The sequence below is a fragment of the Leptothoe sp. LEGE 181152 genome (genome assembly GCF_032906605.1).
Lineage (GTDB): Bacteria > Cyanobacteriota > Cyanobacteriia > Phormidesmidales > Phormidesmidaceae > Leptothoe > Leptothoe turfae.
In genome coordinates, this window is record NZ_JASATU010000010.1 from 115,343 (window position 1) to 173,013 (window position 57,671).

30 protein-coding genes (2 of these 30 running past the window's edge) are annotated in these 57,671 nt (G+C 47.8%); 22 read left to right on the plus strand and 8 right to left on the minus strand.

What is annotated here, in order from left to right:
• The 3 genes from psbU to QGP82_RS06320 form a co-directional block, all read left to right on the plus strand.
• Positions 1–121, plus strand: partial view of a photosystem II complex extrinsic protein PsbU gene (gene psbU / locus QGP82_RS06310; protein ID WP_499057894.1) — the 3' portion only. It extends 74 nt beyond the left edge of the window; the window shows 121 of its 195 coding nt (coding positions 75–195); the start codon falls outside the window, past its left edge; its stop codon occupies positions 119–121.
• Between the two features lie 152 nt (positions 122–273).
• On the plus strand, positions 274–894 hold the full coding sequence (locus QGP82_RS06315; protein ID WP_499057804.1) for a hypothetical protein: 621 nt from the start codon (positions 274–276) through the stop codon (positions 892–894).
• A 67-nt stretch (positions 895–961) separates the two neighbouring features.
• A complete protein-coding gene (locus tag QGP82_RS06320) occupies positions 962–1,174 on the plus strand; it encodes a hypothetical protein (protein ID WP_499057807.1) in 213 nt (70 codons plus the stop codon).
• A 163-nt stretch (positions 1,175–1,337) separates the two neighbouring features.
• On the opposite strand, the gene QGP82_RS06325 is transcribed toward QGP82_RS06320, so the two are convergent.
• The gene (locus QGP82_RS06325; protein ID WP_163697027.1) at positions 1,338–2,741 is read right to left on the minus strand and encodes a helix-turn-helix domain-containing protein; all 1,404 of its coding nucleotides are present in this window, start codon (positions 2,739–2,741) and stop codon (positions 1,338–1,340) included.
• A gap of 1,737 nt (positions 2,742–4,478) precedes the next feature.
• Here QGP82_RS06325 and QGP82_RS06330 point away from each other — a divergent pair.
• From QGP82_RS06330 to QGP82_RS06370, 9 genes are all read left to right on the plus strand, one after another.
• Positions 4,479–6,455 (plus strand): hypothetical protein, encoded by a 1,977-nt coding sequence (locus tag QGP82_RS06330; RefSeq protein ID WP_499057811.1) that lies wholly within the window; start codon positions 4,479–4,481, stop codon positions 6,453–6,455.
• Positions 6,456–7,527: 1,072 nt separating this feature from the next.
• On the plus strand, positions 7,528–7,875 hold the full coding sequence (locus tag QGP82_RS06335; RefSeq protein WP_499057814.1) for a hypothetical protein: 348 nt from the start codon (positions 7,528–7,530) through the stop codon (positions 7,873–7,875).
• An 11-nt stretch (positions 7,876–7,886) separates the two neighbouring features.
• Positions 7,887–8,027, plus strand: a complete 141-nt coding sequence (locus QGP82_RS06340; protein WP_163697026.1) for a CHAT domain-containing protein — start codon at positions 7,887–7,889, stop codon at positions 8,025–8,027.
• Positions 8,028–8,504: 477 nt separating this feature from the next.
• Positions 8,505–8,942: a hypothetical protein gene (locus QGP82_RS06345; RefSeq protein ID WP_499057816.1), complete on the plus strand. Its 438-nt coding sequence runs from the start codon at positions 8,505–8,507 to the stop codon at positions 8,940–8,942.
• A 114-nt stretch (positions 8,943–9,056) separates the two neighbouring features.
• Complete coding sequence (locus QGP82_RS06350) at positions 9,057–24,092, plus strand: Tc toxin subunit A-related protein (RefSeq protein ID WP_499057818.1); 15,036 nt, start codon at positions 9,057–9,059, stop codon at positions 24,090–24,092.
• A gap of 405 nt (positions 24,093–24,497) precedes the next feature.
• Positions 24,498–26,786 carry a hypothetical protein gene (locus tag QGP82_RS06355; protein WP_499057821.1) on the plus strand — a complete coding sequence of 763 codons (2,289 nt, stop codon included), beginning with the start codon at positions 24,498–24,500 and terminating at the stop codon, positions 26,784–26,786.
• A gap of 45 nt (positions 26,787–26,831) precedes the next feature.
• Positions 26,832–27,209 carry a hypothetical protein gene (locus QGP82_RS06360; protein ID WP_499057824.1) on the plus strand — a complete coding sequence of 126 codons (378 nt, stop codon included), beginning with the start codon at positions 26,832–26,834 and terminating at the stop codon, positions 27,207–27,209.
• A 91-nt stretch (positions 27,210–27,300) separates the two neighbouring features.
• Positions 27,301–27,786 carry a hypothetical protein gene (locus tag QGP82_RS06365; RefSeq protein ID WP_499057827.1) on the plus strand — a complete coding sequence of 162 codons (486 nt, stop codon included), beginning with the start codon at positions 27,301–27,303 and terminating at the stop codon, positions 27,784–27,786.
• A gap of 397 nt (positions 27,787–28,183) precedes the next feature.
• Positions 28,184–29,008 carry a hypothetical protein gene (locus QGP82_RS06370; protein ID WP_499057830.1) on the plus strand — a complete coding sequence of 275 codons (825 nt, stop codon included), beginning with the start codon at positions 28,184–28,186 and terminating at the stop codon, positions 29,006–29,008.
• A gap of 409 nt (positions 29,009–29,417) precedes the next feature.
• On the opposite strand, the gene QGP82_RS06375 is transcribed toward QGP82_RS06370, so the two are convergent.
• Entirely contained in the window at positions 29,418–30,044 is a 627-nt protein-coding gene (locus tag QGP82_RS06375; RefSeq protein WP_499057833.1) for a Uma2 family endonuclease, read from the minus strand.
• A gap of 256 nt (positions 30,045–30,300) precedes the next feature.
• Positions 30,301–30,672 (minus strand): four helix bundle protein, encoded by a 372-nt coding sequence (locus QGP82_RS06380; protein WP_499057835.1) that lies wholly within the window; start codon positions 30,670–30,672, stop codon positions 30,301–30,303.
• A gap of 108 nt (positions 30,673–30,780) precedes the next feature.
• Here QGP82_RS06380 and QGP82_RS06385 point away from each other — a divergent pair, with 108 nt between their 5' ends.
• From QGP82_RS06385 to QGP82_RS06400, 4 genes are all read left to right on the plus strand, one after another.
• Entirely contained in the window at positions 30,781–31,821 is a 1,041-nt protein-coding gene (locus QGP82_RS06385) for a GNAT family N-acetyltransferase (RefSeq protein ID WP_499057838.1), read from the plus strand.
• Between the two features lie 213 nt (positions 31,822–32,034).
• On the plus strand, positions 32,035–33,666 hold the full coding sequence (locus QGP82_RS06390) for a tetratricopeptide repeat protein (protein ID WP_499057840.1): 1,632 nt from the start codon (positions 32,035–32,037) through the stop codon (positions 33,664–33,666).
• Between the two features lie 124 nt (positions 33,667–33,790).
• Positions 33,791–35,488 (plus strand): hypothetical protein, encoded by a 1,698-nt coding sequence (locus QGP82_RS06395; protein ID WP_499057844.1) that lies wholly within the window; start codon positions 33,791–33,793, stop codon positions 35,486–35,488.
• Between the two features lie 231 nt (positions 35,489–35,719).
• Positions 35,720–36,307 (plus strand): alpha-ketoglutarate-dependent dioxygenase AlkB, encoded by a 588-nt coding sequence (locus QGP82_RS06400; RefSeq protein ID WP_499057846.1) that lies wholly within the window; start codon positions 35,720–35,722, stop codon positions 36,305–36,307.
• 4 nt (positions 36,308–36,311) lie between these two features.
• On the opposite strand, the gene QGP82_RS06405 is transcribed toward QGP82_RS06400, so the two are convergent.
• On the minus strand, positions 36,312–36,491 hold the full coding sequence (locus QGP82_RS06405) for a hypothetical protein (protein ID WP_163661781.1): 180 nt from the start codon (positions 36,489–36,491) through the stop codon (positions 36,312–36,314).
• Between the two features lie 518 nt (positions 36,492–37,009).
• Between QGP82_RS06405 and QGP82_RS06410 the strand changes: the two genes are divergently transcribed.
• The 5 genes from QGP82_RS06410 to QGP82_RS06430 all read left to right on the plus strand — a co-directional run bounded on the left by QGP82_RS06410 (position 37,010) and on the right by QGP82_RS06430 (position 39,575).
• Complete coding sequence (locus QGP82_RS06410; RefSeq protein WP_163666437.1) at positions 37,010–37,303, plus strand: DUF6916 family protein; 294 nt, start codon at positions 37,010–37,012, stop codon at positions 37,301–37,303.
• A 90-nt stretch (positions 37,304–37,393) separates the two neighbouring features.
• Positions 37,394–37,909, plus strand: a complete 516-nt coding sequence (locus QGP82_RS06415) for a GNAT family N-acetyltransferase (RefSeq protein WP_499057849.1) — start codon at positions 37,394–37,396, stop codon at positions 37,907–37,909.
• Positions 37,910–37,983: 74 nt separating this feature from the next.
• Positions 37,984–38,487, plus strand: a complete 504-nt coding sequence (locus QGP82_RS06420; protein ID WP_499057852.1) for a phage tail protein — start codon at positions 37,984–37,986, stop codon at positions 38,485–38,487.
• A 12-nt stretch (positions 38,488–38,499) separates the two neighbouring features.
• Positions 38,500–39,027: a phage tail protein gene (locus tag QGP82_RS06425; protein ID WP_163666443.1), complete on the plus strand. Its 528-nt coding sequence runs from the start codon at positions 38,500–38,502 to the stop codon at positions 39,025–39,027.
• 17 nt (positions 39,028–39,044) lie between these two features.
• A complete protein-coding gene (locus QGP82_RS06430) occupies positions 39,045–39,575 on the plus strand; it encodes a phage tail protein (RefSeq protein ID WP_499057855.1) in 531 nt (176 codons plus the stop codon).
• Positions 39,576–39,846: 271 nt separating this feature from the next.
• Here the strand turns inward: QGP82_RS06430 and QGP82_RS06435 are convergent, their stop codons facing one another.
• Together QGP82_RS06435 and QGP82_RS06440 are read right to left on the minus strand one after the other, a co-directional pair.
• Positions 39,847–42,885, minus strand: coding sequence for a cadherin-like domain-containing protein (locus QGP82_RS06435; protein WP_499057857.1), 3,039 nt, complete (start codon positions 42,883–42,885; stop codon positions 39,847–39,849).
• 693 nt (positions 42,886–43,578) lie between these two features.
• Positions 43,579–44,592, minus strand: coding sequence for a ParB/RepB/Spo0J family partition protein (locus QGP82_RS06440; RefSeq protein ID WP_499057859.1), 1,014 nt, complete (start codon positions 44,590–44,592; stop codon positions 43,579–43,581).
• A 713-nt stretch (positions 44,593–45,305) separates the two neighbouring features.
• Between QGP82_RS06440 and QGP82_RS06445 the strand changes: the two genes are divergently transcribed.
• The gene (locus tag QGP82_RS06445; RefSeq protein ID WP_499057861.1) at positions 45,306–54,149 is read left to right on the plus strand and encodes a CHAT domain-containing protein; all 8,844 of its coding nucleotides are present in this window, start codon (positions 45,306–45,308) and stop codon (positions 54,147–54,149) included.
• A 10-nt stretch (positions 54,150–54,159) separates the two neighbouring features.
• On the opposite strand, the gene QGP82_RS06450 is transcribed toward QGP82_RS06445, so the two are convergent.
• Both QGP82_RS06450 and QGP82_RS06455 read right to left on the minus strand, forming a co-directional pair.
• A complete protein-coding gene (locus QGP82_RS06450; RefSeq protein ID WP_163698968.1) occupies positions 54,160–54,939 on the minus strand; it encodes a DUF4114 domain-containing protein in 780 nt (259 codons plus the stop codon).
• Positions 54,940–55,281: 342 nt separating this feature from the next.
• Positions 55,282–57,671: the 3' portion of a cadherin-like domain-containing protein gene (locus QGP82_RS06455; protein WP_499057864.1), read on the minus strand. 55 nt of this gene lie beyond the right edge of the window; the window shows 2,390 of its 2,445 coding nt (coding positions 56–2,445); its start codon lies beyond the right edge, outside the window — the gene reads right to left on this strand; the stop codon is at positions 55,282–55,284.

Consider the following 57,671-nt stretch of genomic DNA (forward strand, 5'->3'; position numbering starts at 1 on the left):
AGGACTCAGCGAGCGAGAAATCGATATTCTGAAAGACAATCTAGAGAATTTTGTAGTGACTCTGTCTGAACCGGCACTAATCGAAGGTGGGGATCGAATTAATCCTGGTATTTATAAGTGAACCATCAACAGCAGCAATCTTTTTTATAACCAGAAGAGTAATGTAACCAACAATATCGGTAACGATTCATTGCTTGAAGCGCTCACCATGGGCACCTATATTTCAAACTTAGTTCTAGCTAAATAGTTTTATTAGACAGCTAGAATATACTAATGAGTCGAAAGTATTGTCCGTTTAGTTTTTCCTGTGAAGCAATTACTCAAACACCGGGGCTATTGGCGGCTCAGTGTCCTAATTTAGTGGCTTGTTCAGAACTGGCTAAAGCTGACGAAAACGTTGGAACAGTTAATCTTCAAGTGGGTGATGAAGCACAGGCACAGCATTCTGTAACGATGTCGGCTAACTCGGCGGCCACACTAATGTTACGACAGCGGGGCAACCCTCAAGACCTGGATTCGCTGGGGATTGTGTCACTGATGGAGACACTCCAAGAAGCCATGGCTGAGTTGGAAACCCAATTCGCTCAGTTAGAACCGGACAGCAAACAGTATATTGCTCCTGAGGGAACGGAAGTGCATGCCTATGCGGTTAAGCGGCCTTACGGTACCTATTGGTACAACAAACTGGCGGCCCATAGGGAAATGTTTCATCCCCAGGCACAGCAGCGATTGGTGCGGCACATTCATTTGGGTAAAACGGGCGAGCCACGCCATCGGGAAGCACAGGCGGGAATTGAGCGACGCAATCAGTTGGTCAAAACTCGGACACAGCTGATGCAGGCGGCCAAGGCATTGGAAGAAGCGCTCTCGATCCTACAAAATCCACGTTCCTAAAACTCTGTTCAGCCGCAGGATTACTAGGAAAATCTTTGATACTTTTGTACCAGTATGAGAGTTACCCATGGCTAAATCCGATCCACAACCCACATTTATTGAGTTCCAAGATGACAGGCTCCAAAAGCCTGTAGTGCCCCAGGCAACTCGTGAGCCTGATTGGGTAGATCGGTTTCTTGAGAATCGGGAGGTAAGACCCAGTACAAAGAAAACCTACACTCGTCAGCTGCGGCAATTTCAGCGGTGGTTAGCTGGAAAGGGATGGCCAGATGTCACCTAGCAGGAGTTAACTCGCTATAAGACTCATCTAAAAACGACACCTAAGGCCAATTCATTCAGCCTAATATTCCCCCCATCACCAGAGTTTCTCTGCCAATAGCAGAAACTCCTTAAGCTAATGGTGATTGAAACGGTAAGACATAGATAGCTCTCACAGCCAAGCACTAAAAATAATCAAACGTACGACGCAAGATAAGTTCATTATCTGCTGTAATCGTTCGAGTACCATTCTCCATCATTGAGATCAACCCCTGACTAATTCCAGTTAGCATCGCCAACTTACGCTGACTCCATCCCTTTTCCACCCTAAGACTCTTAACCTCCTCCGGAGTCAACTTCGGTACCGCAGGTTCTATCTCAACAGGTTCTTCTGCCGCCTCCCCAGATGGAAGATTTGCCGTATCCCAACTCTCAGGAGGAGCAATCAACAACTGAGCCTTCAACAACTGATCAAAAAATCCCCTAGGCCGACGAGACGTATCCCGCCCAAACCCCGACGGTTGAATCTCAACCGGATACGTCTCAGCATCAAACGTAATCTGCCAACCCCGATCATGTAACGCCAGCAAATCCTCATCCCACGTATTCGTCAGCTTCTTCCGCAGCTGATTATCCGACTGCGCATTGTGCACCCGTTCCACACCATAGGCCACCTCTAACAAAGTCCGCACTGGCAACGGATGCTGTGGACTAAACTGCGCCTTAAACAACAGCCATACCATCAATCGAGCCGCCCCCGCCCGGTGCTGCCAAATGCTCATCACACTTTCCAACAGTGATTTCGGTAACACACCTGGGTTAACCGGCAGCTCCTGTTCCTGAGCTGTCTCCTCATTCAAAAAGTACTTAGCCCACAGCCCCGCCTTCACCACAAAGGACATCCCAGTCAGCTCTTTATTACCAAAATTATCCTGCTGATAATGATGGCGAGTACCCAGGAGGTGCCACAGGCGGCCTTCCTCAACTGTAAACCCCTTTCGCTTGCCGTAGCGCGGCCAGGAAATAAGCGTCGTAATCTTACAAGGCTGTTTAACAATCTCCTCAATCAGCGCTAGCTTCTCACGACGATTCTTATCGGTACGTCGCTGCAAACCAAGATAAGCCTCAATTTGGCGATCATCAATCACCAACTCCTCTTCCCAGGGCCGCTCCATCTGAGACGCATGGGCCGCCAGGATCAGGTGTATACACGCCGCCCGAATATCAAACGTATCAATAACCGCCAGAGCAGCTGCCCCCGCTAGCGCAGCAGGGTGTTCTTCCTCTGTATTGTCCGCAATCCAGAAACAAATTGCCCCCTTGCCATCATTAACCTCACGGCTATAAATCAGCTTGCCATCGGGATCAGTTGTCCAAGGCAACTGCTGACGCTGGGTGAGAATATTGCTCGCTTCCCAGATTGGCAATGAGGACGTTACTTTAGTCAGCGATCCCTGATCAAACAGATCTGGATTTGTTTTAGGACGCTCACCTGGGGCCACTTTGGTAGTAGGCCGTTTCTGCTGCGTCGCGACAGAACGACTTGCCCGCGTCTCAGCATCTAGTTTTTTGTTAGATTTTGAGGCCATTAGATTCCCTGACTTCAACATTGTCCACGTCCAGTACGGTCATGTTGACCTAGAAGCACCTGCAGACTTGGACGTGGTTTAGAGAGCACTGGACAGGCAAGAAGAAAACATGCCAAGCTTCACACCACGCGGTGAATTATAGCGCCATATTCACACATATGAGGACAACTTACAGAAAGCGTGAATATTCTCATAGTCGTGATTACATTTGGCCTCAAAACTTCCATTTGATTACAAAAGTCTCTAGACCCTGTCACCTAAATTGAGACAACAATAGTCAACACACCATATGGCAACAGCTTTAGGTGATTACAAATATTTCTAGAACCCAAGCTCGATTACAAGTAAATCTAGAACCTAGCCCCGAAACACAGATCACACAAACCCTTGAAGTGATTACATTTAGAGCTGATAATGGCTGTGATTACAGGTTTTCTCTAGAGCCTGAGCCCAAAGTTGATTACAACAAAGCCTAGAGCCTAGACCTGATTACAAAAACCTCTAGAACTTGGGCCTGATTACAGGATTACTCTAGAGCCCAACCCTAGAAAATCGGTTAGAAGCCTCATTGAAGTGATTACATTTAGAGCTGATAATGGCTGTGATTACAGGTTTTCTCTAGAGCCTGAGCCCAAAGTTGATTACAACAAAGCCTAGAGCCTAGACCTGATTACAAAAACCTCTAGAACTTGGGCCTGATTACAGGATTACTCTAGAGCCCAGTACCTAAAGTACGGTGTTGATGGGGAGTTTAAAGGTGTTGCTTGGGGTCCCTCCAAGTTCCCTTTCCGGAAGTAATCAAGCTATCTCAATAGGCATACTGGGGTTTCCCCATGGCAGGGTCGGAACAAGGTTTACGGGTCCTAGGTTCGATCATTACTATGATTACACATCTCCTCTAAAGCCCGAGCCCAAAACTGATTACATCTGAGTCTAGGGCTTTAACCCAATTACAACAATCTCTAGAACCTGGTACCTGTAATCACGCTAGAACATTCCAAGAAGGTGGCATCTAGAAGCAAAACCCTAATCTTGATTACATTCTTATTCTAGAGCCCAATCCCAAAGTGATTACAAAATTACAAACATAGGGTTCTGATTACATCAATACTCTAGAGCCCGGCCCCTACAGTGATTACATCCATGGTGTCCAAAGGGATTGATTACACGATTTATCTAGGGCCTGGTACCCATAATGATTACAAATTAGTTCTAGAACATAGACCGGAAAATTCTAGGTCCCTTACCCCAAACTATCTAGACCCCATACCCAAAATTTTGATTATTGTTATGTGATATTTCCCAACAACAAAAGAGTTTGATGTTTTTGGCCCTCTCAGAAGCCAAGCCATGATTACAAATTTTCTGTTATCAGAACAATCCAGGCAAGATTTTGTAATCAGACAGTCTGCTATAAGCATTGAAGTCAACATGAGTAGTTCATTTGTATAAGGCACACAATTAAAATTCAGCACTTTCTAGTGCTTTAGACCACTGTGAAACAGAATATTGCTATTGCTGATTTAGAGTATGAAACGATCTGTCAGACATGCTATCAACCAGCATCTTTCAGATGAAATCATACCGAGGATCAGCAATGCCAGGATTATCCAGTTCTGTTCTTTTGGATTCCTACCCTTAGCCTCTAAATAAAGCAGGATTCCTGCTTACAGCTAGGGTTGTTTTGTGTTGCCGAAATACAGGTCTACTCGTAGACAGCGGGAATCACTCGTCTGAGTGCAGCAACATCCCGATGCTGTTAACGGAACTGTGGACCTAAGCGTGACATTGGCTCTGCCAAATCCATTTGAATACGTGCAAGAACGAAACAATCGATTTCTTGCACTATTTTCCCATCGTCACGATTACATCTACGCGAACCATCCATCCCCAGGCAAACGCCCCCAATGGCAAACGGAAAGTCGGCATCCATTATCAGACCGACTGATTGAACAGGGTACTTATTTATATGGTGTGCGATTTGGGAAAGAAACCCAGTACGCCATGGTCGATATTGATATCGGTAGCGCGTACCACCCCAGGCGAGATCCCATTGCCTTTCAAAAACTGACTGAAGCACTGGAACCCTTAGGTCTTGTGTCAGCCATCACCTGCACCTCATCCGATAGTCAGGGTCTGCACCTATATTTTCCATTTTCAGAATCACTGACAGCTTGGGAAGTGGGCAGTGGCATCACATTGCTTCTGGAAAGTCAGGGCTTTAAGGTCACCCCCGGTCAGCTTGAAGTCTTTCCCAATGCTCGGTTATACACCATCGAAAGTACTCCGAACTTATTTAACGCCCACCGGCTACCGCTACAGCGTGGGTCGTATTTACTCAATGATGATCTAGACCCGATCTGGACCGACCAGACTACCTTTGTCGAACAGTGGAAACAATGCCAGGGACGCAACAATCTAAATAATGCGATACTACAGCGGATCATTCGACAGAAGAAACGGCGCAGTTATCGTCTCTCGAATAAGGCTGATAAGTTTCTAAACGACCTCAATGCTGAAATCGAGCAAGGTTGGACCGACCATGGCCAAACAAATCGATTACTGGGTCGAATCACCATGCGCACCTATGTATTTCACCATGTGATGTACGGTGGTGAACCGCTAATCGGTGACAGTCTAATCAAAGAAGTTCTAACTATAGCCAAAGCATTGCCGGGCTATGAGTTGTGGTGTCGTCATCAGCATGAAATCGAAGACCGCGTTTCAGAATGGGTCAGCTGCATCGAGAAAAGTCACTACTTCCACTATGGAGAACAGTTTGGAAAATATAAATCTAAAAAGGAAAAGAAGGAAAAGTCTGAATCTGAAAATACTGAACCCAGTTGGAATAAACAGCAGAGTCAAAAAACCAAGGACAAGATTCAAGCAGCACTCAAAGAACTCTCAGACAAAAACGAACTTCCAGAACAGGCCACTGCTAGATTCAATGCCCTTAGAAAATTTGGCATCGGAGGTGGGTCTCTATATCGCTACAAAGAACTGTGGCATCCACTCTGGAAAACACAGGAGAACTGCCCAAACACACCCCAAATTAACAATGAATCTGGACAGTTTGGCCAAGCTAACGCACCAAACTGTCACAGCTCCACAAGCTTATTACAAGGGATAGATGGTAATGATAATGAAACCAATGGTTCTAGCGATCTGAAATCTGTTGCATCTCAGCCAGAGGGTGGTAATCCCCATCAAGAAGAGATTCAGCGTATCCGGGAAATCTTGTCGAAGGCTCAGGTCGCTGTCGATTTACAGGCAGCTCAGGAGGTTGTAGAGGCTGAAGAAGTAATGGCTCAGGAGTCTAGGGCAGCTCACCTGCAGCAGATGGCTTACTGGCTAACGTTGGATGACCCGATTTTGATGGCGGAGGCGTTGGCATGGTTACGGCAACAGCCGCCTGAGCTATGTGCTGAGCTGGTGGATATGGAGCTGTCAGAGGCGAAGCAGCAGTCATTAGAAACGATTGTGGAGATAGTGGAGCAGCTGCAGAAGTTGGATTGGGGACCGGGAAGGATTCAGGAGGAGTTGCGAAGCTTCTTCGAAGCGGCTATAGCCCCATCAGGCATGGCTTCGCTAGCGCCAACGCAATTCACCACATCCTCGCTGGCCCATCTCACGGCTGAACAAAGACAACAGTGGTTATCTTATTTGCGAGCCTTCTCTGGAGAGACCTCGTCGACGCATCCTGACACAGGATAACTCTCTAGCCACCCTTGGCCCTATGGGCTGAGTTAACGGAAGCAGTGAAAAGTAGCCCAACTGATGTGAGGGTGCGATCGCAAATGTAGTGCCCCCCAAGACCATAGCCGATTAGAAATAGGCTGATGGCAAGCCCAAGATGCCAAAAGAGGTAGCTCTTTTCAAGAGATTTATAGAAAGGGTTTTGAAGCATATCTTTCGCATATTTGAAATAGAGTACCCCTATTTGTTTGCGATCCTTTTTAGGGAAAATCCACAACCAATGAGACCACCAAAACCCTGCATATGGTACAGAGTCCGTCTGTGGATGGATACAGTGCTACCAGTGGAATCGCACCTAAATGGGCTATGACAAAAAAAGAAACAACAGGCCAATCAAGTTGGGCTTTTTGCACAGTGAGCCATCTAAGGCCATTGGACATTTGCATAGTAGCCTTCGTAGGTAACGTCTTTAATCTGTTGTTCAATATGGTTGATTTACTGACTGGCTATATTTGGTCTTCTGTTGACTTCAGGAGAGACATCATAGTGAAAGCTTGGACTTGACTCATCAAACCTATTAGACAAGATATAAAGTCTGATAAGTCATATCTCCAATATTTCGAATCTTGAAAGAAATTTGATGCCTTTTGAGTCGTCTAATATGGCGAGCTAATTCATAGCGATTCAAAATATCAATGGGTAAATGATTGGTCCCTTGAATGGTCTCTAGACACTGATCACTTCAACAGAAGCAGGGAAAAGTATTGAATAAATCCCATTCTGTTGAAGGATAAAAGCGGGTAATAGGTTCACCAACTTGCATAAGTTTTATACAAATAACGTCGCCTGATGAGTTCCGCTGGACTCATAATGCTTCTGCCTCATTTAACCTTATTAGGTGTACTGCAATAACTAATCCCAGAGCTAGACAACAATATTTAATATAACGATGATCCCTGGCAGAAAAAATCCCGAAAAGTTCAGGTTGATTCAGGTAAAAGTTCAGGTTTACCCAGGTATTGAAGTAATAGAGCCGTCGCAAAATAAACGATGTGTGCCATAGCTAGATGTCGACAGTAAAATGCTAGCTATGGCATATATTCTCTCGGCTACGGGTATGTGCGAGATCCATCGTAGACGGTTGACCAGTTGGGCAAAGCGTGGGGCATCGCAGCAAGAATTGCAGCTAGTTCTGAACTGGTTACTTGTGGAAAGTGGACTATCCCCCCGGGGAACAGCGAATTTTCTGGATGAGGAATTGAGGATTGGGCGACAACACAATAACAAAGACTCTTATGGTGATAAGGCATATATTTTACATCGTTTTCATAGCAATCCTATCGTTGTCATGCAAAAGGCTTTGGCCATCAATCCGGTGCAGCGCAACACCGAGACCATCGACACCGATTTATTCCCAAACTGTGCACCATTCTCGTAACGCTTCTTTATATGACTGAGTTTTACACGGCATTAGCACAGCCAGATATCACCAAAGCTGAAGCTTTTCGTCAGGCACAGCTAGACCTGATGCAAGACCCACAGCTAGCCTCCTCTCACTTCTGGACTCTCTTTGTTCTGGCGGGTAACTGATTATAAATCTGATAAATTCAGTTGGTGATTTTGCTGAAATTTGTCTCGTGCCCCTGAACTGAATAGCATGAGTCTATTTGCTAACTGCATTCTTTGAAAAGTTGTTGCTATACACCCAAAAAGCGCTTGACAACTTTTATCGAAGTGTAGTATCATCACATATATCTCTTGAGATTTTGAAATAGCGTTATTACTTCAGAAGCCTAAGGAAGTTGTTGAAACGACTGTAGAAAATTCTTGCAATGCTTTCTGGGCCGTGGTTTTTCTTTTGAGGTTTATTTGATGTAAGACTGCTTGAATGCCTTTAAACAGTCTTATGTGAGAGAAAAGAAAACCTCAACAATCTGATTCTCTCTCAGTTTTCTTTTGAATCCACTGGATAAAGAGCCAGGCTGGCTTTACCTCCATGATCTAGGCTTCACCTTGAAAGTGGTGTCTTCAAGTATGTTTCATTAATGCAAAAAGTAGGGTGTAACAATGAGTAGTACAGAAACAATTAACATCAAAAACCTGAAGGCCTTTCTAAGAAAAAATAAGAAAATTGATTTTCGAACCGCCGATTTACTCCACGCTTCGACTCTCGATACCTATAAGTGGACTGGTTTAGAGGACAATAAGGAAGGTCTAATCACGCAGCTTAAGGCCTATCAGCGTTTATTAAGAGTTGTTCCCAATGGTCAAGAAGACCTCGCTATAAAGTTGCTACAAAGCGGATTTCAATCTGCTTTGCAAATTGCCAATACGCCCAGAAAAATGTTCATACAAGATAATCTTAAAACCTTTGGTAATGACAGAGCCCTGGCCCAAAGTGTGTATAAGCGTGCGGTGGCGGTGCGTAAAGTTGTTGCATTGCAATATACGGACCGTGCCCAACAGACAGGGGCCCACAGCCGTGTAGCTGGTCTTGCTCGCTAAGTCTAATCTTGCTCGCTAAACAAAGCTATCCCTGAAGGCTGGCCAATCATCGACCAGTCTCCGTTTTGATCTTAAGAATATTCCCCCCACATTCATTTCTGGAACAGAATTCCTATGAGTATGATCTCCAACATTCCTAACTACGCAGATCTCTTTGGTAACATCGACTTTAAGGCAGGTGACGAGTCTCGTTCTGTTTATTCTCCTGCAGCCTATTTGGTCGACCTGCTACAAATGCTGGACGATGAGTTTGTGACCGACGAAGCTGATGAGGATGCCGTCGATTTTCACTCACGCCGGAGTGATATCCAAGGAATTGATCTGGATGCCGAAAACACTACAACGCTGATTCCCTATCTGGATATTGTCAACGAAGTGCTAGAGGGTCGGGTTGACAGTACCGACTACGAAACACGAGAAGCCTTAGAAGCAGCAGTCTTCGGTGTCTTGGAGGGGGCAAGCTATCCTTTCAACATGCCGTTTTCCCTAAATAGTGAAAAGGTCAAGAACCATCTAAATCACCTAGGCATCACGGCCCATGAGTTGCGTCGTCTCTTTGCGACTACAGCAGACTACACCACCGTGGCGCGGGAATACCTGGGGCTGTCTACAGCAGAGTGGACGGCTCTGTTAGAACCTGATGAGGTAGCTGCCTCATCTGTCATGGCCTATGGTTATATAGCGAACTATGACATCGAACTATATGATTCCCTGGCGGATGTTGACGCTCTGCCGGAGGGTGGGACAAGCCTGGTAATTGCGGCAAAAATTGGTGCTTTATACTACATTCGTATCTTTGACAGTACTGGAAGCATTATCTTTGATCAAAGTAGTGATGACTTTTCAGACTCAACTGAACTGCTGTCTCTATTAGCGGAGATATTCGAGGATATCTCATCAATTGATGCCGATAAAACGGCTGAATTGCTAAGCGAAATTAGATCCAGTCAAGCAAGCGTTCTCAGCAACCATTTAATCAGTCTGCTATCCACCGTCACCAGCTTTATGGAGACAACGGATCTAGAATCCCAGGAGATGTTGGAACTGCTGTACCAAAATCTTTATGTTGACCCGTCCGATCATTCCGCTGTTGAAGCTGGTCGTGGGAGTTTTTATATTAATACCGGTACCAGCAATGGCACAGGCTATGTCACTTTGAGCGATGACGAGACTACTCTGGAGTGGTCCGATGGCGGTGCTGTACCGATTGAGTGGTTTGACCGCACCAGTCGTTTTGTGCGGCTAGCGCAGAAAACAGGTCTGAGCTTTACCGACTTAGACCATATTTTGCGCCACTGTTGTCAGGTTGACAGTGTACCTACGCTAAGTGCCGATACTCTAGTATATATCGCCCAGGTGGTCTATATTCACAAGACTTTGGAGCAGCCTCTTGATACAGTTGTTGCCATTCTAAGTGAGATCTCATATGTGGGTAGAACCAATGAGGATCTGCCTCAAGACCAGTTCAACCGGATTTTTAACTTGCCCTGTGTGTCTATCGATGAAAAATATTTTTATATTACGGATCAGACTGGGGAGCTTCCGGCTCAGTATAACGACACTACTTACCATACCTATACTCAAATCGACTATGCAGAAGATTTATTTAGCGATGACAATGATACCTATCGTCAGCGTCTGCGCCATGCTTTAGGGTTTACTGAAACCGATCTGATCAATATTACTGAACGTCTGGAGTTTGAAGAGGTCGCTGACAGCAGCCTTTGGGAGAACACTGGCGATGCATACCAGTGGAATTTGTTAAATGTGCTTTACCGTATTTCGGCCTTATCCAATGCGCTGGATGTACATTTCCTGGAGTTGTTTATTCTCTTTGACCTGCTGGAGCAAGATCCCTTTATCGGTCGACTAGATTCCCAAACTCACTTTGTCTATCAGGTGCCCAGTACTCAAAAGTGTTTTGAAATCTTGATGGCCCCTGTCAACAGCGATACCCACAGCATCAGCGATCAGCTGTGGCTGTTTGAGTCTCTGATGGCCTTGACCAAATGGATGAAGGAGTTTGGCTACTCACCAGAAATGCTGTGGGCAATTGTCAACGGTGCCCCCATGACCGACCAGGCAGAAGAGACTCAGAATGCCCAGGATCTTGCCCTTTACAATACGCTTTTACAAAGCTTTCAAGCCAAAGAAATGCAGCCGGATACCCTGGCAGATGCGCTAGGCGATCAGCGGGCTTCTCACTTTGCCTTTAATTTGATGCAGCAGCGCCAGGAGGGGATGAGTGGGGATATGCCGGGCGATATGGAGAAGTCTTCCTATCGCTGTAAGTCAGGTGCCCATAAGAAGCGGAACAGATATAAAAACCATAGCAAGAAGCTGGGGATGCACCATATGCCGAGCATGGCTCACGGCACGCTCTCTATGCTGTCTGCCTATCCAGAGTCGGGGATGCATCCTAAGGCTGCCAAGGGCTATCATCGGCATCTGCTAATGGCCTATGAGCCCCGCAAGATCCAGGCATTGACTGAAGAGTTTATTCAGCAGCTGGCGGTCATTCACGACTATGAATTTGTGGACTTACAGTTTGGGGGCAAGCTTCACGAGAAAATTGTTAAGAACCTGATTAACCATCAGGTGATTGATGGCAGTGGCAAACTCTTGACCCAAGATTGGATCGATGGTCAGCTGCCCGCTGTGGAAAACTTTCAGCTAGAGTTCGATTTTAGTGAAATTCGTCAGGATGTCTTTGAGATTATCCACGGAGTGTACCAGGAGGAAATGGCGGGCCAACTGGACGAGAATGACGAGATTCAAGTGCAGGTGTTTAAGTCAGACTTTGAGGGCTTGGGTCTTTCTGTCGCTGAGACACGGGAACTGTACGACAATCTGATTTATAACGACTACATAGATGAGCAGGGCTTTGTCACAGATGTGGCGATGTTTAGTCATGCTGACGGCGTTGATGAGTTGTTTCTCGATGCAGATTTGGCAGAATTGACCGATCAGGTGCATCATCTGCTCCAGCAGCAGCTAGATAAATTTGCAGCCAGTAAGATCCAAATTAATGCTCAGATGTTTGCTGAGCTGGATCTAGATCCAAACGCCCTTAAGGATTTAATCCGCAACCTGCAGATGAATCGCTACATTGACAAGCACATGTTTGTTGTCGACAAGATGCGCATTGTTGATGAAGGACCGAGGATGACGGGGCTGGCGCTACAGTTTTATCCCCATCGCGAGGCCATTTCTAAGGTATTGCATAATGCCATTGTTGCTGATCAGGCCACCTGGCTACAGCTAGATCAGAACGAATTAGCCAAACTAGCAGCCAAGACAGTATCCCGCTGGGTGCATGAGGATCTGCAAGAGGATGGGTACTTAAACGGTAATCAGCTGCAATCGGGTGCAGGTGCCTTCTTTAAGCAGGAGGACAATCGCGAAAGCTTTGGTTTGCGTAACTATTTTGATGATAGTCAGAATGCGATCGCATTTGACCACCTAGCCAGCATCGTCACCTATGCCGACCAGTATCGCCTCCAGGATGAAAAGCTCACAGCCCTGGAATTTAATGCCGACGAAATCGAAGCCTTAAAGCACAACCTAACCGACATTGACGTCCTGGATGAGCAAGATCTTCTGCAGGCCGATCGGATTCCCTTTTTTCTGGTGCCGGAAAATGCTGCCGCCTTCCATCTTCCGGGCTTTGAAGACTACAACCTGGAAGTGTTCTTCCAAATCCACGACATTGCCAAAGCCATCAATGGCACAGTCAAGGCTGTTGACCAAGCGCTAAAAGCCCACACCGACGAGCAGCAGAGCGCCATTATCGAACAGCTGCAGGGAGTGCTAGGCATTAACCCAGATGCGGTCAAAGCCCTATCCCAGGCTGTGTTTAAGACTGAAAACAACTTGCATTTTGCTTGGTTAAAGCCCCTGCTAGAGGACGCCAATGCCCTGGGCCAGCTAGATGAACTCCCCAACGATATGCACTACGCCCAGGCGGTAAAGCGCATTCGTCAGTTTGCCTTGTTAATTAAACAACAGCAGCTGGATATCCATGAGATTACCCTGGCCCTTGAAGATCAAGAGCTGGTAGCTAAATTTCCAGAAGACTTGATCTTACCTGATAATCCTGACAGCGGCAGTCCCATTACCAGCGTCGATGCCCTCTTAGAGACAGACGAATTTATCTATCTCTTCAAAGATGATTACTACTGGATTTATCTGGCCAAAGACTACACTCTAATCGACAAAAAAGAGATAGATCTAGATAGCGAGGACGACCAGGACCTGGTTGATCTACAAAAAGACGATGAAGCCCTGCAGAAAAGACTTAAAGAAGACCCCATTCGCCAGCTATTTGACGAAGAAGAGGAGCTGAATCAAGTGGATGCGGCCTTTATTGATCGCCATGGTACCTGGGTAATTATCAGTGATGCATCCCACTATGTGAGATATGCCGATGGCGATAGTTGGGACAAGCGAGATAACACCTTTGGCCAGGTGGATAACGACTTTGACAACCTGGAAATGATCGACTCGGCCTATGTGGATTCTGAGGGGAGGCTATTCCTATTTGCCAACGATAAATATGTGCGGTACTCAGATATCGGCTCCACCCTAACCAGTAGCCTTACCGTCGATCAAGGCTATCCCAAGTCCATTGCTGAAGACTGGAACAGCGAGAATCTGGCGATTCAACTGCCCGCTGAGTATGGGGAGGACTTAGGCCCCATGTTTGACGGGGGAGATCAGTACAGCTACGCCTTTTTAGGCAACACCTATGTCTCGTCAGAGGATGGCCAAGTGCGCCCTGCTGCCGAAAAATGGGGGCACCGGGAACATAACTTTGGCCACCCTAGCCAACTGAATGCGGCCCTGGCCTGCCAGGGGAATTACTACCTATTTTTGGACAACAAAATTGCCAAGTATGTGGGCAGCATCGAGCTGGCCAACCTCCAACCTGAAGACAGCTATCCCAAGGGGATCCATCAGGAATTTAGCGGCCTGCCCGATGAATTTACCGCTGGCATTGATGCCGCTCTCTATGGCTGGGATGGAACCATCTACCTGTTCCGGGATGATGAATATGTCAGCATCGACCCTAGCACCAATACTGTCAATGAAGTGACCGACACTACCGGGGAAGTCACCCTGGCCCAGGTAACCCGTGAGCAATGGGGTAAAGTGGCCAACGATATTGCCGATAGCGGCACGGTGGATGCCGCCTTTGTGGGACTGGATGGATACACCTATTTGTTCTCCGGTGAACAATATGTGCGCTATTCCGGCCATGACTATACCCAGGTGGATGATGGCTTTCCTCGGGATATTGCCGAAGATTGGGAAGGGCTTACCACCGTCACCGCTGCTTTTGTGCTGGGGAACAAGACCTATCTATTTGGTACTAAGACCACCGAGACTACCGAGACCACTGAGGTCACCGAGGCTGAGATCGGCACAACCACAACCACTGAAACTGTTGACGGCGTCACCACCACCACCATTACGATTAGTGCAGATGGCACAACAACGACAACCACAACCACAGAAAATGTATATGTACGCTACTCTACCCTGCATAAGGAGGAAGACGACTACCTAGAGGTGGATGAAGAAGACCCCAATGCCCGCGTCATTGAAACGGTGTTGGCTAATCGCCCTGATGTGGATGAGATCGAGGTGTTCCCTGCCCTGGTGAACGATGACTTTTGGAGTTTGCCAGAGAGCGTCACCAATGGGGCGACAGATTTCCAAATTGATGCAGTGATGAATGGCCCTGAGGGGAAGGTTTACCTGTTCTACCTGAGTGCCGAGGATGGTCTCTACTACTACATTGAGCATAATTACTCCAATCGCTGGTGGTCAGAACCCAAAGTCCTTTCAGATCAGTGGGATCGCAATGTCAATGGGCTGGCTGATGAGCGAGTAGTCGCAGCCTTAATGGGGACAGATGGCAAAACCTACCTGTTCTATGGTTCTAAATTCCTGCGGTTTTCTGATGCTGAGCTACGCAACATCGACTATGGCTATCCCCGCTTGACCCATAAGGTTTGGGGTAAGGTGCGCAACAATATTGAAAGAACCGGTAAGGTAGATGCCGCCTTGATTGTAGAGTCTCGCTGGGAGGAGCAGGATAAGAACGGTCAGCTGGTGGATATGACGGCTAATCACACCTATCTGTTCTCTGGAGATCAGTTTTTCCGGTATGTGAACAGTGACTACAGCACCGTTGAGCAGGGCTATCCCCGCTCTATCCATCGCCTCAAAGACGAACCCCGTTTCCGAGGCTTACAAGTCGCCTTCCCTGAGGGCATTGATGCCGCTTTTGCCGATCAGCGTCAGGTCTATCTGTTTAAGGGAGACAGCTTCCATGTCGTGATTGGCGATGAAGACAACTACAAACAGTATGACAACGACGCCTTTGCCGATGTGCAAGCGGCACTTCAGGAAAGAGGAGAGAACTACATCCTCAGCGGCGACACCTGGTATCAAACCAGCCACCTGGAAGCCCGTACACTCACCCAAACAGAAGCCACTCCCCGCACGGTACAGCGGGTGGAATCACTGCTGGAATCCGATGCTCAAGCCATGACCGATGTAAGTGCAATACTCCACGGCAGCGATGGCAAAAGCTATGTGTTTGCTGGTGACAAATACTACGATGTTGAGCTGGAGCAAAGCTTTACCATTGCCGACGTCTGGGGGCGTTCCCGCAATCCCATCTACGACCAGGAAACCATTGATGCCGCCTTTGTGGGTCGCGATGGGGTGACCTATGTGTTCTCTGGGGAGTGGTTTGTGCAGTATGACGCCGATACCTCAGACTATACCGCCAGCACCGTCACCTATCCGCCCCGCCGCATTAGCGACAAATGGCGGGGGCTCAACAATGTTGCCCTGGCCTATGTGTGGAAAGAAGACACCTATCTGTTTGAGCGTCCCGATATGGATGGCAACTTCCGCTATCTGCACTACATCAAGGATAGCTATGACCAGCCGGTGCCCCTATACGAGGGGGATTTCAGCCTGTGGGACATGCCGGAAGAGTATCAAGAGGAAGGATTTGATGCCATTGATGCCATCTTTGTCCACGAAGAGAATCTAATCTTTATTAGCGATCAGAAGTTCCTGAGCTTCAACCTTGACACTGAGAACTGGGGCTTTCCCCAGCCCCTGGAACTGCTCTATCCGGAGGTTCCGTTTAATAAAACGGACTTTCAAACCTTAAAATCTGGGTTTGTGGGTAACGATAGCACCGTCTATCTCTTTAGCCAGGAACGCTATGCCGCCTTTGACGACAATGACGATGACTGGACGGTTGTGACAGACATCAAGGATGCCTGGGGACGACAGAAAAATATTTTCGACAGCGATAATCGGAAGAGCCACTGGCTGGATGCCGCCTGGGTGAATCCTAGCGATCGCACCACCTATCTATTTGCTGGGGACTCCTATGTGCGCTACAGCGGCGACGACTATCGCTATGTAGATGAGGGCTATCCCAAAAAGATTGCCACCTATTTGCGTGACGAACCCGCCTTTGCCTTTATGACCAAAGAGTTCCAGCAGCATTTAGATCAGCTAGAGGCAGACTACGACGGCGAAACCCCATTCTTTGACGGCTTGATGGACAATGGCCGCTGTCTGTATTTCTTTACCAACAACACCGTCTTTACCGGCAGCCCCAACAAATATGTGGCCTACGATATTGATGGCCTGGGCCATATCGACAACAACTTTACCCTGGGGGGCTATATCGATGCCGCCTTTGTGGCCGCTGTCGATGACACTGAAAAACAGATGACCTATCTGTTCTCTGGTGAACAATATATTCGCTATACAGTGGAACAGACAGGAGATACCCCCTACCGGGGCGACTGTTATCGCTATGTGGATGAGGGCTATCCCAAGATTATTGGCGAAAGTTTAGCTGAGGAGCTGGGGTTAGACAGCCTACCGGAAGACTATCGCAACGGCATTGATGCAGCGTTTTACCTGGCCACCGATGCCAGCGAGCTGGGGCTAGTGCTGTTTAACGAGCGCAATTATCACCACGTTACCGACCTACAGACCGATAGTGCCGCCGGTACCGAAGGGGAGGTAAATGCAATTTGGGGCAATCTCGACAATACCTTTACCAGTGAGTCTGGCACCCAGACCGTTGATGGGGCCTATGTGGATGGTGAAGGCAAATTGCTCGTCTTTAAGGACCAGCAGTTTGTGTGCTACAGCGATACGGCAAACCTGTTTGCCCTTAACCCCTACGATGAGCCCCGCTACGTGGATATGGAGTATCCCCGTGATATTAATGAAACCTGGCCTCAGCTAGATGACACTATCCTCACCGACAGCGGTGTGAGCACTGTCTTTAAGTTTGAAGATGAGATCTACTTCCATACGGGAGAAAAGTTTGTCACCCATAACCTGGACCTGAGCGACCACGACGCTGAAAAGCCAGTGCAGGTGCTGGCCTATCGCTGGGGAGAATGGTCTGATTATCTCCTGAGTGATATCCATGCCATCACTCGGTTTAAAGACCTGGGCCAGCGTTTTACTGGCGGTAATCTCACTCTGACAGAACTGATCAGTGGGGCCAAGGGCAAGGTGAAAGAGCCCTATATGCACTTTGCCGCCATCTTTAACTTTGAAAAAGAAGACGTACGCTGGGTCAAACAGCGCAATGCCTTCCTGGCGGACCCGGTGAATGTGATGGAAGAGGACTTCCACCTGGAGCTGGTGCTGCGTCTCTACGATATTCTGGCCACTACCCAACGGATGCGGGCGGATGTATCAGAGCTGTATAACAATGTTTGGCGGCCCCTCTACGACTCTGACTATTGGTCCAATGGTCAGCCTGATGTGAGTAGGGCGGCGACGGGTGCTTACGATGTGCTGGTGTCGGTGGACTGCGATAACAACTATGCAACCCTGGTTAAACAGATTACCAATGAGGTCAATACCCTCAAGCGGGATGCCCTGGTGCCCTATGTGATTGCCAATGATGATGAGATCACCACCACCCGACAGCTGTACCAAAAGCTGCTGATCGATATCCAAATGGATAGCTGTGCGGAGACCTCGCGCATTAAAGAAGCAACAGCGGCGGTTCAGCTGTATCTGCATCGTTACTTTATGAATCTAGAAGAGGTCACTCTGGAGGGTGATGACACCAGCGATCAAGAGGCCCTGAAGGCCAATCTGAAGGAACGGTGGGAATGGCTTCAAAATTATCGGGTGTGGGAAGCGAATCGCAAAGTCTTTCTCTATCCAGAAAACTACATTCGTCCTGAGCTGCGGGATGCGGATGTAAAGTCTGCTGCCTTTAAGGCCCTGGAGTCGAGTTTGACCCAAGGGAAACTTACGGATGAGTTAATCGAAGAGGCCTATGTCACCTATCTGGACTCTTTTACAGAAGTCTCTGAGTTGACCATTGCCGGGGGCTATGTTTACGACGATACCAGTTCTGATACCAACAACAAGGTGTTGGTGCTCTTTGGCCATACCCGCACCGACCCAATGCGCTATTTCTATCGCTTTGCCACCTTTGTTGGTGGAGAGAGCTCCGCCATTATCTGGGACCCTTGGGAAGAGCTAAATATTTCCATTGAAGTGGACCATGTAAAACCGGTCTATGCCTTTAATCGAGTGTTTGTGTTCTGGGCTGTGATTGAGGAAAGTGCAGAAGATCCTTCCTCTGCCGTTGTCACCACCAGCGGCAGTGATAGCAACCAAACGGTTTCTAGTCAGGGTAATAGCCAAAAGGAAATCAAGATTTACTATTCCTTCTACAACCTCAACAAACGTTGGAGTCAGCCTCAGTTACTGCAGACTAGCTTTGAAGAGACCAGCTACACAACAACACTGACTCTCAATGATACGGCCCATACATTGACCGATCTCAAGACGTCTTTGTACATTTCCGATGCGGATATTTTTGTTGAAAACTCCAGCAAGTTAAGCGATGACGATTACGAAAATATCTACATCAGCGTGCGTTACTATCTGAGTGACACCTATGATGACTCAAGTCCTGCCGGGCCTTACTATCGCGCCTATAATCTCACACCAGAACTGTACTCCCAGGAAGCTGCAACCCGCAGCATAGAGAATCGTGGCCAGGAACTGTTTGCTCAATTGTTTCCAGAGGAGAGCAGTATTGAGGAAGATAAGGTGGTCATGCTGAGCTACAGCGATGACTCTATAGATGGCCCCTGGTTTGCCTATAATTACAATGGCTCTGGCTTTTTGGTGAAACCAAATGAGACCGCCCTATCCGACGACATCGGATTAAAGGCCATGAGTTCGGATGCCCATCTCTCAAACATCACCTCAGAAACTAGCATCAATGCAGCCGTACAGGTGTTTGACGATGATGATATCTACTATTTCCTGGACGATGGCACGTACATGGCTGTTTCTGTTGATGGTGATATTTCTGAAGGTCCCCAAGCCATTAGCAGCCGCTGGGGTATTCGGGCTATCGAGATAGACGATAGCATCACCATTGATTCAGCGTATATTGCTGCTGATGGCTCCGCCTATGTAATCCTGGAAGGAGCAATGTATAAATATGATGGTTCCTCCTTCTCTACCTTGACAATAGTCTCTGAATTATCAGAGACCATTACCGACTTGCCAGATAGCTGGAGCACCGTTGACGCTGCATTTACCTATGGTGATGTAACGTTTTGGTTCAACAATAGTGACGGCTCTATCTTACGCAGCGACAGTACCGATAGCAATACGGTCTCATTTGTCGATAGCTTTGGAGTATCCCTCGAAGAACAAGATGATGACTCTAGCATTATTGAAATTGACCAAATTGATGCGGCCTTAATCGGTACCGGGACAGTTGGCACAGAAGGAAAACTCTATCTATTCTGTGGGACACAATATCTCCGCTACTCCGTGGATAGTGATACTAATGAATTTAGTTCTACTCCGGATGCAGATTACCCCAAGACCCTAGCCGACAACGACGAGGGACTGCCCCAGTGGACTCAGGTAGATGCGGGCTTCACCTTTACGGATAGCGCTGAAAACGATATTACCTATTTATTTAACAACGAAAACCATGTGTACTATCAAAGCAACGCTACCAGTAGCGAGCCTTCTACTACTATTGGTCTTTGGGGTGCTGTTGAATCTACCAACTTGAATAGCGAAGAACGAGTAGATGCGGCCTATGTTGCCGATAACTGTTTATATCTGATTCTCAATACGGAGGACAGTTTTGGTAGCACCAAAACAGAGTATTATCGCTATTCGTTGTCAGATGATACGGTGCCACAATACATCGACAGTGATTACCCCAAGACTTATTCATCATTGTCATCAGACGACATATCAAAAGTGGCGAGTAGTTGTGCTAGGAAAATAGAGATTGTTTACGATGAGCTTGACGATCTTGATGTGGATCTTGAAGAAATACTTACCCAGCTTTCAACCATCCAAGACACTTTTGAAAATGCTGGCGATATGGCTGACTTTGAGACTGCAGTCATTAACATAGAAAATGTTGTCGCTGATCTAACTGATCTAACTACAAACGGTTCGACACTTCTGACAACGATGGAGTCAGAGATCGCAAACTTATCCTCGCTATCGACATCACTAGAAAAATTCATCACTAACAGCAGACTAGGTGATGAAATCGACGCTGCTTTTGTGCTCGAAGATGACAATGATGACGATGATGACAGTAACGATAGTTACTGTGTCTATCTTTTCTCAGGTACCAATTACTATCGTCTTAAGAACCTCAGTGAAACGAGTCAGCTAGATACTCCACTGTCGATTTCAGGAAGTTGGGGAAATATACCTGCCGACATCCGCTCCGCTGGGATAACGGCTGCTTATAATTACACCAACAGCGACGTCTCTAAACTGTATTTGATTCAGGATAGTTATTACCTGGCATACACCGACGCCTTACCGTATGAAATTGATACTGTGAAGTATGAAGTGATTCGCCTAACATCCAGTACGGCTGAGCAACTTAACCAAATCCTATTCGCAGGTGAGATTAGTGACTTTCTAAAAATGTCAACCCAGGAGATAAATGAATCACCTGCCATCAGCTTTGACGACTCAAGTCCTAACAATATTCAGATGAGTAGTACCTGGTTCAATACAGAGCCGGTTAACAGCCATCTCGACTTCAACAGTGCCAACGGTCTGTACTATTGGGAAATCTTTTTCCATATACCTTTCCTGATTGCTCAGACCTTAAATACGGATCAACAGTTTGAATATGCCAAAAAGTGGTACGAATATATCTTCGACCCCACAGCAATATCTGATTACTGGAAGTTTCTCCCGTTCCTGGCGGTCGATCCGGATGCGTTGCTGACTACCCTCACCAACGATTTAGACGCCTTTGAGGCTCTTACCAGTACGGATACAGTGGCAACTGCTCGAACGGCTCTAACCAATCTAGATAGCATGTTAGCTGGCTACCAGAAGGTGTTTCTCGGCCAAGAAGATCTAGATACATACGAGGATGCCTCTGGGACAGATCTGTCTACTATTGCAACCTGGGAATATGTCACTGATCTCGAGTCAGCCATCAACAATCTCGCAACCACTGCTGACGAGTTGTTGGCCACTTGGCAAAGTGAAATGCTAGAAGTAGTGGCAATCATTAAAATTCTTGATTCTCGTCTTGAGCTGATGCGCAATTACAGTGCTCAGTTAGCAGAATACTTAGACGATCCCTTTGATCCCCATGCCATTGCAGCCCTGCGTCCCATTGCCTATCGCAAAGCGATCGTTATGCGCTATATCGACAACTTGCTGGACTGGGGTGATATGCTCTTCCGACAGTACACCCGCGAGAGCATTAATGAAGCACGGATGCTGTACATTTTGGCCTATGACATCTTAGGTGAAAAACCCAAGAATATGGGCCGTGTGGTACTGGAGTCCACTAAGAACTACAGTGATTTCTACACCGATCAAGACGGCAATTCGGTAGATCCCAATGAAGCTTATGATTTCCTGATTGATCTAGAAAACACAGTCACCGATGGAGTGGTCGATTATGAACAAAGCCTGAGCTTTGCTGCTACCCAGTTTGATACCATCACTAATCCCTATTTCTACCTACCAGAAAACGAGCTGTTCACCGAGTACTGGACCCGAGTAGAAGATCGCCTGGGTAAAATTCGGGCTTGTCTAAACATTGACGGTGTGGCCCAGCCCTTGCCACTGTTCCAGCCCCCCATCGATCCCATGGCCCTGGTCAGTGCCGTGGCTGGCAGTGGGGGCATGGCTGCCGCCGCTGCTATGGCGGCTGGTGCGGCGACGGTGCCCGACTATCGCTTTAGTTCCCTGATGGCCAAGGCGCGGGAACTGGTGACCAAGCTCAATGGCTTTAGCGACGCTCTACTCTCCGCACTGGAGAAGAAAGATGCTGAAGAACTAAGCCTTTTACAGAACAAACAAGAATCCATACTGCTTGACCTCACCACACTGTTAAAGGAAGAGGCCATTCAGGAAGCCGAGCAATCTTTGCTGAATTTGCAGGAAACTAAACTGGGGGCCGAGCAACAGGAAACCCACTATGCCGATCTGATTGATGAGGGCTATCTACCCGAAGAACTGACACAGCTGTCCATGATGGGGATTGCGGCCACATTGCATGGGGTGACCGCATTGAGTAAATACATGTCTGGTCTTTCCTACATCGTGCCGCAGTTTACGGCGGGTCCCTTCAGCTTTGGTGTCACCACTGGTGGGGAAGATATTGGGTCCATGTTGGCCCAATTCGGTGAGGCCATTCAATCTGGAGCTGAGGCCCTGAGTATGGGGGGCGAGGTCGCTGGTGTGGCGGCCCAGTTCAAACGCTCAGCGCAGGATTGGGCTCTGCAAAAAATGATGGCAACCAGTGAAATCCAACAGCTGGAGTATCAGATTCAATCGCAGCAACATCAGCTTGCGATCGCAAAGCAAGAAAAAATCATCCACGAAAAGGACATCGAAAACCACCACGCCATTGCCGATTTCATGAAGAATAAGTTCTCCACTGCGCAACTCTACAGTTGGATGAGTGGCAAAATCTCGGGCCTATACTTCCAAACCTATAAGCTGGCCCACGATTACGCCAAACAAGCAGAACAAGCCTTTGTCTTTGAAAAAGGTGTTGCCGCCAGCCAGGTCAACTACATCAACGGCATGTATTGGGATAGCCAGCGCAAGGGACTGCTGTCGGGTAATAGCCTGGGTCATGACCTGGATCGTCTAGAAAAGGCCTATCGAGAAACCGATAGCCGTCGTCTGGAAATCACCAAGAGTATCTCGCTATTGGAACTCGACCCCATGGCGCTATTAAATCTCAAGACTAAAGGGTTCTGCCAGTTCCGACTATCAGAAGAGTTATTTGACTATGATTTTCCCGGACATTACAACCGCCAGATCAAAACCGTCTCCCTGGCCTTTGATGTGGGCGAAGGGCAGCAGGTAAATGCCACCCTGAGCCAGCTCAGCAGCAAACTGGTCATGGCAGCGGACATCAAAGCAGTGAAACACCTGATTGATCCCTCCAATGAAGCCACCCCCAATGTCCGCGTCAACTGGCGCGCTAACCAGCAAGTGGCCCTCTCCCATGTGGATCAATACACCGAAAACAACGGCATGTTTGAGCTGAACTTTGGCGATGAGCGCTATCTGCCCTTTGAAGGCACTGGAGCCGTCTCCAACTGGCGCTTAGAACTCAATGGCATGAAAGGGTCCTACAACCCGGCAGACTTGTTGGATGTCACCGTCAAGCTGCGCTATACCGCCAAGCAAGGCGGCAGCCGCTTTGCCAACGAAGTCAAAGGCGTACTGAAACCGTACCATGCCACCAGCTTCTTTGACCTGGCCTACAACTTCCCCGATCAGTGGGCAGCCTTGACCAGCGGCGATGTAGATAAAGCCGAGATTACCTTTACCCGCGACATGTTCCCCAATATGAGCAGCAGCAAGATTATTGGCCTGTTTATGCACTATGAATACGCCGACGACCAAGGTGGAGCGATCTTTACCATCAACGATGATCTACAGGTGCCCAACAACACCTACCTGCAACCCCACACCATCAACGTGGGCCAAAACGGCAGCAGCTGGACCTTTATGCTTAAGGGCGATGGCAGCACCTTAAAGAATGCCGAGATGGTCCTGGTTTATAAAGCGAAGGTTTAGCTAGCATCGGTTCCCCTATAGCCCAAAGGGCATGCGCTAAAGCGTAGCGTAAGGGGAACCAACGGAGGGGTCTTCGACCGTTAGCGCCAGTTATCCAGCCCCCTCCCTGACGGTTCCCCTTGGCAAGGCTACGGTGTACACACAAGTACTGGAAACTAGCGTTTTCGGTTGCATTACCCCCTCTAACTCCCCCTTGGTAAGGGGGAGAACCGGATCTTCCCCCCTTACCAAGGGGGGATTGAGGGGGGTAATGCAGGATTTTGAACTCACTTCCGAGATGTGTATACACGGTAGCCTTGGCAAGGAGAACCAACGCAAAGAGAACCTATCCCTCTCAAGAAACCCACCCCTCCCAGGAGGGGATCTGGAACAAATAAATCTCTCTAATCACCATGAGGTGAGATTATGCCTAGTCAACGTACGAAAAAAATAAAACGTAAAAAGAAGCAAGACGCGCTTAAACGACGCCAAAGCGCGAAGCTGCTCAAGAGTCGTGCCAGCCGCCGTCGCTTAACCCAAGGCGGCAACAGTGATAGCTCAGGAGGAGCCCCTCGGCGGTCCCGCAGTCAGAGTGCTCCCACATTAGGGCGGGTGGAAGCGCGACAGGCAAGAGCGAATGCCGTAGTCTCACGAAGTTCAACAATTACGGTGGCAAAGCCGCCGGGTTTACGGCGACAAAAGGCTATTCAGGATGGCAGCCAGGCTCAATCAGCCAAGGCACCGAAGCCCAAAATCGATCTGGGCAAAGGACGGATGATCTATCCGGTCACCGAGGGCGGCAAAACAAAGTACCTGCCTGCTCGGAGTCAAGCCAGTGAGTCTGAAATCGAGGCGGGAAACTTTGTGGAAGATGAGTCGGTCCGCAGCGAGCCGGTGAATACCATTGCTGATGCATCAAACTTTGAGCAACCCACCGTCACCGATGCCAAGACAGGGCGCAAATTATTTGCCACAACAACAAACAGTCCAGGTAAAGAGAAAATAGAATATCTTCCGCGCCAGAGTGAGGCATCCCCACTGGAGTTAAGTGCTGGGAAATATATTCCAGAAAAATCTTCCAACGTAGGCGACGAATTAGATCAGCCTCCCAAGTTTGACGACGATAACAACAATCGCAAACTGTTTGCCACCCAGGCACCAGACGGCAGTATTCAATATGTGCCCAAAAAGAATCAGGCCACGGCCAAAGAACTGGCGGAAGGTCGATATTTAGAGGGATTTGCTGCCAAGGACCCGGTAAACAAGCTCAAAAATCCAGCGGACCTGAACGGCAAGCCAGCTACTACCACTGAAGCCAGAACAGGGCGGACGTTATTTGCCACCGCAGCATTGAGCAATACAGGCGAAGAGACCAAGACAGAATATCTGCCTCGACAAAGTGAGGCCACCATAGAAGAACTCAATACTGGCAAGTATATTCCAGAGAAAGCCTCAATCGCAGGGGAGGTGCTGGACGAACCATCCCAATCTGACCCGGATAATCGAGATCGCACGCTGTTTCCCACCGCCGGAGCAGATGGCAAAACTCAATACTTACCCCGAAAGAATCAGGCCACGGCCCAAGAACTGGCAGAAGGTCGATATCTGGACGGATTTGCCGAAGAACCTCCCGTCAATCGGCTGTTGGAGCCATCTGAGTTAGACGGAGACCGTCCTACGGTAACAGAGTTTCGTACAGGACGGACTGTATATGCCACAGCCGTACTAGACAGTGATGGTAACAAAATAAAAACAGAATATCTGCCACGACAAAGTGAGGCTACAATGGAGGAGCTTAATGCTGGAAAGTATATTCCAGAGAAAGCTTCGATCGCGGGGGAAGAGTTATTTCAACCACCTCGAAAAGACCCAGAAAATCCGGAACGCAAACTGTATGCGGCTAAAGCTGTCGATGGTAGTGTTCAATATTTTCCAAAACAAAATCAGGCCACAGCTCAAGAGCTAGCTGAGGGGAGATATCTGGAGGGATTTGCCGCCAAAGATCCGGTAAATACCATCGAAGACGCCTCGCAGTATAAGCGACCAACGGTCACGGAGTTTCCCTCGGGTCGAACGGTGTTTGCCACGACACTCACCAATGGGTTCGGGAAACAGAAGACGGAATATCTGCCCCTCCAAAGTGAGGCGACAGAACAGGAATTGCTAAGGGAGAAATATATCCCAGAGAAAGAATCGATAGTAGAGAAGGTGCTGGACAGATTGCCTCGATATGACTTTGGTCAGCAGCGAGATCTGTTTGCGGTGACAGCCGATGATGGTAGTACTCAGTACTGGCCGAAGCAGAGTCAGGCTACGGCCAAGGAGCTTTCGGAAGGGCGATATGTGGAGGATGGGGCGATCAGTCAAACTGTTCCCCTGGGTCCAGCAAATGCGATGCGTAATGATGCGCCAAGGTTTGATATTAAACACAATCGCAAAATTTTTGCGGTGATTACAAAAGAAGGAGAGACGCGATATGTACCGAGGAAAAGTGAGGCAACGGATGAGGAAAGAGAGCAGGGATTGTATATCTCGGATGATGTGGTGGACGAGCACCAGAGTAACTTGCATCGCACGGCTATCAAGGAAATTGAGGCAGACCGAGGGTTACGTCGTAACAACCGTGCAAAGAGTCTACCCGCTGGGACAAACCGTCTTAATGTAGATACGTCACCCAAGCCCGTCCGGCAGGCGTTTGATGGCACGGAACTGTGATATGGCATAACGTCGTCAGAAATTAGTCATGAGAGGTCAAGGGCAGTGATAGACAAACTCAAGGCGCGCTGTAATCCAATAACAAAGCGATTACTCAATCCAAAGGAAGTGGCGCGGGGTAAAACTCAGTATTTGCCACTATGGGAGGATGCCACCGTGCAGGAGCGTCGTCTGGGCAACTATGCGGTATTTGTGCCACAGGAACCCCTGGCGGACTATCTGAAGCGGGCGGATATTGCGGAGGATATCCAGCCGCAACAGTTTGAGACGAACCTGGGGGAGGTGAGAGCCTATCGTCAGGAGGATGTCGAAACGGCGTTTGAAAAAGCGCCACAATTGGTGTTGCGGGCGGCGAGGTTAGTCGGAGATCGGGCTCGACAGACACCAGAATTACAGCAGCAGTTTAGTGAGGAGGAACCGTGAGACCAACAACGTGACCGATGACCGGTCGTAAGATCTGCCTGCGGTGACTGGCGATGACGATAGCATACAGTCCTCAACGACGAGTCAGGCTATGGCTAGGGAGCGTTCGGAAGGGCACTATGTGGAGGATGGGGCAATTAGTCAAACTGTTCCCCTGGGTCCGGCGAATGCGATGCGTAATGATGCGCCAAAGTTTGATACTAAACACAATCGCAAAATTTTTGCGGTGATTACAAAGGCTGGAGAGACCGATAATGCACCGAAAAAAAGTGAGGCGGCAGCTGAGGAAAAAGATCAGGGGGTTTATACTCCGGATAAGGTTTTTGAAAATTATGAAAGCACGTCTCGCCGCCAGGCACGGAAGGATGACTACGCGGATCAGGCATTGTGGCGTGTCTACGGAGTCCCGCCATTGGTTTGTTGTAAACACGACACAAAATCTGAACTGCCCGTTAAACCATACCTAGCGTTGTTGGAGGAGCATATTTTCAGGCTGGACACATGCAATAACAACCGATGTGAACGAAAGAGAAAAATTCAAAGTAAACAGAAAAAAGGAGCAATAATAGAGGCGTAAGGTGCCCCTCCAAGGCAAACCGAGGCCTAAGCGAGTTCGAAGAAACTAAAAAGATACAAAGCGTTCGTTTGAGTGCTTGGAACGTTAGGGGATGTTTACAAGACCACAAATCAAACAGACGACAGAAAATGATACACATCTGGCCGCACTAAGAGAGAGCAGGGTTGCATAGACCCAGTACGCAACTGATCATATTTGGGGTATCTAGTCAACGGCAACGAAAACAAGCAAAGCATAAGACTAAACAAAAGGATAAAACAAACAGACAAGGCCACACGAGGCATCACCAACAATATCATGATAGTACTGAACAAGATGCAGAAAAACAGGGCTCCCCCGCCCCCCGACAAAGAACATAAATAATTTCAAAAGCCCACAGAAAAGAAGGAGAATCGAAATGTCTAGTAACGATAAACCCGGAAAGCCTAGTCAAAATAAACCCGGAAAAAACAAGCATCGACACGACCGCTCAAAGAAGTACGGACACGACCGCTCAAAGAAGTACGGACGGAAAAAGAACAATAAAAAGAGCCTTGCGGAACTTAGGCGAGAAATTACCGAGAGATTCGGTGCTGACGTGTTAAACGATGGAACTGAGCAGGATAGCAAGTCGACACAACCACCCGACCTCGACAATTACATGAGAAAGCTAGAAAACGAAAAGGAAGAACTGGCGAATAAGTTTCAGGCGGTGGCTGACAAGATTGAAAAGGCGAAAAAGCTTGAGGAGAATCGCAATCATCAACGTGCCATAGCAAGACAACAGAATCAAAACGACCATTATATAGATAATTTTGACGACGCCGAAGAATCAAAGTTAGAGATGCCTGAGAAATTCAAGACGCCTATGCACCGTGAAATATGGCTTAATACAAACGCGAGATCAATTGCCACAAAGATCTTCTACAGGAATATGAGGGACGTACTGCGATACCTGCAACCTTCCAACGTTGATCAAGGTGCCCTGCACCATCTGAAAGACAAGCAAGCGGTAATAGAAGCATTTAAGCGCGCACTAAATAATGATCCAACGCGTATCAGTCCAATGGTCCGCGACTACAAGAAGGACGAGGAAAACGAGGAATTTGTGGTATTCATCACAGACAATAAATTTCCCGACTTCGACGAATCTAAGTACGGCATGAAGACAGGTGCAACATTCATGTTCCGCTATAGCCCCAACAAGCAGGTCAAGATATACCATGCCGGCCCGCAAACGTAAAAAAAAGCAAGGAAATGTCGTCTACCCGCCAGCGGCGGCAAGTCACTACCCGAGACAAAAGAACAACAAACCGGCCCAGAGGCCCCACGCGCACCCATCCCACAACACAGCAACGCTACCAACGATTCATATATGTCTCTATGCAGTAGCCAGGTAGGGTGCGTTAGGCCCTGCCGTGACGCACCGAATCACCCATCAAAACCCCAACCGGTCATGGTGATAACAATCCATCTATCCCACCCCTAACCCACCGCCACCAACGAGTCACATATGTCTCAATGCAGAGAGGGATAAAAAGTAAAAAGTAAGGAGTAAAAAGTAAAAAGTTTGAGTAGATAGCGTTTTCTGTTGATAAACTCGCCACTTGCTACTTGTTACTTCTTACTTGCTACTTACTCCTCGTCACTTGTTACTTTATCCCCCTCCCTCCCGCCGCAAAAACCGCATCTGTCGTCAACGCTAACTCAGGAAATATGCCAGAAACCAACCGCTCCCCAGCCAAAAATCGTCGTATCGTATACTCTTCCGCTTCAAGCTGACAAATCGTAATCGTTGGCTGTTTCGGCTTCCCAATATGCCGCACCGCACCCAAAGCCCGAAAATCCACGATCCAATATTCAGCAATCCCCATCGCCTCATATTCCACAAACTTATGACCATAATCATCACGCCAGTTCGTACTAACCACCTCAACCACCAGCGGAGCCGTCTCACCCCGCTGAATCACCGACGCCGTTGGCCAACGTGGCTCCTGCTGCAATAAATCACGATTCAGAATAACCACATCTGGCACATATCCTGAACCTTCCGAGCGGGGTTTAACCAAGCAAGTACGAGGAATCGAATAAGGCAGCTGATGCCGCCGAATTTCAAAACTTAACTCTGCACTGATAAAGCCAGCCACATCCTCATGAGGTCCGGTCGGTAACATCTCAACAGCACATCCCTCAATCAACTCAAACCGGCGTCCATCCTCCGGATACCACGCCAGGAAGTCCTCAAAGCTCATCGGATTTGGTATCCGCGCCTGAACCATAACCGTTTCACTGTCTATCTACGGTTTTAAGTCTATCTTAAGTCTGTAGGAGGGAGTAAAAAGTAAAGAGTAAAAAGCTGGGTGGGCTGGGTTATGAGGGCAGTGAAAAGTAATAAGTGAAAAGTAACGAGTAAAAAGTTTAGGTAGGTAGAGTTTTCCGTTGATAAACTCGCCACTCGACACTTGCTACTCGTTACTTGTTACTTTCCACTCGACACTCGACACTCGCTACTTGTTACTTGCTACTCGTTACTTGCTACTCGTTACTCTTTTCTTTCAACGTTTTTATACTCGACACAAGAATCCCAATAATGCTATTCAATTCCGAAAGCATTGGCGAGAATTGTTGTTCAGCAACAACTCCAGACGTGATCAATAATTTGATCCAATAACGACACTCCGACGCCTCCTTGAGAGCAATCGAATACTTCGAAATAAAATCCTTACGCGACTGAGCAAACTCAGCCTCAGCACAATTCGCCCCAATACTCGTCCCAGCCCTCAAAAACTGCTTAGACAAAACCCTCCCAGCATCATCAAACGATCGTCTACTCAACTCCCCATAAACCCTAACCACCCTAACCGCAAATAACTCAGACCTTTCCTGAATACTAATCCGATCACCCATAAACACCCCCCAAACCCAAACCCACTACCCGTTACTCGTTACTCGTTACTCATTACTCGTTACTCGTTACTTGCCACTTATTACTCCCACCCCACCCCCACCCCCACCATGCCCTCCTCCTCCATCTCCCACCAAACCCTCAAAACCCTCTACCAGCAGCCCTTCAACGCCCAACAACGACACCAACACATCACCCACCTACGCCAAAAACTCTTCCCCAACCCCAAAAACAACCTTTTCCCCACCCTCCCCACCACCACCCTCCTCCTGCTAATCAAAGCCTGTCAGCACCTACAAGACTGGCCCCTAATCATCCACTGCTGCCAAGAATACCAAACCCGCCTCGACCGAGCCATCACCCAAAAAACCTCTCGCAACAGCCTCAATAACCTACACCTACTCAGCCAAGCCTACCAACACCTCGGCCTATACCACCTAGCCCAACAAACCCTACAGCGAGCCATTAACCAGACCGACCAGCCCCCCCAATACCTCCTCGACACCTACCAACAACTCCAAAAACAAACCAAAACCCTACCCAATGGCATCGACACCCTACAAACCGACCCACTTATCCTCACCCCCCTCCAAAGCCACCACCAAGACAACTTTCTCTGGCAATACGCCGATCCCACCATCGCCAAGCTGTGCAACCTACCCGACTTTAACAACGAAGACGAAGACTGGCAACAATGGCTCCACACCAACCAAACAGCCACCAAACACCTGTTCGCCGTCAACCACCGCCACTGGGGCCTAATCGGCTCCGTCGGCCTCGAACACTTCAAACACATCGGCTTTTTCCATTACTGGCTCGGCAAAAACTTCCAAGGCCACGGCCACGGCCCCCAGGCCGTCACCACCCTACTCAACTGGGCACATCGTTACTTAGGTCTACGCTGCTGCTACGCCACCACCTATCGCCACAACATCCCCTCCCGCAAAGCCCTCGCCAAAATTGGTTTTCAACCCATCCCCCTAAAAGTAGTCCTCCCCAACAACCCAGCCTATGAAGAAGACATATTTTATCGAGGTAACCAGAAAAGCGACAGAGCCCTATTTTCTGAGATTAATCGACTTTTTATAGAACGTGATTTTGAAGGACAGGTGGTGTCGGTGGGGAGGAGAGGGGTTGGACTAGCGGCGTGAGAGGGAAAGTAAAAAGTAGCAAGTAGAGAGTAACAAGTTTGTATGCAGAAAACCCAGTCCAGCTAACTGATTATTTTTCACTTGTTACTTTCCCACAACGCCAACCCATTACTTGTTACTTCTTACTTTTTACTCTTTACTTTTCTCCCAACGCCAACCCATCCAACTTTTTACTCTTTACTCTTTACTTTTTACTCTTTACTTCCCACTCCCATGGCCCACTGCATCGGCAAAAAACGAAAACGACACTCCAAACACCGAACCCATAACGGCTACGTCGCCCCCAGCAGCAACGACCACCGAGGCTACTGTATCGAAAAATCTCAGCCATTTTCCCAGTCTCTACTATGGAGCCTACAGCGCGACTACTTCACCCAGCGTGGTATAAACGCATGGTCCCAGGGCGAAGTGCCCCACTACATCACCAGTAACCCCACCATCGCCACTGCCTACGCAGAAGTCGTCTTTGCCCATTGGCAAGATCAGAGCCAGCACATTAACAGTACCCAACCCTTCTATCTATGTGAACTGGGTGCAGGTTCCGGGCGCTTTGCTTTTCAGTTTCTCACCCACCTCACCCAGCTCTCTCAGCAACACCAAGTTCCCCTTACCCACTTTCGCTATATCCTCACCGACTTTGCCCAGGCCAACCTTGATGCCTGGGAGCGTCATCCTCAGTTTCAACCCTTCTTCCAACAGGGCATCCTCGATACCGCTCGCTTTGATATCAACAACGACAACCACCTTACCCTGCACCATAGCGGAAAAACCATCAGACCCAGCACCCTTGAACGCCCCCTGGTGGTGATCGCCAACTATCTTTTTGACAGCATCCCCCAGGACCTTTACTACATCAATAACGGTGAGATCAAAACCTGCCTTGTCTCCCTATTTTGCCAACAAAATCCCCAAACCCTTGCCAAGGCAAAACTGCTGGAGCATATCGAACTCCACTACGACTACCAACCCACCGATCTCAGCCGGTTAGACTCCACTCTGCAGACCCTACTGCGGCACTATAAAAATCGCCTCACCGACACTCACCTGCTGGTGCCCAACATTGGCTTTCTCTGTCTCAAACGACTGCAGGCACTATCCCAACAAGGACTGCTCCTACTCTCCGCTGACAAAGGCAAACTCGACCTCAGCCACCTCCAGGGCAATCGCCCCCCCAGGCTAGTCACCCACCACGGCTGTTTCTCCCTTAGCGTCAACTACGGCCTATTCCAAACCCTTTGCCAACAGCAGGGAGGCATTGCCCTGATGCCGACATCCCACCACAGCCTCTGCGTCATCGCCCTGATCATGGGCCAGCATCCAGAGCGCTACCACCACACCCAGTGGGCCTATGAGCACTACATCCAAACCTTTGGCCCCGACGACTTTTTCCGCATTACCAAACACGTACGCAACACTCTGGACCAAACAACAGTGGCCGACATTCTGGCTTACCTACGCCTCAGCCAGTACGACAGCCATCAATTTAACCGCTACCTCCCCCGGCTGCAGCAGCTTATCCCCGATATTACCCCCCAGGAACAAACCACCCTCCTAACCACCATCGACCAAGTCTGGCAGCGCTACTTCCCCATCGGCGAAACCAACGACTTTGCCTTTAACCTAGCCAGTTTCTGCTATCAACTCCAAGACTACCAACGAGCCCTAACCTACTTCGAACAATCGCTACAACTCCACGGCCCACAAATTAATACCCTGCTCAACACAGCCCTATGCAGCCAGCACCTAAACCACACCCACCGCGCAAACACCCTCCTCAAACAAATACTCAACCAAGACCTCAACCACAAACAAGCCAACAAACTACTAGCCAACATAAATAGTTAGAAACCATCCCCTAACTTGTTACTCGTCACTCGTTACTTGTTACTCGTTACTTGTTACTCGCCACTTTTTACTTGTTACTTGTTACTCGTTACTCATCACTCGTTAATTCCCCCCCTCCCCCACCATGACCACCACCACCTTTTCCACTCGCACCGCCTGGGAAGCCGAAATAAAAGACAACCCATTAACCATTGAAACCTTTGATGCCGAGCGTCCTCGCCCGTTAATTTATAACGATACCAATACCGTCGGTGTTCTAGAAATAGAGACCATACGACCGACGGGCGCGACGGGCAGTATGGTGATCATCGACGCCACCAACTCCCATGCATTTAACACCACCAACGCCTTTTACTTGGGTCTTGATGGTAACCCCCAGGCATCCCTGACTATTCACTTCCCTAAACCTGTTTTAGCCTGGGGGGCAAACTACTCAGCTCCCAAGTCCGTAGGTGACTCAGCCCAGGCCACCTTTAACGAGGATACCTATGACTTTCCGGCCACAAATTCTGAGGGCTTTATTGGGTTTGTTAGTGATACGCCTATTTCCTCTGTTGTGATCCAGAATCCTGGCAGCAGCTTTGCCACCCTGGTGCTGGATGATTTCTCATTTATTACCGGCCCCCGCATTACCAGCCCCATCGACGGTGCGATTGTCACCGCAGGAGAGTCTGTAGTCTTTTCCGCCATTCCCGCCGAGGTTACTGACCCCATTTGGACCTCCAGCATCGATGGTATGCTAGGTAGCGGTACCAGCCTTTCGTCAGATTTGCTCTCGACCGGTATCCATCAGATCACCATTACCGATGGCTCCTCTGAGTCAACCTTCCTGCTGGCCGTGCTGAGCGTATCCCAAACGGGGCAGGGGGAAACCGGTCCCCAGGGTCCCCAGGGTGAGAAAGGTGAAACCGGGGCTCAGGGCATGCAGGGTGAGAAAGGTGAAACGGGAGCCCAGGGGGCCCAAGGTGAACAAGGTGAGAAAGGTGAAACGGGAGCCCAGGGGGCCCAAGGTGAACAAGGTGAGAAAGGCGAAACCGGAGCTCAGGGGGCCCAAGGTGAGCAGGGCGAACAAGGTGAAACCGGAGCCCAGGGTCTCCAGGGTAAGCAGGGCGAGAAAGGTGAAACCGGGGCTCAGGGGGCTCAGGGTCTCCAGGGTGAGAAAGGTGAAACCGGGGCTCAGGGGCCAGCCGGTGTTATTGATGCTGAAACCCTGGCCAGCTTACAAAGTGCGATCGCAATCCTGACTCAACGGACTGAATGCCAGCGTATATTTCATGTCCTAGAATTTGCCGGTGCAATACAGCTAATGCCAGATGAGGAATCAGAGCAGGATTATATTGAACTTAATCAGGCCACGGCGGAAAGACTGAAGATTGATGTTGACGACGCCATCAGCTGTATTGCAGACATCACCAATCTTTCAGTCCAGCTAAGCGAAACAGAAATACCCCTTGATCTTGAAGTCACCCTGGTCAGGACAGATAAACAACGGGTACTCACCGTAATAGAGAATAACACCCAGATATCTGAAGATGAGATTGATGATTGCGAAATTACGATTGCTGCCAATCTTCCTGAGAATAGCCCTTGGTTGGATAAGGTGAACAGTATGGAAGTTAATCTAAATGATGGTCAAATTGTAAGAACTGAAAATGCTCCCCCCTATAGCCTATTTGGCAAGAAAAACAGTAAGTCCATTGGTGGAGAAGAATTCCTAAATGAGGGGAGCAATACAATTACGTTTACCCTATTTTCTGAAGAGAATCTAGGAGGAACCGAGCTAGGAACAGTCACTCGAACGTTTACTGTTACCGATGATTAAAATTTGCCAAACTCCAGTGCATACTCTAATTGCTCAAGAATTAACCGTACTACAATCTCTTTAGACTAAAAAGAGCTTTGTAAGCAAGTATTCATTGCTTCAGCCATAACCTTTGGAATTTATAAAATTCTTATCTCTTAACCACAATGTTAGTATGATAGGGCCTACTGGACATAGGTCAAATTTCGGTGTGACGTTGCACCGAGGCGAGATTATGCAGATATCAAACTAATGAAACTACTGTCCATAGACTGTGAAGCGTTTTATGATGCTGATTTTTTAGGCAGAACCAAAGCGAAGTCACTTTTTGACGAGATTATCTCTAGCTTTGATGTTACCAACAAGACTGTCAAAATGGCCGATGGGAGCGAGCAAATCACTGAACTAGGCACTTACCTATTTGCTGACGCGGAACTAACTTCATTCGAAGCTTTTCCAAAAGTATGGGGTAAAAGGTCAGCTTGGCCTCAGACCCTGGCCAATGTGCGAGACTGCATTGAGCGGAAGACAGGTGTTCGATTTCAGGTAGCGCGATGTGTGTATTACCAAAATGGTAGCAAAAGTATGGGCTTTCATAGAGACTTGCCAGCCTATGGAGATACATCTGCGATCGCATCCCTCAGCCTTGGAGCCGAACGGGAATTTATCTTCCGCAAGCCTACCAACCCTAACGAAAGTTTTGCTATTCCCCTTGCCTCGGGCAGTCTGCTCTTTATGGGCAAAGGCTGCCAGGAAAATTATGAGCATGCGTTGATTGCAGATCCCCAATGCAATCAACCTCGTTTAAATCTCACTTTTAGGAAATATGGTTGGGGATAGAGTTTCAAGGATGATAATAGCCTTCACTCAGACCAATCCCATTCACATAGCTGGTGACCCCAGACGGTTGAGTCGTCAAGAGTACCCCCCATAGCAGCAGGACAAACCACTCGAAACTAGCTTCGCGGCTAAAGACTGGACGGAATGTTAAAACTATTTGCTCTATGCGCTCATATAACTCCATAATAAAACCGGCTGATTGGTATGATTTCAGCCAGTTTCGGACATTCCTTGCCAGTTGGCTACAGGGATGTTCTTTTTCTAGAAATTCTCATCTGGTGGAGATTAACTTCGCACTGTCCAGTTCTGTAAATGGAAGTATTATTCTCCCAAAATGCTAGATGCAATTCCAAAATAGTGAATTGTATTCAGCCATTCTGACAGTGCAATTATGACGAATTTAATAAACTCTGCCGTTTCTCTCAGTGATCGTATTCAATTACCCCCTGTCTTTCGATCTTTTTCTCTATTTCCCATGGTGTTTACATCCCTCAATTTATTCGGCCAAGTGGGGAAAAGTCTCAGTTTTGCTTTGTTATTACAAACTCAATTCAACAAGGTACAAATATCAGTAAAGTAGAGTAATGAAATTTAAATTTAAGCTTTGTTGTCAGCTAGAATACGATAGCTTGATAGTTACCTAGGTAAATTTGCGTAGCACGCAGGAGTTCAAAAGATCAATACTACGAGGAATAAGCTCCGATGTTCAAAACGCTGACATTATCTGATTTTTCATCCACAGTTGGTAGTTCGTTTCAAGTCTGTCCTGAGCCTGATACTTCTTTGCAATTAGAGTTGTTGGAAGCTGTTGAACTAAGTTCGTCTTCAAGCGCTCGTTCTGAATCATTTTCCCTTCTGTTTAAGGGGCCGAGTGATGTTGTGTTACCTCAAAAACTTTATTCCATGAACCATTCAGATCTAGGTGATCTGAGTATCTTTCTAGTACCTGTGGCCGGTGCATCAGATGGAATACGTTACGAAGCGATCTTTAACTGATTTCGATCCTTTCTTATGGGGGCGCACAGTCTTGTGCGCCTACGTCCTTGCCAGGCCAAGCCTATTCCACACAAACAACATCGATAACCTATGGTTTATGTCTCAGCAGACCCATTGCTAAAAGGAGAGGCGATTGCTCGTTACGAGCTTACACTGCGACCCATCACCGATGCCGATCAACCTTTTCTCAGGCAGGTTTATAACAGCACTCGCGAGGAAGAATTGGCTGTTGTTCCTTGGCAAGAGGAACAAAAACAGGCATTTTTAGAGTTTCAGTTCAACGCCCAACATACGTTTTATCAGAACAATTTTAAGCAGGCTCATTATTGGGTTATTGAGCAATCAAGTGCACCGATAGGCCGACTATATTTAGATCGACGCGCTGATGAAATTTGCATTATCGACATTGCTTTGTTGCCCGCCTATCGCGATTGTGGCATCGGCACAGCTTTGTTGAACACAATCTTGGCGGAAGCACAGGCTAGAAATCAGCCTGTCAGGATTCACGTGGAGCCCAACAACCGTGCCCTAAACCTTTATCACCGCCTTGGATTCAGGCAAATAGGAGATGCAGGTGTTTATAACCTGATGGAATGGACACCTTAAGGTTGATTCCTTTTCTCTTAGGGCCTAATGCCCACATGTCAACAATATGTCAATTTAAACCAGGAGATCACGTTATGAGTGAACCTTTTTTAGGGGAAATTAAGATGTTTGGCTTTAACTTTCCCCCAAGGGGGTGGGCCAAGTGCGATGGGGAGACCTTAGCGATTAATCAAAATCAATCACTGTACTCCTTATTAGGCACGACGTACGGTGGCGATGGTCGGACATCTTTTGCCCTACCAGGCTTACGGGGGCGGGTGCCCATCGGCTTTGGCAGTGGTTATCCCCAGGGGCAACGGAGCGGTGAAGAAGGTTCCACCCTGACAACATCTGACATGCCATCCCACACCCACACGGTTCAGGCAACGAGCGCTGATGCTTCGGGCACTACCCCAAGCGATCAGGTCTTAGCCCACACTGCCAACGTAAACATTTATGCAGATGCCGCAAATCTGGTTTCTCTAAATTCAAATACGGTTGGTTCTGCCGGTGGTGGGCAGGCTATCGATAATATGCAGCCCTTCCTTGCGGTCGAATTTTGTATTGCTCTGACGGGTACATTCCCTCCACGTAATTAAGGAGATTAATTCATGGTAACACCCTATATCGGCGAGATTCGCATGTTTGGGGGCAATTTTGCCCCTGTTGGTTGGGCCCTATGTGATGGTTCACTATTGTCGACTCAGCAAAATGACGCCTTGTTCTCACTGCTCGGTACCATTTATGGTGGCGATGGCCGTACTACGTTTGGGCTACCCGATCTCCGGGGGCGAGTGCCTATGCATTATGGCGAGGGACCAGGGCTCACCAATCGTCCTATTGGAACAAAATCAGGCGTAGAAACAGTCACTCTTACGGCTAGTAACATCCCCAACCATACCCATGTTTGGCAGGCTTCCAGCAATTCTGCTACCGACACTGTGCCAACTGGTAAAGTTCTTGCCACGGCTCCTGATGCCCATCCTATCTATGCCGAAGATGCTTCAGGCACTAGTAGTATGTCATCGTCAGTGATTGCTAGCAGTGGAGGGAGTGCTTCCTCAGTGAACAACCTCATGTCCTTCCAGGTCATTAACTTTATTATTGCCCTTACGGGTATCTATCCAACCCAAACGTAATTAGGAGATCCACTACCATGGCAGAACCATTTATTGGCGAGATCAGACTTTTTGGCGGTACCTACGCCATTCGGGGTTGGGCATTTTGTAATGGGTCAACCGTGAGTATTAGTCAAAACCAGGCCCTCTTTGCCGTACTTGGCACCACCTTTGGTGGGGATGGCCGTAACACCCTTGGTCTACCCAACCTTCAGGGCAGAGCTCCCGTTGGCATGGGTCAAGGACCAGGCCTTAATCGTTACAACATTGGGCAACATGGAGGCTCTGCCACAGTGACTCTCACGGAGAGCAACATGCCTTCTCATACCCATCAGGCAGCAGCAGTAGAAGTACCAACCGCTTTTGGTGGATCAACAACTGCATCCAACAATATTTTGGCCCAGCCAGATATCAACATCTATGGCAGTGCCACTAGCCCTGTTGACATGGCAAGTAGCAGCCTGAGTTCAGTCGGTTCTGACTCGTCGAGTAGGGTTGATAATGAACAACCCTACTTAAGCCTCAATTTTCTCATTGCCCTTACTGGTATCTTTCCAAGCCGGGGCTAAAGCTTTCTTTGGAACAATACACGCAATGACAGCAGGTTAGCGCCTCAGAACGCTAACCTGTTTTTTGGCTGAAAGCAAACGGTAGGCTATTTGCCATATCCATTGAGGTGCAACGTCATGCGCCCTTTGAGGTGAGGTACGTGAGCACGACGACGTGAATCTTAGTAAGAAACCGTCGCTGGTTTAGACCAGCGACGGTTTCTTGTTAGCTGCCCAGAGATTATCTAACCCATGCTGATCAGGTCAGATAATACAGCTGATTTAGAGCGACCTAAAAAGATACACCAAAGTTGACGTTATTGCCAAATTGCCCCACCGAATCACCATTATTTAATCCGGAAATATCGGCCAGGGCTTGGGCAACATTTACGACGGCATTTGCACCACTGTCAATGAAGAAGATGTCTGCTTCAAACGGGAGATTACCAGTGCCGGTGGTGCCATTGTCACTCTGCATGTTGTTGCCAGTCACACTGATATTTAACGTGGCATTGTCCTCCGCATTCAACGCCAAACTAGCATTGTTGGCAATACTCGGTGCTATTGCTGACGGCACACTATTGTTAGTCACCGTGGCATTAATGGTACCGTTATTCTCTGAGTCAATCAGAATATGGAAGTTACCGGTGCCATCAACGGTGTTGTTGTCGACTAAGACATCGAGAACACCTGCAAAGTTTATGACCTCAATGCCTGAACCGGCCCCTAGCGTGCCAGTATCGGCATCAATGTCGTTGTTACTGATCGTCGCCGTCACACCATCGCCACTATTTTCAAGCCGCAGCACATCGGCACCACTTGAGGTGCCACGATCAATCGTATTGCCGGTGATATTAACAATGGCATTGTTAGCATTGTTGTCAATCAAGAACCGGGTCAGGTTTGTTCCTGTTGGATTGACTGGAGTCAGGGTGTTATTCAGGATGTTGAGTGTGGCACCAGCCGTGTTGTTTGTAATCGCAAGATTACTTCCGTTGTTACTAAAGACCACATCCTCAAGGGTCAGGCTACCGACATTGGAGCCAGTAATATCGCCGTCAACGTCAATCCCCTGCACCGTATTACTCGACGCCAGGCCAATATCACCGGTGATTGTCGGTCGATTGGCGTTAGCCCCAGAGATCAGAGTGGTGCCACCAACCACTAAATCGGTTGTTTGACCCAATAGGGACTGACCATTCTCCAGAGTAATGCCGCTACCATAGGAGCCATCCAGGACGTAGATGGTATCGCCAGCACCATCAAGGCCGTCGCTGCTACCGCCAGTGTTAATGGGAACTAGGCTATTGAACGGGTTCCCTGACGTGCCATCGCCGCCAGCTGCTGCATCATCGTCAACATACCAGATGCGATCGCTACTCACATTAATCGTCGCCGTTGCCGTGCTGCTACCGCCATTGCCATCTAAGACAGTAAACGTGAAGGTATCGGCAACGCTGGCATCGCCTGCCTCAGGAGTATAGAAGAAACTACCATCGGCATTAATGGTAACGCTTCCACCCTCCGTAGTAGTCTTCGTCTCCTCAAGAACAGACAATGTATCACCATTGGCATCTGTCGCACCGGTAAGCAGGCTAGTTGCACTGGTTACAGAGGCCACCTCATTACCAGGAATATCTGCACCGGCAACCTCTAGCACCGTATTACCAAAGGTGGAATAGGACTGATTCTGGGCAACAGGATCCACATTTTCAACCACATCGGTAACCGTGATAGCAATGTCTTGAACATCCGTTAAACCACCTGAGTCAGTTGCGGCGACCTGAATGTCGTAGACATTATTGCCACCAGCATCTCCAGGATTCTCAAAATCAGGTGCTGCATTGAACGTGACTACACCAGTATCAGCATCAATGGAGAACAGGGCTTGATCGGCACCACCTGTGAGGCTATAGGTCAAGCCTGAGCCTTCAGAGTCATTATCATCGGTCGCATTGACATCAATTGCACTCGTCTGTTCCTCCTCAACGCTAGCCGTGGCTGAACTCGTAATTGTCGGTGCTGCATTCTCAGCTACATCCGTCACACTAATGACCAGGTCTTGCGTATCGGTCAAACCAGAAGAATCTGTAACCGTGACCTGAAGCTCATAGTCATTGTTGCCATTAGCATCAACAGGCGCTTCAAAATCTGGCGCATTGGTAAAGGTCACCACACCACTGTTAGCATCAATAGAGAACAAGGATTGGTCTGCTCCACCACTCAGGCTATAGGTCAAGCCAGATCCTTCGGAATCGTTATCATCCGATGTCTCCACATCTATCGCACTGGTCTGATTCTCGGGAACACTAGCCGTGGCTGAACTCGTGATGGTGGGAGCTGCATTCTCAGCTACATCGGTCACACTAATGACCAGGTCTTGCGTATCGGTCAAACCAGAGGAATCTGTAACCGTAACCTGAAGCTCATAGTCATTGTTGCCATTGGCATCAACAGGCGCTTCAAAGTCCGGCGCATTGGTAAAGGTAACAACACCACTGTTAGCATCAATCGAGAACAAGGATTGGTCTGCTCCACCACTCAGGCTATAGGTCAAGCCAGATCCTTCGGAATCATTATCATCCGATGTCTCCACATCTATCGCACTGGTCTGATTCTCCGCCACACTCGCTGTCGCAGAACTGGTAATGGTTGGTGCACTATTAGAGCCGCCGTCATCAAAGATAAAGTCATCCTCAGTTAACTTATTAGGACGAATTCCTACAAGTTTTGCCAATCTCTCACCATCATTCGGGTCGCCTGGTTTATCAATGCGAATCTCTGAACTGAATCTACCGTGTTTGCGGATATCCAAATCCTCAAAGGTGAGACCGCCCTCTAGCTGAATTTTATCTTGTCCATCCTTAAAGTCTGTTAGTACGTCAAATCCATTGCCAGGAGCTAACAAAACAATATCTGAGCCTTTACCAAGATGGATAACGTCGTTACCTAATCCACCATCCAGAAGATCGTTACCTGAACCACCAAGCAGTAAGTCATTACCCTCACCGCCGCTGAGATTGTCATTGCCACCATCCCCCCAAAGTGAATCCGCACCCTCACCGCCAAAGAGCCAGTCGTGGCCTTTACCACCTAGCAATACATCATTACCAACACCGCCCTCTAATTTATCGGTTCCTCTACCACCGGAAAGCCAGTCATTACCAATTCCACCTTCCAGTAAATCGGCCCCGGCCATCCCTTTGAGGCGATCATTACCACCCAGACCAAACAGTTGATCGTTTAAATTGGTACCATTCAAGACGTTATTGCCACCATCTCCGGTGAGGACAACGCCATTGACTTCTGGGTTAAAAACTCCGTCAGACATTTACTTAGTCTCCTAAAGCAGTTAAAAAATAAGTGAGTAATCTTTTCTGATGCAGTCCCGTGGCTAGATCATTGCAACGTTGTTTGAACCTATCTTACTTACGTCAATGACCTCACTATCGCGAAAACTTCTAGCAGAAAACATCCTGAAATGTTCAGGTTTGTTCAGATAAAAGTTCAGATTTATTCAGGTGTTATAAACATGTGTGATTTGTGTCAATCTATGGGGTTAACACAAATCACACTTAGCAATTGATTAGTAGGTAGCCATCAAAGGTAACCGTCCAAAAAGAAACTAGACGCAATTTGAGTCAGACCATTACAAGAACATAATACAGTCTTTCCTCAGTGAAAAAGGCTGGCTATTCCTTGACAGCCAGCCTCTTATAAGAGAGTCTCTACCTAAGTACGTTTTTTACCCTAAGTCTCTCCTCAGATTTGGCATCTGATGAATGGCATTGCCCTATTCCATATCCAAATAATAATTTACTCAACAAAGGCTCTAAGAGAGATACATGCTCAGCATACAAATCTGCATCACTCAAGTTACTTCACTAATAGACAACTTAAAATAGTTACTAACCATAAAGTTGACAAGAGATTGAGCACTACAATCAATAGCATTGACAGCATTTGACCTTCAAATCAGGCATCTATCAAAGTATCTTAAACATCCTTATTGCACGCCTTAAAACTATTCACCAGCATTCTTTAAAAAATCATCTAATGTCTGTAGAATAGTCTCAAGCTGATGTCGTTGATCTTGATTGAGCTGTTGTTCAACCTTATTTATCTGTTGAGCGACAACTTTTAGTTGATGACCAAGAGAGGCTGAAGCTTGTTTAATCGGTTCAGATACTTCTGCTCTTAATGCTTTCACCCTCTGCTGCACCCACCGAAATGATGTAGACTCTCGGTTTAAGATCTCCTCCAGCAATGCCTGACGCACTGTTGTATCCTTAAGCTTATGCATCTCTAAAGCAATTGACCACGAGATTTGTCCCTTCAGGTGAGCTTGAATCAGTTCATTCGGTAGGAAAAGACTACGCAAGTTTCGGGTTCGAAACGTTTGTAGTTCAATATCAAAGGACCGCAGCACTGCTTCAATATTTTGCAATTCTTGGCTTGGTGCAACGTCACACCGGGAACGTTTATCCGGATGCCCTTCTGTTCGTATAATTTTAGAGGCTTGAGTTTGACTGAGTCCATAACGCATCTCGATCAATCGCAAGATGGCCATAGTTTCCTCTAATTTGCTGAGATCAACTCGTTTAATGTTCTCAATCAGCGAAAACTGTAACGCCTCTTCATCACTAAACTGATTTACCAAACAGAGAACTTTTTTAATCCCTGCTTTTTTAGCAGCTCGCCAACGACGTTCCCCTGCAATCAGCTCATATCGCTCAGTATCTAACGGTCTAACATTAAGTATCCCCTTAAAGCCATTCTCTCTAAAATTCTTGGCCAGGCTATCGATTTCCGACTCATCAAAATACTGACGCGGTTGCAATGTTCCAGATTGAATATTCGCAACAGCTATCCACTGCTCCATAGACACATTATCTAATCGTCTTTCATTTAAGCATTGTTTGTCACCCTCAATTTCCCTCTGACTTTCAACAATAGGGAATATGAGACTATCACTCTGTCCATCGGGTAGCTGAACAGTAGAACTCGTAGATAAAGTATTTAGATCGTCTTTAAGCATTTTTCGGTTTCCTGGCTGGCCATCGTTAGGTTTTCATTGATTTCAAGAACAACGCCATGGTGAAAGATGTGCACTCTACTCACCAAAATTGCTAAAGTAAAATACAAACTCTGATAACTCACATCCCCAATATGCCGAATAGTGAGAGCAGAAAAAATACCGATAAGTTGAGGTTTATTCAGGTAAAAGTTCAGGTAAAAGTTCAGGTTTATTAAGTAATTAGAGGGATGAGTGACTGCAATCATGACGCCAGATTGCTCAGATCACCGTTTTCTCCGGACAGCTGTGAAGTTCATCACTGGTCCTAGCCGTTTCTAAACTTGACTTCATTATGGCCGGGTCAAGCCAACTGCCATAGTAAAGCTTCAATGGGTCCTGGAGAGGAATTAGTTATGTTCTTCCTTACCCGATCGGATTGACGCATCTCCTTGTATTTCAGGTGCTTTTACCTCTGATGTATGTAAGAGAATGAGTTTTTATGAAGGGTTCCTTATATACCTTATACATTTCGATACAATATCATCGAGTTTCGAATTCCTCAGGGTGTCCATAGGCAAAATCACATTGAACCAATTCTCACAATGATGGGCAAGTCACGCACTATAAAGGGTAACTTCAGTAAACTCCTTGGTTGGAAAATATTGAGCACAGTGCTCACCTTACAAAAGGTCATGATTGACTTTAGAGGTGCATCTGAAAACCAGAATAGCAACATGTCAAGCTCCCAGAAATCAACCCATATCAAGGATCAGCAACACTCAGAAAAATTGAAACAGTTGTTAATCCTTAGCTTTTGTAGTCTCTTACCAACAAGGCCAGCATTAGCTCAACTGATTCCTGATGCCACTACAAATACCCAGATTCAGCCCAACGTTAATGTGAGAGGCTTGCCATCGGATTTAATCGAGGGGGGCACGATCCGTAGCGATAATCTTTTCCATAGCTTTCAAGAATTTAACATTGCCCCTGGTCAGGCAGTTTACTTTGCCAATCCACTGGATATCAGTAACATTTTCTCACGAATCACTGGACAAAACACCTCTAATATTGACGGCACGTTAGGGGTTCTGGGCAGTGCCAATCTCTTTTTACTGAATCCTAACGGCATTATCTTTGGACCCAGTGCCAGTCTAGATATTCCTGGCTCCTTTACAGCTAGTACGGCAGAGGCATTTACCTTTGGTGATGATGTCGAATTTAGTGCGACCAATCCTCAAGCGCCACCTTTGCTCACATTAAGTGTTACCCCAGGAGTTCAGCTGGGTCAGGGGGATATTACCAATGCCGGTAGTCTGGCAGTACCAACCGGACAAACGCTCACGTTGCAAGGACGCAACATTACCCACACAGGTGATCTCATGGTTCCTGGTGGCACGGTAGGGCTATTTGGTGAAACAGTAGGGGTACTGGATAGCGCGCTGATTGATGTCTCGGAGAGCAACGGAGGGGGCACCGTTTTAATTGGTGGGCTCTTACAAGGTGCGAATCCAGAACTCAATGCTCAACGCACATTTATTGGTCCTAACACTCGCATTATTGCCAATGCCCTGCAATCTGGTAACGGTGGTACGGTTGCCATCTGGTCCGATCAGGTGACGGGTTTTTATGGCGATATTACGGCTCGTGGCGCTAATAACCCAGTACAGTTCTCTAATGGCGGGTTTGTAGAAGTGTCCAGTGGCGGCCATTTAATCTTTCGTGGCGCTGTCGATACAACCTCACCCTTTGGTCAAACGGGCATTTTGTTGCTAGACCCCACTACGATTACCATTGCCAACGGTACAGCCGATAGTGCAGCAGACGGAACAGATAGCTTTGCAGGGAATGCCTCTGGGTTGGCAGGACAGGTCTTGAGTGCTCCCCTAAGCGCGATTAATGATGTCAGTCCCAGCACAATTTTTGAATCTGAGCTGGAAGGTCTGTCTGGGGATACCGATGTTATTTTGCAAGCAACCGATGGCATTACTGTTGAAGATTTAGCGGATGACCAACTGCGTTTTTCCAATGGAACAGGTCGCATCGCCTTTATTGCCGATGCTAATGGAGATGGCATTGGGGATGTGGTGATGCTGGATTTACAAGATACTTTAGCGACCAATGGTAGAGATTTGACTATCTCTGGAGCCAATTTTTTGCTCGGCAACATCGACACATCCACCTTATCTGAAGAGATAACAGTGGATGTTGATGCCGGAGGCCCAATTCCAGCCACAGGTACATCGGGGTCTGCCCAGTTTAGCTTTACTGTTCCTGACGGAGTCGGCACTGTAGATGATCTGGATGTTCGATTTTCTGCTGCCCACACCTTTGATGCAGATTTAACGGTAACGCTAACAAGTCCTGATGATGACTCACTGATCCTCTTTGATAGAGTGGGGGGTAACGGTGATAATTTTCAAGATACGCTTTTCGATGATGATGCACCCGGTTCCATTAATGATGGAACGGCACCGTTTATTGGCACCCTTAGGCCCAACGAAGACTTAGATCTGTTTGCCGGAAACGTAGCCGACGGGGTTTGGATTTTAGATATTGTTGATAATGTTGGCGGAGACTCTGGCGAGCTGTTTCAAGCTGGAGATGTTGCCCCTTGGGGAGAAGCGGCTGGCACACAATTGTTGTTTGCTATTTTGACTGAAGGTAACGGTGGTGCGTTAGAGCTTAGATCGACGGGAGATATTTTAGCCAATGATATTACAACTTCTGGAGTGGGTGCCGAGGGCCAAGGCGGCTCAGTGGTGATTGATGCCGGTGGAGCATTGTCATTGACCAATATTAATACATCTGCCAATGGTGGTGGTGGAGATATTGCGATCGCAAGTCAAGGCAATATCTCCATCAATGATTTCAACACCGTTGCCCAGACATTTGGCGGAGTCGGCGATGTATTTGGTGGAGATAGTGGAAATATTACGATTGCGGGTCAGGGGAACGTTGCCATTGGAAATGGCAATACCTCTATGCAGACATTTGGGGGTACTGACAATGTGTTTGGTGGAGATAGTGGAAATATTGAGATTTCAGCTCAGGGTAGCATCCTTACAGGCGACTTAACCACAGGAGCTACCACGTTTTCTAGTAATGCTGACAATGTTGTTGAGGGCAGGGGAGGAAATATTACTCTGTCAACCGCCCTGGGTAATATTTCTGCGAACCGATTAGACACATACGCCCAGGGCATGTCTGGCAACACCTTAACCGGTGCAGATAGTGGAGATATCATCCTGTCATCTACATCTGGAGATATTCAAGTCTCATCCCTGGGCACCTTTTCCAATGACTTTGCTTCTGGGGATATCATTGATATTGGCGAGCGTGGCGACATTACCATTACAACAACCTCTGGGAATGTTGATATCTCAAATATTGTTTCAAGACTCCTCGCCACTGGAAATAATATAACAGGTGGAGGCGGGGGCGATCTTTCAGTGTCAACTATCTCTGGCGATGTGACCCTTGGCAGTATGACTGCAATATCACAGGTATATGGCGATAACGTTACAGGTGGCTTTGGCGGTAACATTACCATTGCCTCAGATTCCGGTAACCTTGATATTGGCCCCCTATCATCAGATTCCCGGGTCAGGAGTAGTTCCTCTAACAGTGCTGGAGGAACGGGAGGGGACGTTAGGCTCTCAACGGGGACGGGAACTATCTCTAGCGATGATATCATCACCTCCAGTAATGGAGCAGGGGGGCAAGGCGGAGCCGTTGTTATTGAAGGTGGGCTGTTGTCATTAGCCAATATTGATACCTCTGCCAGTGGCGACGGGGGAGATATTGCGATCGCAAGCCAAAGCGGCGTTACAACAGGTGATTTAATTACTGAGGCTCGAACATTAGGTGGATCGGCCAATGTTGTTGGGGGAGATGGGGGAGATATTACGATCGCAAGTCAAGGAAATCTCTTAACAGGTGATTTAACCACCTCTGTAATAACATTTTCTAGTGGTGACAATATCGTCGCAGGATCGGGAGGCAATATTGCCTTGTCCACCACCTCAGGTGATATTTTGACAGGCACATTAACCACGGATACCAATTCCACAGGGGGTAACCTGACAGCGGGAGAGGGGGGAGATATCACCCTGTCCACCACCTCTGGCAACATCCAAATCCCATCCATATTAACCATTTCCCGCGCTATTGCTGATGATGATATCGTCACTGGAAACGGTGGTGATATTGCCATTACAACCACTTCTGGGAATATCGATATCTCAAATGCTAATGCAAGAACAATAGCTGGGGGAGATAATGCAACGGGTGGCAGCGGGGGTGATTTTTTTGTTTCCACTCTCTCCGGTGATGTAACCCTTGGGAGCATTACGTCAACGTCAAATATATCAGGAGAGACTGTTTCAGGTGGCTCTGGAGGCAACCTGAATGTTTTCACAAACTCCGGCAATATTGATGTAGGTGGCGTATCTTTAAATTCCACAACCAGTAATAGTAGTTCTTCGAGTGCTGTAGTTTCTGGAGGGACAGGGGGAGACATTCTGCTCTCAACCGTGACTGGCAATATCTCTAGCAGGTCTTTGCAAGCCACGACAATCATAAGTGGAAATACGGAGAATTTGATTGCCGGTACTGGAGGGCAGGTTGAAATTGCTAGCGAGGCAGGTACTATCAATCTCCAAACTATTAATACGTCTACATCACAAAGCTCATCAACGGGGACATTAATGGGAGGTCGCGGTGGTGATATTTCAATTACAAATAGAACTGGAGATATCCTTGTCACATCCGGCTTAGAAACCAGTTCAAATACGTCTTCTTCTGCTCAAACAGCCCCAACAATTGTGGGGGGAGATGGGGGAAATATCTCAATTACTAACGATGTTGGCGACATTACAACTCAGGTTCTGCGGACGTTTGCCAGTACATCTTCTTCAACCGGAAGTACCCAGGGAGGCGATGGAGGAAGTATTACGCTATCGTCCAACTCTGGAGATATTACCGTTACTGATTCTATAAGTACGTTCGCATCTCTCAATGCTGCCGACAGTGATGATGCAGTTGGAGGCGATGGAGGCGATCTGTCTATATTCTCCAACAGTGGTGAGATCGATCTGAATGTTCCGATATCCACCTTCTCGTTCTCAGAAGCAGGAGCATCAGGTAATGGGGGAGATATCTCTCTGATTACAGAACAAGGTAATATTTTAGGCACCAATGTGCTAACTGGTGAGGCGCTCTCCCTACGTTCATTTTCCATTTCTGAAAATGCGGCAGGGAGCGGTAGTGGGGGCCAGGTCATCCTATCGGCTCAGGATTTGATTTCAGGTTTAGATATTTTGACGGTTTCTTCCCAAGGTCAGGCAGGAAACTTGTTAGTGAATGGCACTGGTGATCTGCTGTTAGATAATGTTGATCTCATCACCAGTGCCACAGTCTCCGTGAATATTGGTTCTGGTCCACCGCTGATTATTGAAATTGATGGGATTGGAGAATCGGGAGATGTCGATATTATTGGCAATGGCGATCTAACCTTGGGTAATAGCAGCATTATCAGTAGTGCCCAGGGCATCCGCGATGCAGGGGATGTACGCATTACCAGTCCAGGATTGATCACGATTCAAGACGAGACTCAGATTTCTAGCAATACGGTGAGTTCAGGTGCCGCTGGGGATATTTCGATTAATTCAGATACAGAGATTTTGGTTACAGGGGACAACACATTTTTGTCAGCAGTGACCGATGCCCAGGGCAGCGCGGGGAATATTTTGCTCAATGCACCCCAATTAACTCTTGCAGACAATGCTCGGATTACGGCCACAGCGACCGCCACAGCGACCGGTACTGAGGGCAGTGGCAGTATCACCCTAAATGCCTCTAGCATGGATTTGGCAGGTGAGGTGGGTGTTTTTGCTGAAACGGAAGGGCAGACACCGGCTGGTACATTGACTCTACAGCCGTTTGATACAAACTTTGGACAGGGGGCTGCTGTGTTAGATCCTGAGTTAAGTATTCTTCTAGCACCTGGTGCCAACATTTCTGCCTCGACATCTGGACAGGGACAGGGGGGAAGTTTACAGGTATTTGCGCCAGAAGCGATTACCATTGCCGGTCCCGGAAGATTGGCCGTTGAATCTAGGGGCGTAGGGGATGCTGGAGATATTGAGATTGAAACACAGCAGCTGACGCTGACCGATGATGTAGAGATCTCTGCCTCCACCTTTGGTACATTGCCTCTTCCCAATACGGGGACGTCTGGCTTTAGTAGTCCGGGGGATGCGGGAGATATCAGGGTGAATGTCGATACGGCCAACATTACGAACGGGGCAACCATTCAGACAAATACTGAAGGAATTGGCAATGCGGGCTCGATTGACGTCAATGTCAGCGATACTTTGAGACTGAATGGGGGTGCGATCGCAGCCAACACCACGACAACATCCACCGGTCGCGGCGGTAACATTAATGTAACGGCTAACACCGCTCGCTTGAGTAATGGCAGCATTACCGTTAATAGCCAGGGCGCAGGACAAGGAGGCGATATCTCCGTTGATGCCGATTTGCTCTCTCTGCGAAATCAATCGGACATTAGTGCCACCACCGCCAGTACCGACGGCGGCAACATCAGCATTCAAGCAGAAGATGCCCTGATCCTGGCCGATCGCAGTGAAATTAATGCCACAGCCGGTACAGCGGCTGCCGGGGGAGATGGCGGAAATATCGACATCAACGCCCAATTTATTGTTGCGCTGCGGGAAGGTCAAAACCGGATTACGGCTGAAGCGTTTCAGGGTAACGGCGGTAATATCAACATTGTTACCATTGCCTTGCTAGGTACAGAGGTGCTCGATATTTCCGCCTCTTCCCAGTTTGGCTTAGATGGTGAAGTCTCCATTAATTCCCCCAATCTTGATCCAGCTAGAGGCTTAACCCAGCTGCCCACTAATCTGACCGACGCCAGTAATCAAATTGCCAATGCCTGCGCTATTGATCAACAGGGTCAAGCCCAATTTGTTGTCACTGGCCGTGGCGGTTTACCCACAACACCCGCCAGTCTGGCCACCAGCTTTTATCTACTATCTGACCTAGGCGTTCGTCAGATACCTGTCATTTCACAAACACCCCAGCCCAAAGAAGTGAAGTCTGGGAACCCCCATGAAAATGTTGTCGAGCCCGCCAATAGTGTGAATCATCTGCTGCAACAAGCCGCCCGTGCCTACCACCGGGCGGACTATGTACAGGCTATTCATCAATGGCAACAGGCGGCGACCCAGGTCAGTTCAGACGATGATCCTTCAACCTATGCAGCGATCCTCAGCAATCTTTCCCTGGCCCATGCTCAGCTAGGGGATTGGCAGCGGGCAAATGCCGCCATCGTGGCCAGTCAGCAGCTCCTCACCCCTGATGTGGTTACCCCCCAACTGCTGGCTCAGGTTTTGAATGCCCGTGCCAGCCTTAACCTGGGTCAGGGAAATACACAAATGGCCATCACCGACTGGCAACAGGCCGCCGCTATCTATGACCATATTGGCGATCGTTCAGGATACCAGCAGGCTCAGCTGAATCAGGTTCAAGTACTGCAATCAAGGGGGCTATACCGTCAGGCTCAAGCTCAGCTACAAGACATTTGGGCATCGTTAGAGAACGAGCCCCCATCATCTGAAAAAGCAATCCTACTATTGACATGGGGCAATAGCCTACGCATCAGTGGCGAACTATCCCAGGCAAAATCCACCCTGGAAACTGCGCTGGCCATCGCCCAACAACTCAATCAGCCAGGGTTAACGAGTCGGATCTTACTTAATCTGGGACATGCTACCCAGGCTGATCAAGCCCTTGCCTATTATCAACAGGCATTTGCGATCGCACCCACTGCACTCAGTCGTTTTCAAGCCAGTATTAGCCAGCTTCGATTGCAGGCCAATCAAGACCCCGCAGCTGCCCAGCATCTTTGGGCCAATCTCAAACCCACACTCCAGCAATCTCAGCTGCCCACTAGCCATGAGGCCATGTATGCCCAATTAAACCTGGTTCACACCGTCTTGAACTCTAGCCTTGAGCCGGTACCGGCTCATCTCTTGTCTCTGCTCGATCAGCTTGCTCAACAGTCTCAGATCCTGCAAGATCCAATTGCGGAAGCTTACACCCTGGGTTATCAGGGAGAGATTTACCGTCAACAACAACAGTGGCAACAAGCCGAAGCTTTGACACAAAAAGCATTCCGTCAGGCCCAAACCCTACAACTCCCAGAAGTGATATATCCTGTTGCTCTGCAGCTAGGTCGGTTGCACAAAACTCAAGGTAAACGTGCCCAAGCCATCGATGCCTATGGGGCCGCCATTGATGCACTAGAAATTTTACGCAAAGACCTGATCGCCACCAGCGATGATGTTCAATTCACGTTTCGAGATGATGTAGAACCGATTTATCGGGAATTTGTCAAACTCTTATTGTCAGACAACACCAGCCATTCTCCCCAAGAAAACGATCTAAGGAAGGCCAGAGAACTGATTGAGGCACTACAGGTCGCTGAAATTAATGACTATTTCCAAGACGCCTGTGTGCAGGGATCGTCTACCTTTGCTGACGAAATTGACCCAGCGGCGGCCGTTATTTATCCAATTCTGTTGGAGGAGCGCCTTGACGTTATTATTAGCGTTGGCGGTAATCTAACGCATTACAGTCAGCCCGTTTCTTCTCACGAAGTAGAAACAACCATTCAACAACTGCTCGGATCGTTGACATCGCCTATTCGAGCGAGACGCACCAGCACTACTCAACAGCTACAGCAAGTCTACGATTGGATAATCCGTCCAGCAGAAGCCGATTTAGAACAACAAAATATTGAAAACCTTGTATTTGTGGCAGATGGCGTTTTACGCACATTACCACTGACAACTCTCCATGATGGAGAACACTATCTGATTGAAAAGTATAATGTTGTTCTTTCTCCAGGCTTAAGTCTATTAGACCCACAGCCTTTGCCACAGCAGGGCCTAAACATGTTGGTGGGTGGACTCAGTGAGGCTCGCTCTGGCTTCCCCGCTCTACCCTTTGTCCCAGAAGAGGTCCAGGACGTCACGGCGCAAATTCCAAATAATCAAGTCTTACTCAATCAGACCCTAACTCAGCCTAATTTGCTGAACAGCCTCAAAACAGCCCCAGCCAATGTGGTGCATTTGGCTACCCATGGAGAATTTGGGGCAACAGCTGAAGACACATTTATCTTGACTTGGGAAGGAAAACTCACCATGGAGGAAATGAGCCATGTGCTACGGGCACGAAATAGTAGTGACCTATCCCCGGTAGAGCTATTGGTCTTTAGTGCTTGTAAAACAGCATCCGGCGATAGTCGAGCTGTCTTAGGGATTGCTGGTACAGCCATTCGTTCTGGGGTACGCAGTACCTTAGCCGGACTATGGGCCATTAATGATCAAGCCGCCGCTGCCTTTATGGGTGAGTTTTACCAGGCGTTGGCACAGCCAGGAGTGACTAAGGCAGAAGCCTTTAGACAGGCACAGTTAACCTTGATGCAAGATCCAGAGTTAGCCTCTCCCTACTTCTGGAGTCCGTTTGTCCTGGTAGGGAACTGGCTATAGGCTGCTGTGTCTAAGGACGATGCAGATACATTAACCCAAATAGACCCATACCCAAGACAGCGGCTGTGCCCATAGGTTCAGGCACAGATTGAGTTGCAGGCTCAGAAACCGTAGGCATTACAGATTGAGTAACAGCGGGCAGCACAGGGGGCGTAACAGGAGGTGTAACCACAGGAGTGGGAATCACATCGGCTGCTGGGCTGTTAAACCCTCTGATCGCAATAACAACATCATTAAAATCACGATCATTGCGACGACCTATGCGATCTTCAAATCCCAAGAGTAAAAATTCACCTGATTTATAGCTAGCGATATGGGCTTCACCATCAGGATTTTTACTAGCATCCATACCAAACAGGTTGCCATCAGCCTGTAAGAAGAAATCGACAACGGTACCGTTAGGCATTGCCCCCAAACTCTTTCCCTGGCCAAGCGATAAGGGGCCATCGGCCTCAGGGATTAAGCTATAGGGGGAGGCAATATCATTCCAAATAGTATTTAAATGATGGCCAGCATCTGTTGAATAGAACAGCTGGCTCCTAATAGCAGCTCCTTCATTAATAAAGAAGACTTCAATGTTATCTACCCCAGTCTCCCAGGTAACATCGTCCAGACTGACAGGGTTAAGGGCGGCATCACTAATGGCACTTCCCTCTTGATTGGTGGCCAGTCGATTAAATAATGACCATTGAGCATAGCTGAGCCCATAGCGATGGCCTAGCTGTTGCTCATAGGCCACTTTAGAAAGACTGGCAGCCTCTGCACCTGGGGTAAATACTGTGGCTGCCATCAGCGCAGCACAACATGATGTGAAGACCTGTGTAAACTTTATACTCATTAATTTTTTCCCGCAGCGACGATAGTGGATTGTGCGATATATCCACTATCGCCAATGGCAACAACAGAAAAAATCCCGGTTTATTCAGGTTTATTCAGGAAAAAAGCAGATTTATTCAGGTGTTGGGAAAGAAAAAGCGAGTATGGAACTATCCACACTCGCTTTAATCGCCCATAGAAAACTCAACTCGATGCCAGGTTGATCTTTTGCAGATAGTTAAAGACAACTAGAACCATGACAACACCAGTATCTATAGCAAAACTAGCTATAGCAAAACTTGTCTTGGTCAATCGGTTAAACAAACTGCGCCTGGGCAACAGATATGTTGGCATCTTGAACAAAACCAATCAAATCTGGTTGGTCATCGAGTCCTACATAGCTGATTTGCGTGCCTGCCCCCAGACCGTTAAAGTCCTCGACAAAGGTAAAGTCGTAGCTCTGGTTGGACACAGAAGACAGATCCTGAAGTTGAATCTGATCTGGACCACGTCCAAAATCAGTGATCACAGCCAGATCAGCATCACCCATACCCTGATAGAAAACATGTTTGTCGTTCCCCAGTACGAAGGTATCTCTACCATTACCGCCCGTTAAAATATCAAATTCACCTTTTCCTGGATTGCGTGAAGGTTGATCAACGCCCGAGAGCCTATCTGGAGCGTTGCCTCCATTGAGAATATCGTCTCCAGATGTTCCGGTCAGGATATCTTTCCCATTGCCCCCGTTTTGGGTCTTGCCAACTCGTACTTTGACCGTTCCAGTGTCCAGAAGTTCACCGTCACTGACTGTGTAATCGAACGTAGCAACACCGCTAAATCTTTTATTAGTCGAAGTGTAAATAATATTGCCGTCATCATTCAGAGTCACTGTGCCAACTGTCTTGCCATTCCTACTGACGGCATTTGCTGTCACTCCAGTGATCAACAGGGCATCACCGTTAGCATCGGTATCATTCGCCAAGAGAGTTGATGCCAGGATAGTCTTAGGATTGTTGAGGCTTTGATTAGCCGTTGCAATATCGTCAACAGCGACGGGAGATTCATTACTAGGACCACTAATGGCAATGTTCAGATTGACAGTGGCCGTATCGATTGCACCGGTCCCATCAGCAATTGTATAGGTAAAGCTATCCTCTACAACCCCATTTCCCAAGGAGCTATCAGGAGTATAGATAAAGCTACCATCACTATTGAGGGTTAAATTACCAAAGTCTAGCTGTATTGGGTTTCCGATCAGCGTATCATTGTCATTGGCAGCAATGATTGTAAGGGACGTGCCCTCAAAGTCAAAATCGGAACCCTGGCCATTATCCGATAGCACATTACCCGCAAACGAGTCAGTACTGGTTAAGGCAAAGACATCATCGACGGCAATGGGGATAAGATTAGTCGCAATTGACTCAATTTGGGTATCGAGATTGGTGCCAGTATTTTCAGTAATCACATCATCAAAAGTTTTGATCCCAACAACAGCAGCCTCCAGGTCATTGGCGACTTGATTTTGGGTAACTTGCTGGGCCTGAAAGATGTTGACTACTGCATCCTGAGGAGAGTTATTGGTTGCCGTAGTTAAGATTGCTCCCGTACTGGCCGCAATCACCTCACTGATGGCAGTACTATTGTTGCTAACAGTGTCTAAATCGAGCGAAGGATCCTGATTTTTAAGGTTGGTGACCGTTGCCTCAAAGATAGTCTTCACCGTATCAACATCACCCAAGTCAACAGCATTTCCGGCTTCTGCCTCAGGTTGGATCACCTCAAGGGCTGTCATGGCAGTCGTGAGCTGCAGCGTCATGGGTGACTTATCTGGTAACGCCCCTGACAGGGTCTCCCCAGTCTGGACAATCAGGGTTTGCAAAGACACCAAATCAGCTAATACCTCAGCTCCCACGGCATCACCATTGGCCGCAGCCGAGAGCGGGTTAAAGTTGGTTAGATCGAGAGAATCGGGCAGGTCAAACGCCGTCTTGATCAGAGCTTGTGATTCTGCCGAAAGCAGCCCCACATTACTAAAACCGTCTCCTAGGGTGAGGTTGCGAAAGTCGAACCCTGAGTCATTAACACTGAGGTTAAAGTCTGCAATTGCATCTGGAGTGCCCCCTACGGTGGGATCATCAACAAAAACATTAATGTTGAATTCAGACTGGACATCAAAATCCAGGTTAGTGCCAGCGGCTAGAAATAATTCAGTACCCTCGATTTCAAAATTAGCGGCATCAGCCCCTGTGAGCCCAAGCGTGTTGGTACCTAAATCATCATCGGTAACATTAATATCGGCAACCTTAATGCGAGTGGTCGTATCTGTGTCTTCCCGTAAAGCAGCAGTACGATTGGTCAAAGTTACTGCACTGGGAGCTTGATTAATGCTACCAATGACTAAATCATTGTTAGCACTCAGAGATCCTGCCTCTCCTGGAGTAGGTAACGTCAAATCAGGAATATCGGGAGACTCAATGATGCCGATAGATCCTTCACTGAGATCAAAAGCTGTTGTTGAGAAATAGTCTAAGTCAGAGCTGACATCTCCAGCCTGAACAGTATAGGTGAATTGTAATGTGTTGGATCCATTTCTGCCGCTGAAGTTAGCAAATCGATCGGTAGTGCCAGTCTCCAATAAAAGTCGTGGGTTTCCATTTACAAATAAGTTAGAGTTGTCAAACTCAACATTAATGGTAATGATATCGC

Excerpts from the sequence above, each read along its gene's own strand:
- QGP82_RS06365 (WP_499057827.1), top strand. The coding sequence starts at position 27,301 with ATGGCTAGGGAGCGTTCGGAAGGGCACTATGTGGAGGATGGGGCAATT.
- QGP82_RS06410 (WP_163666437.1), top strand. The coding sequence starts at position 37,010 with ATGTTCAAAACGCTGACATTATCTGATTTTTCATCCACAGTTGGTAGT.
- QGP82_RS06425 (WP_163666443.1), top strand. The coding sequence starts at position 38,500 with ATGGTAACACCCTATATCGGCGAGATTCGCATGTTTGGGGGCAATTTT.
- QGP82_RS06440 (WP_499057859.1), bottom strand. The coding sequence starts at position 44,592 with ATGCTTAAAGACGATCTAAATACTTTATCTACGAGTTCTACTGTTCAG.
- QGP82_RS06415 (WP_499057849.1), top strand. The coding sequence starts at position 37,394 with ATGGTTTATGTCTCAGCAGACCCATTGCTAAAAGGAGAGGCGATTGCT.
- QGP82_RS06450 (WP_163698968.1), bottom strand. The coding sequence starts at position 54,939 with ATGGCAGCCACAGTATTTACCCCAGGTGCAGAGGCTGCCAGTCTTTCT.
- QGP82_RS06345 (WP_499057816.1), top strand. The coding sequence starts at position 8,505 with ATGAGTAGTACAGAAACAATTAACATCAAAAACCTGAAGGCCTTTCTA.
- QGP82_RS06445 (WP_499057861.1), top strand. The coding sequence starts at position 45,306 with ATGTCAAGCTCCCAGAAATCAACCCATATCAAGGATCAGCAACACTCA.
- QGP82_RS06350 (WP_499057818.1), top strand. The coding sequence starts at position 9,057 with ATGAGTATGATCTCCAACATTCCTAACTACGCAGATCTCTTTGGTAAC.
- QGP82_RS06320 (WP_499057807.1), top strand. The coding sequence starts at position 962 with ATGGCTAAATCCGATCCACAACCCACATTTATTGAGTTCCAAGATGAC.
- QGP82_RS06380 (WP_499057835.1), bottom strand. The coding sequence starts at position 30,672 with ATGGGTGATCGGATTAGTATTCAGGAAAGGTCTGAGTTATTTGCGGTT.
- QGP82_RS06355 (WP_499057821.1), top strand. The coding sequence starts at position 24,498 with ATGCCTAGTCAACGTACGAAAAAAATAAAACGTAAAAAGAAGCAAGAC.
- QGP82_RS06435 (WP_499057857.1), bottom strand. The coding sequence starts at position 42,885 with ATGTCTGACGGAGTTTTTAACCCAGAAGTCAATGGCGTTGTCCTCACC.
- QGP82_RS06430 (WP_499057855.1), top strand. The coding sequence starts at position 39,045 with ATGGCAGAACCATTTATTGGCGAGATCAGACTTTTTGGCGGTACCTAC.
- QGP82_RS06405 (WP_163661781.1), bottom strand. The coding sequence starts at position 36,491 with ATGGAGTTATATGAGCGCATAGAGCAAATAGTTTTAACATTCCGTCCA.
- QGP82_RS06315 (WP_499057804.1), top strand. The coding sequence starts at position 274 with ATGAGTCGAAAGTATTGTCCGTTTAGTTTTTCCTGTGAAGCAATTACT.
- QGP82_RS06385 (WP_499057838.1), top strand. The coding sequence starts at position 30,781 with ATGCCCTCCTCCTCCATCTCCCACCAAACCCTCAAAACCCTCTACCAG.
- QGP82_RS06340 (WP_163697026.1), top strand. The coding sequence starts at position 7,887 with ATGACTGAGTTTTACACGGCATTAGCACAGCCAGATATCACCAAAGCT.
- QGP82_RS06335 (WP_499057814.1), top strand. The coding sequence starts at position 7,528 with ATGGCATATATTCTCTCGGCTACGGGTATGTGCGAGATCCATCGTAGA.
- QGP82_RS06375 (WP_499057833.1), bottom strand. The coding sequence starts at position 30,044 with ATGGTTCAGGCGCGGATACCAAATCCGATGAGCTTTGAGGACTTCCTG.
- QGP82_RS06400 (WP_499057846.1), top strand. The coding sequence starts at position 35,720 with ATGAAACTACTGTCCATAGACTGTGAAGCGTTTTATGATGCTGATTTT.
- QGP82_RS06390 (WP_499057840.1), top strand. The coding sequence starts at position 32,035 with ATGGCCCACTGCATCGGCAAAAAACGAAAACGACACTCCAAACACCGA.
- QGP82_RS06420 (WP_499057852.1), top strand. The coding sequence starts at position 37,984 with ATGAGTGAACCTTTTTTAGGGGAAATTAAGATGTTTGGCTTTAACTTT.
- QGP82_RS06395 (WP_499057844.1), top strand. The coding sequence starts at position 33,791 with ATGACCACCACCACCTTTTCCACTCGCACCGCCTGGGAAGCCGAAATA.
- QGP82_RS06370 (WP_499057830.1), top strand. The coding sequence starts at position 28,184 with ATGTCTAGTAACGATAAACCCGGAAAGCCTAGTCAAAATAAACCCGGA.
- QGP82_RS06325 (WP_163697027.1), bottom strand. The coding sequence starts at position 2,741 with ATGGCCTCAAAATCTAACAAAAAACTAGATGCTGAGACGCGGGCAAGT.